This is a genomic window from Wenjunlia tyrosinilytica (genome assembly GCF_014646055.1).
Classification (GTDB): Bacteria; Actinomycetota; Actinomycetes; order Streptomycetales; family Streptomycetaceae; genus Wenjunlia; species Wenjunlia tyrosinilytica.
In genome coordinates, this window is the sequence record NZ_BMMS01000003.1 from 1 (window position 1) to 57671 (window position 57671).

Genomic DNA, 57671 nt, shown 5'->3' on the forward strand with positions numbered 1-57671 from the left:
GCTCGGACCCGCGGGCGATCCCGTGGAGCTGCCCTCGGTGGTCGCCGGGAAGCGTTTTGCCCTGGTGGGCGACGGCGAAGGAGTCGCCGGGGCGGTCAGGGACCGGCTCGCGGCGCTCGGGGCCACCTCGGTGGCCCTGGGCGCGGGCCATCCGCTCGTCGAGGAGGACACGCCGGTCGACGGTGTGCTGTACCTCGAGCCCCTGGCCCCGTCGGAGTTCGCGCTCCTGCCCGATGCCTTCCCGGTGCTGCGGGGCGCTCTGCTGCACCGCCCCCGGTGGCTGATCGCCGCCCGCCCGGTGGAAGGTGAGGCATCTGCCGGGAATGCAGCGCCGGGCGCTGCCGGCGGCCAGGTCCTCGGTGACGCCGCGGCGACCCGCGCGGCCGGACTCAACGGCCTCTTCCGCACCGTGGCCAGGGAGTACCCGGACACCGTTGCCCGGGTCGTGGAGATCGAGGGCGGCGGCCGCCTGCCGCCGGGGGAAGTCGCCGATCTGCTCCTGAGCGAACTGCTCGCGGACGGCTCCCACCCCGTCGTACGGCTCGGCGCCCGCGGGCGGTACGGCCTGGAGCTGACCGAGAGCGTCCTTGGTCCGCTCGGCGCCAAGGACGGCGATTCCTTGGGCGCGGCGGGGGCCGAGGCCCCCGCCGGGCTCGACCGGGAGTCCGTCGTCCTGCTCGTCGGCGGCGGCCGGGGCATCACCGCGAGCTTCGCCCGCGTCCTCGCGCGGACCACCGGCTGCCGGATCGAACTGGCCGGCAGGACCCCCGCGCCCTGCGGCCCGCAGGACCCGGCCACATGGGCCGCCGGGGATCGGGCGGACTTGCGTGCGGTACTCGCCAGGGACGCACGGGGCCGGTCGCCCGCCGAGATCGACCAGGCCGCCGGGAGGATCCTGGCGCAGCGCGAGATCAGGGCCACGCTCGAGGAGTTGGAGGGCTTCGGCAGCGCCGTGCGGTACCGCTGCGCCGACTTCCGCGACGCCGGCACGGTGTTCCGGACCGTGAAGGAGATCTACGCCGAGCACGGCCGACTGGACGGAGTCGTCTTCGCCGCGGGAGTGCTCGAGGACCGGCTGATCGCGGACAAGAGCCCCGAGTCGTTCCGGCGGGTCTTCGGCACCAAGGCGGGCGGCGCGAGAGAGCTTCTGGACGCACTGACCGAACTGCCCGAACCCCCCGGCTGGGTCGTCCTCTTCGGCAGCATCTCGGGTGTCCTCGGCAATCGCGGCCAGGCGGACTACGCCGCGGCCAATGACGCTTTGGAGTGCCTGGGCGGCCAGTGGGCGGCTCGCACCGGTCGCCGGGCGCTGACGGTCCACTGGGGACCCTGGGCTCCGGACGGGGCCCACTCCGGCATGGTCACCCCGGAGCTGGCGCGCGAGTACGCCAGGCGGGGCATCGGGCTCATCGATCCCCAGGAGGGTTCACTGGCCCTGCTGCGCGAGCTCGCCCAGGGCGACGCGTCGGTCGATTCCGTCGTCTACACCGCGTCGGGCCGGTGACATGACGCCCCGTCATTCTGCGCCGGCGCATTCTGCGCCGGTGGCCATCGTCGGGATGGCCGTCCTGCTGCCCGGCGCCCCCGGCTTGGCGGCCTACTGGCGCAACCTGCTCGACGGTACGGACGCCATCACCGAGGCGCCCGAAGGGCGGTGGGACACGGACTTCTACCGACCGGGGGCCACGGCGGGAACGGCCGCGCCCGACCGGGTGTACTGCAGACGCGGCGGCTTCGTGGACGAGTTCGCGGAGGTCGACGTCACCCGGTTCGGGATCACGCCCAACTCCGTTGCGGGGACCGAGCCCGACCAGCTCATCGCCCTGCATGTCGCCGCCGAGGCGGTCGCCGACGCGGGTGGCCGGGACCGGCTGCCGCAACGGCACCGGATCGGTGTGGTGCTGGGCCGCGGCGGCTATCTCACCCCCGGCCTCGTCCGCCTCGACCAGCGGTTGCGCACCGCCCACCAGCTCACCCGCACCCTCGGGGAGTTGCTGCCCGACCTCCGGGCCGACCAACTCGACCGCGTCCGTGCGGCGTTCACCGAGCGGCTGGGCCCCGACCAGCCCGAGGCCGCCATCGGGCTGGTGCCGAACCTCGCCGCCTCCCGCATCGCCAACCGGCTCGACCTTCGCGGCCCCGCCTACACGGTGGACGCGGCCTGTGCCTCGTCTCTCGTCGCCGTCGACCAGGCAGTGGGCGAACTGGCCTCCGGCCGCTGCGACATGATGCTCGCAGGCGGTGTCCACCACTGCCACGACATCACGTTGTGGAGTGTGTTCTCCCAGCTCGGGGCGTTGTCGCCGAGCCAGCGGATCCGGCCGCTCGACCGGCAGGCCGACGGCATCCTCATCGGTGAGGGCACCGGCGTCGTCGTGCTCAAGCGGCTCGACGACGCCCAGCGGGACGGCGACCGCGTCTACGCCGTCATCCGCGGTACCGGGGTGGCGAGCGACGGACGCGCCGCGGGCCTGGCCGCCCCGGACCCCGGGGGCCAGGCACTCGCCGTCCGGCAGGCATGGCACAGAGCGGGGCTCGACCCGGCGCAGGCAGGCTCGATCGGGCTGCTGGAGGCCCACGGGACGGCCACCCCGGCCGGGGACGCGGCCGAACTGGCCACGCTGGCCGAGGTGTTCGGCGCCGGGGGCGGTGACGACCGGCCGGTGATCGGCTCGGTGAAGTCGATGATCGGTCACACCATGCCCGCGGCCGGTGTGGCGGGGCTGGTCAAGGCGGCGCTGGCGGTTCACCACGGTGTGCTGCTGCCGACCCTGCACTGCGACGATCCCCACCCGGCGCTGGCGGCCACCCGGTTTCGCCCGCTGGGGAGCGCGGAGCCGTGGGAGACCACTCCCGGGCAGCCGGTCCGGCGGGCCGCGGTCAATGCCTTCGGCTTCGGTGGCATCAACGCCCATGTCGTGCTGGAGCAGGCTCCGCGGTCCCGCGACCGGCGCCGTGCGGCACCGGTGCCCGGCCGGGCAGCCGCCGTGGCCGAGCCGGAGCGGGTGCTCACTTTGGCCGCCGACACCCCGGACCGGCTCGCCGCGCTCTTGGAGCGGGAGGACTCGGCCGTGACGGCCGCCGGCCTCGACGGTGGTGGGCCGCCGCTCGTGGGCCGCGCCCGGCTCGGCATCGTCGCCCCGAACGCCAAGCGGCTGGCGCTGGCACGGCGGGCGGTGGCGGGCGGGCGCGCATGGCGGGGGCGTGGCGATGTGTGGTTCTCACCGAGCCCTCTGCTGGAGGAAACCGAGGGGGCGCCGGTCCCGGCGGGTCGGCTGGCCTTTGTCTTCCCCGGTCTCGAGGGTGACTTCGCGCCGCGAGTGGACGACGTCGCGGGGCATTTCGGGCTTCCCCTTCCCGGACCCGCCCTTCCCGGACCCGCCCTCCACGGCCACGGCGTACCGGCCGGTGCGCGCGACGTCGGGCGGCACGGGGCAGGAGTGATCGGCGTGGGCCGCCTGTTGGACGCGGCGCTGCGCCGCATCGGCATCGTTCCCGACGCCGTGGCCGGTCACAGCGTGGGTGAGTGGACCGCCATGGCGGCGGGCGGAATGTACTCGGGTGAGGCCGTCGACGCCTTCCTGGAGTCGTTCGACCCGGACTCGTTGACCGTCCCCGGACTCGCCTTCGCGGCACTCGGGACCTCGGCCGAGCGGGCCGTCGCCGAGATCAAGGAGTGGGGCGACGACCGGATCGTCCTGTCCCACGACAACGCGCCCCATCAGTCGATGGTGTGCGGACCCACCGAACCGGTCGGGGAGTTCGTGCGCTCCGTCCGTGCCCGCGGAGTGCTCTGCCGGGTCCTTCCGTTCCAGTCCGGATTCCACACCCCGATGCTGGCTCCCTACCTCGCGCCGATCAGACGGGCGGCGGAGTCCTTCTCCCTGCATCCGCCGGACGTTCCGGTCTGGTCGGCGACCACGGCGTCCCCGTTCCCGTCCGCAGAGGCCGAGACCAGGGCGCTGTTCGTCCGCCACCTGCTGGAGCCCGTCCGCTTCCGGGCACTGATCGAGGCCATGTACGCCTGCGGGTTCCGCGCGTTCGTCCAGGTCGGCGGTGGCCGGCTCGGCTCGCTCATCGGTGACACCCTGGGCGGGCGCGAGCATCTGGTCGTCGCCGCCAACTCGCCGCGCCGGGACGGGCTCGCCCAGTTGCGGCGGGTGGCGACCGCGCTGTGGGTCGAGGGCGTCCGGGTCCGCGCCGACTCACTCGCTCCGGTCGGCGTCACCGAGTCCTCGGGGCCACGTACGGCTCCCCCGTCCCGGACCGCGGTCCGGCCCCCCTCCCGGACCGCGGTCCGGCTCCGACTCGGCAGTGGACTCGTGTCGTTGGACGAGCGGAGCCTCGCCGGACTGCGCGGCTCGCTGAGGGGAGCCGGCAACGCCTTGCCCTACGGTGCCCCGGCGGCGCTCCGCTCGGTCGGCGGGCACCTCCCGGCGGCCGCCGAACTGGACGCCCTGCTGCGGGAGACGGCGGACGCCGCCGCCGCGGTGGTGGCGGCGGCCGGACCGGCGGGGGGCCTTGCGGCGGCCGCGCCCGCCGCACCGACGAGGACATCCGCATCGGCGACGGCACACCGACCCGTCCCGCCCCCCGGTCCGCCCCCGCCGGGCGGCGACGTCGCGAGCCCGCCCCCGGCCACCTCCTGGCGCACCACCGTGCGGGTCTGCGCCGAGGAGATGCCCTACCTGCTCGACCACTGTTTCTTCCCCCAGCGGCCGGGCTGGCCGGATCCGGCGGACCGCTGGCCGGTCGTCCCCGCCACCACGATCGTCCAGCACCTCATGGACGCGGCCGAGCGCGCCGCTCCCGGTGAGCGTGCGATCGCCGTGCACACGGCCAGATTCGACCAGTGGGTGACCGCCGCACCGCCGCTCACGGTGCCCGTGACGGCTGAACGGCAGGGCGCGGGACGAACAGCGGTCTCGTTCGGCGGCAAGGCCAGGGCCGTGGTCGAGCTGGCGCCCCGCTGTCCCGGTGACCGGCCGCTGCCCTGGCGGCCCGACCCGTCGGGTGAGCGGGTACCGCAGATCACCGCCGCCGAACTGTACAGCGAGCGCTGGATGTTCCATGGACCGGCGTTCCAGGGCCTCACCGAACTCACCGCCCTCTCCGACACCCATGTGCGCGGCACGATCACCACCCCGGCCGCACCGGGAGCACTGCTGGACAACGTGGGCCAGCTCCTCGGCTACTGGCTCATGGCCACCCACACCCGGCGGACCGTCGTCTTCCCCGTCCAGATGGGGCGGATCCGGTTCTTCGGACCTCACCCCGCCCCCGGTACCGAAGTGGTGTGCCTGATCAGGATCGTCTCGCTCACGGATGCCGCCGTCGAGGCGGAGGCTCAGCTGGTCATCGGCGGCCAGGTGTGGGCCGACATCACCGGCTGGCAGGACCGCCGCTTCGACAACGACCCGCAGACCAGGCCGGTGGAGCGGTTCCCGGAGCGCAACACCCTCTCGCGGCTGCGTCCCGGCGGCTGGTGCCTGGTGCACGAGCGGTGGCCCGACCTGGCCTCCAGGGACCTGATCATGCGCAACTACCTCGGCGGCGCCGAGCGGGCCGAGTACGAACGGCGTCCCCCACGTGGTCGCAGGCAGTGGCTGCTCGGCCGGATCGCGGTCAAGGACGCGGTGCGCCGCCATCTGTGGGAGCGCGGGGAGGGACCGGTCTTCCCGGCGGAGATCCAGGTACGCAATGACGCCCGGGGGAAGCCCTACGCGGTCGGGCTCCACGGGCGCGAGCTGCCCGAGCTGGACATCTCACTCGCCCATCGCGCAGAGACCGGTGTGGCCATGGTGCGCACCGGACGAGGAGCCACCGGGGCGCCGGGCGCCGCTGCGGGGATCGACATCGAAGAGGTCACCGAGCGCACCGAGCAGACCCTGGCCACCTGTCTGGGCGCTGAGGAGCGTTCATTCCTGGACGCCTTGTGCACCGCCACCGGTGAGCCGCTCGCGGTGTGGTTCACGCGGTTCTGGGCGGCCAAGGAGGCGGTCGCCAAGGCGGGGGGCTCCGGCTTCCGGGGGCGGCCCCGTGACTTCGCGGTGGTCGACGCGGGTCCGGGTCGGCTCGTCCTCGAGGCCCCTGCCGGTGAAGGGGCGGCCGGTGAAGGGGCGGCCGGTGAAGGGGCGCGCCGCCGTCACCGCGTGCGCTGGGAGCACGTCGTCAATCCCCCGGCGCTGCCGAGCAGGCAGTACGTCGTCGCCTGGACAACGGGTCCGGCCGACAAGGCCCCGGCCGACGAGCTCCCGGCCCACGAGACCCCTGCCCACGAGCTCCCGGCCCACAAGGACTAAGGAGAAGGCCAAGTGAGCACCAGCGAGCAGACCGGGACGATCCATGCCGACGACGGAGCGGTACTCGCCGATGTCGCAGGCATGCTCAGGGTGATCCTCGACGAATACGGCCCGGACGACACCGAGATCGGCATGGACACCACGTTCACCGGCGACCTGGAGCTCGAGAGCATCGACCTGGTCACCCTGGCGGGCGAGTTGCAGGCCCGGTACGGGGACCGGGTCAACTTCGCCGAGTTCGTCGCCGACATGGACCTCGAGGAGATCATCGCACTCACCGTGGGCCGACTCGTCACCCATGTGGTCATGTGCCTCAACTCCCCCGAGAACTCCCCCGAGGCGGGCTGACCATGGCGATGGTCCACACCGGCGACGTCGGGCTGCATGTGCAGCGGCTGCCGCCCACGGGCGGGCGGCCGGCCATCGCGACCGCGGTGCTCCTGCACGGCCTCCTCACCGACAGCCTGGCGAGCTACTACTTCACCCTCGCTCCGGCGTTCGCGGCGGCGGGAGTCGACGTGGTCATGTACGACCATCGAGGCCATGGCCGCAGCGAGCGGCCCGCCACCGGCTACGGCCTCGACACCTTCGTCACCGACCTCGAAGCGCTGCTGGACCGGCTGGAGTTGGCGGGACCGGTGCATCTGGTCGGCAACTCCTTCGGTGGCACGGTGGCCTTCGGCTACGCCGTCCGCAGACCGCAGCGGGTGGCCGGCCTCGCGGTCATCGAGTCGGAGCCCGCCACCGTCGGCTGGGCGCACAAGCTGAGGGGCCTGCTGGGGCGGGTCGAGGCCGAGTTGTCCGAGAACGAGACCGAGGTCCTCGCCTGGATCGCCGCCAACCGGGGCCCGCACACCGCCCGGCTGTCCAGATCGGCGGCGCGGCTGGTGCGCGCGACCACCATCACCCGGGAGATCCCCGCCAGCCGGGTGCTGAGCGAGGACCGCATCCGTTCGGTGCGCTGCCCGGTGCTGGCCGTCTACGGGGCCGAGTCCGATCTCGCGGTCCAAGGGATGTGGCTGTCCTCGCTGCTGCCCGACTGCCGGGTCCGGCTGGTGCCCCGGTGCGAGCACTCGGTGCTGGTCGAGGCGCCGGGGGTCTGCCGAGAGCTCATCCTCCCCTGGATCGAGGAGCACCGCGCGGTGACCGGAGCGGGGGCCGAACTCCGGTGAGCCGATTCCTGTTTGTCGTGCCGCCGCTGGTCGGCCATGTCAACCCGGCCGTGGGCGTGGCCGCCGAACTCGCCCTTCGTGGGCACCGGGTGGCCTGGGCGGGAGAGCCCGAACTCATCGGGCGGCTCGCCGGGGCCGGGGCCCGGGTGTTCCCCTGCGCCGGCCGCCGGGCCGAGGCCGCCCCCGTGGTGCGGCCCGCCCACATCCGGGGCCCGGAGGCGTTGCGGTTCCTGTGGGAGCGGTTCCTGGTGCCCTTGGCCGAGGCCATGGCGCCGGGGGTCACGGCGGCCGTGGAGCGGTTCCGCCCCGATGTGGTGGTGTGCGACCAGCAGGCCCTGGCCGGTGGGCTGGTCGCGGAGCGGCTCGGGGCGGTCTGGGCCACGTCCGCCACAACATCGGCGGAGTTCACCGGGGCACTGTCCGGGATGCCGAAGGTCCAGGCGTGGCTCACCGCACTCCTGGACGGTCTGCGCCACCGCGTCGGCGACCCGGCGTCCACCGCCGACCCCCGCTTTTCGCCGCATCTGGTGATCGCGTTCACCACGCGGGAGTTGTGCGGCCCGGTCTCGGGCTCGCACGGGCGCTTTCTCGGTGTCGGCCCCTCGATCTCGGCGCGTCCCGACGGGCCGGACTTCCCCTGGGAATGGCTCGACCCGGCGCGAGCCACCGTCCTTGTCACCCTGGGTACCGCCAACACCGACACCGGGACCCGCTTCCTCGCCGAGTGCCGTGAGGCCGCGCGCAAGCGCTCGGACCGCCTGCAAGCGGTGATCGTCGACCCCGAGGGCTCCGCGGCCCACCACAACGGCAACGGCAACGGCAAGGAGAGCGAGAACGAGAACGCCGCAAGCGTGGAGCCGACACCGGACAAGGACATCCTGATCCGACCGGCTGTGCCACAACTCGCCCTGCTGCAACGGGCCGCCGCCGTGGTCTGCCACGCGGGCCACAACACCGTGTGCGAGGCGCTGTGGCATGGCGTCCCGCTCGTCGTGGCCCCGATCCGGGACGACCAGCCCGTCATCGCCGGGCAGGTCGTGGACGCGGGCGCGGGCATCCGGGTGCGCTTCGGCCGGGTCACCGCGGATCGGCTCGGTGCCGCGCTGGACTCCGTACTGGACGATCCGGGACCGCGCGCCGCGGCCGGCCGGATCGGCGGGTCCTTCCGGGCCGCGGGGGGCTCCCCCGCGGCGGCGGCCCATCTCGAGGAACTGGCCCTGGAGGCGCACCGATGAACAGGAGCGAGCGGCGGGGCAGGCCCACCGAGGACACCCGCCGGGCCATCGCCGCCCGACGCGCCTCGTACCAGGAGGACTTGGCGCGGGGGGTGAGCCGGTTCTTCGAGCCGAGGCGCGAGAGCTGCCCGTGGTGCGGGTCGGGACGGTTGCGTCAACGCCTGCGGACCACCGACCTCCTCCAGCACAAGCCGGGCGACTTCGTACTCGACGAGTGCCGGGACTGCCGGCATGTCTTCCAGAACCCCCGGCTGAACGGCGAGGGCCTGGAGTTCTACTACCGGGACTTCTACGACGGGCTGGGCGAGCAGCACCTCGGCTCGCTGTTCGCCGGGAGGGACAGGACCTACCGGGGACGTGCCGAGGCCCTGCTGCCGTTCACCCGGCACCCGAAGCGCTGGCTGGACGTGGGGACCGGTCATGGCCATTTCTGCGAGGCCGCGGCGCGGCTCTTGCCCGGCACGTCGTTCGACGGCCTCGACTCCAGCGCCGGAGTGGAACTGGCGAGGCAGGCGGGGCGGGTGGAACACGGATTCCGGGGCGGCTTCGTGGAGTTCGCGCGCGAGCCGGCCGAGCCGTACGACGTGGTGAGCATGTTCCACTACCTCGAGCACAGCACCGACCCCCGGGCCGAACTGGCCTCGGCGCACCGGCTGATCCGGCCCGGAGGGCACCTCGTCATCGAGGTCCCCGACCCGGGCAGCCGCTGCGCCCGCCTTCTCGGCCGGTGGTGGCTGCCCTGGCTCCAGCCCCAGCATCTGCACCTGATCCGGGTGGAGAACCTGCGCGACCACCTCACCGCCCTGGGATTCACGGTCCTGGCCGAACAGCACTGCGAACCCCATGAACCGCTCGACCTGCTGGCCGCCGTATGGCTGTTCCTGGACGGCCTCGCCCCCCGTGAGGACGCTCCCTGGCTGCCGGCCCGCCCCACCGTCGTCCGCCGCGCCCTGCGCACAGCGGTCCTGCTCGCCGGCGTCCCCGCCCTGCTCCTGGCCACCCTCCTCGACCACCTGGCCAAACCCCTCGCCCCCCACCTGCGCCTGACCAACGCCTACCGCCTCGTCGCCCGGCGCACCTGACCCGGTCCGGACGACGCGACCGAACCCGGCTGCGACGACGTGGGGCCGCCGACCGGCGGCACGGCCGGCCGCTCGCATGCCCGTCCCACGGGCATGCGAGCGAGCGACTACCGGCTGTGTCCGCTCCACCCGGTTGCCGACATCCGCGAGTGGATGGAGTGTGATTGTCGAGGGGCGGAAACGACGATCTCGCCGGGAACCGATGACTTTTCGGCGCGGGACCGGTCGGTACAGGCAGACACCCCACAACGCAGGGAGGTACCGATGACCACCGACGGCTTCACCACGTGCCTGTGGTTCGACGGGCAGGCCGAGGAAGCGGCGAACCACTACCTCTCGATCTTCAAGGACTCCGAGCTCGGAAGGATCGGCCGCTACACCGAGGCCGGGCCGGGTCCGGCGGGATCGGTCCTGGTCGTCGAGTTCAAGGCCAACGGGCAGAAGTTCGTCGCGCTCAACGGCGGCCCGGAGTTCACGTTCAACGAGGCCATCTCGTTCCAGATCCACTGCGCCGACCAGGACGAGCTCGACTACTACTGGAGCAGGCTGTCCGAGGGCGGGGAGGAGGTCGCCTGCGGCTGGCTGAAGGACAAGTACGGCGTGTCCTGGCAGGTCGTCCCGGCCGAGCTCATCGACATGATCGGTGACCCGGACCCGGAGAAGGCCAAGCGGGCCACCGAGGCGATGCTCAGCATGACCAAGTTCGACATCGGGGCGCTCCGCAGGGCGTACGCGGGCGAGTAGCGGCCAGGGACGGCGGTCGGCCGGACCACGCGGTCCGCGGGTCCGGCCGAGTGGCCGTCATTCCTTCTGCGGCGGCCGGTCCTTCTGCGGCGGACGGCCTTCCCGGGCGGTCGGCCGGATGGGCTAGAGTCGCGCTCTCGCCCCCGTCACGCGTCACGTCCACCGCCGGGGAGCGTCCCTGGGGGGAAGACGACGATGCGGACCGAACACCTGGACCTGCCCGGATACGAGGTCCTCGACGTCCTCGGCCAGGGCGGTTTCGCCACCGTGTACCGAGCGCGCCAGCTGGCCGTGGGGCGGGAGGTGGCGCTGAAGATCGACAGCCGGGTGCTGTCCTGCGCCCGCGACCGGCAGCGGTTCATGCGCGAGGTCACCGCGGCCGGGCAGTTGTCCGGCCATCCGCATGTCGTCGCCGTGTACGACGCCGGTGTCCTCGCCGACGGCCGCCCGTACATGGTGCTGGAACTGTGCGCGGGGGGCTCCCTCGGTGACCGGCTCAAACGGCTCGGCCCCTTCCCGGTGCGGGAGGCGCGCGACGTCGGGGTGCGCATCGCCGACGCGCTGGCCGCGGCGCACAGCGCCGGGGTGCTGCACCGGGACATCAAGCCGGGCAACATCATGGTCAACCGGTACGGAGGGGTCGCCCTCGCCGACTTCGGCCTGGCGGCGATGCCCCGGCCGGGGCACGAACTGTCGGTCACCCGCGAGGCGTTGACCCCGGCGTACGCGCCGCCGGAGGCATTCCATCTGGCCGAGCCGACCCCGGCCGGGGATGTGTACTCGCTCGCCGCGACCGTCTACGCGCTCGTACTCGGCCGCCCGCCGCACTTCCCCGAGGAGGGAAGCCTCAGCATCGCGGAGATCATCACCCGGCACGGCGAGCCCGTACCCGACCTGCCCGGCGCACCCCGTGCGCTGACGCAGGTGCTCAGGCAGGCCATGGCGCCGGAACCCACCTACCGGCTGCCCAGTGCCGAGGCCCTGCGGGACGCCCTGGACGGCCTCGACCTCCACAGCGTGCCCTCGGCCGCGCGCGTGGCGCCGGAGAGGCCGATGGACGCGCCCGCGCCCGCGGCGCCTCCGTCCGTGACGCCCATCGCCTCCCCGCCCGCGGGGCCGGTGGATGCCCTTTACATCTCGTCCGCCCCGTCGAGCGGGACGGGCTCATCGCACGGAATGGGCTCGTCGCACGGGACGGGCGCGTCGCACGGGACGGGCGCGTCGCACGGGACGGGCTCATCGAGCGCAGGCACCTCGCGGACGCGGGCACCGGCGGTACGCGGCCGGAAGCGGAACCGCCTCCGGCCGCGGGTGCTCGTCCCGGTCCTGGCACTGGTCACGGCCGTCGGTGGCACGGGCGCAGTGCTGGCGTACCACAACGGGCCGTGGGCCGACGCATTCGCCTCGCCCTCCCACCGGTCGCCGGCCTCCTCCACGGCGGGTGGGGGCTCCCAGGGTGGGAGGACGGCGGCGAAGACCGACTTCAAGGTGCCGACGACCACCAAGAACTGCCCGGCGGCGGCCGTCGCCGGTGTCCATGCCCGATGCACGACGACCGCCGAGTGCTGGGGCGGCATGGTGGTGATCAGCGGGGTCGTCGACGTCAGCCGTTCGGACTGCACGGTCGAGCACCCGTGGGAGACCTTCGCCATCGCCCCACTGCCCTCGGACGGGATGACCACCGACCAGCGGGAACTGGCGAAGCACCCCGATGTCCGCGCCGTGTGCTCACGCGGCATCATGGTGAAGTCCCGCCGGGGCAAGGCGCTGAGGATCGCCCCGGCCCGGTGGACCGTCGATGTGGTCCCACCCTCCGCGACCGAATTCGGCGAAGGGCGGCGAGTCTTCCGCTGCGTCGCCACCGTCACCGGCAAGCAGTCGACCACCCCCTGGTTCCGGCCGCGCGCCACGGCGCTGGACTAGCCCGCCCGGCGCCACCGCACCCGCCGCCGGGGCACCCGGCTCCACGCCACCGCCACCGGGGGCCGTCGTGGGGCTCACTCGCCGGACAGGGTGTCGCGCGGTCCGCGGCTCTGCCTGGCCACCAGGGAGGAACCGCCGCGGTTGGCGACGGCTCCGAGTTCCGCAAGGGCGCCGCGGGCGCCGGACCGCTGCGCGCAGTCGGCGGCCACGGCCACGACGGCGGTCCGGGCCCCAGCCATGGAATCCGCCGGTCGACCGCCGCGCAGGCGTACCGGCCTACGGCGGCGCCGACGCCTCGTCCGGCGGCACCGCGCATGGCCCGACCCAGATGCTGGTGATCGCGCTGACGTAGCGTGCCCCGCACCGGTCGGAGGGGACGACCAGCTGACTGCCGTCCGCGTCCAGGGCCCGTCCGTCCATACGCGTGGCCAGCAGGATCCTTGCGTTGCCGAAGTCCGCGTCGATCTCCGCCCACGACAGCACGGCGTGGTGTCCGTCGCCGCCCGCGACCGACACCAGGAAGCGGGACCGGTCCTTTCGGCGGTGCGCGTCGAACGCTGGACCGGCGAAGGTGAGGACCTCCCGCAGCAACGGGCCCTCGAATGTGTGGTGCTGGGGCCCGCTGGTGGCGCAGTCGAAGACGACGTGGACCCGTTGCGGGCTCCACTGACGCAGATCGGCGACCGTGAGCGTTCCCGGATGATGCAACTCGCCGCACAGGCTCAGGGACCTGGCACGGATGGGGACGGCGGGGACTGACGCGTCCGGTCGGCTCATCGGCTTGCCCCTCCAGCATGAACTCCCGGTCTCCGGCGCGGTCCGCGCCACGGCTCATCATGGTGATGCCCAGGGTCGGGCGACGGGAATCGAATATGCAAGCCTGATGGAGGTTTTTCCTTGCTGATGCGACCTGAATGAGCCTTTCAATCCCGCAAAGGCGGATCGCGTTCCAGCGTCGCCGGGAGGCCCGGACGTCAGGCGAGCCCGCCCAGCAGCTCGGTGATCTCCTCCACGTACTGCGGCAGTTCGGACTCCTCGTAGGCCGCCCGCGCCCGCTCCCAGTGGTCCCGTGCCTCATCCGGCCGGCCCATGGCCACCGCCAGATGACCGAGATGGTGCAGGGCACGCGCCCGGCCGACCGGATGCCCCCGTCGGCGGAAGACCTCGAGCGCCTGCTCGTACCGGTCCTGGGCCACCTGGTGGTTCCCCAGCCTCCGCGCGGTGTCCCCGAGGTTGTGCAGAGTGTTCCCGCAGGCCTGCTCGTCCCCCAGCTCACGGAACAGCGCAAGCGCCGCGTCGTAGGTCCTCTGCGCCTTCTCGTACTGGCCGTCACGCCGCGCGGCGGTGCCCATGCTGTGCAGCGTCATCGCCTCACCCGCACGGTCCCCGAGCCGGTGGTAGAGCTCCAGCGCCTCGGCGAACGCGTCCAGCGCCGACTCGTAGCGCTGCATGTTCTTCAGGAAGTCGCCCTTGCTGTACAGGGCCTGGGCCTCCTGAGCGCTGTCGGCCGTCAACGAGGCGAACTGCAGCGCCATTTCGCAGACCTCCAGGCCGGCGTCCCAGTCCTGCCGGCGGCGCAGGAACCAGCTCACGTTGTGGGCCAGCGGCAGCGCGACTGCCCACCGCCCGCGCACATGGGCCAGATGCAGGGCAAGCCTGAGGTTCATGCGCTCGGTGTCCAGCCAGCCCTCCGCCCCGTCGTCACGCCCGCCGGCCCGAGCCGCCTCGACGATCCTTTCCGTCGCGTCCCGGGCGGCATCGTGGTAGTGGACCAGCAGGCGGTCGGTGGCGGCCTCGACGGTCGCCTCGTCGTCCTCCTCCTGGCACCGGCGCTCCGCGAACAGCCGCAGCAGGTCGTGGAAGCGGACCCAGCCACGCGGCTTGCCGGGCTCGAGCATGTGGGCGGCGCGTAGCCCCCGCAGCACCTTCCGCACCGTCGGCACGGGCAATCCGGCGAGGGCTCCGGCGGCTTCGACGCTCACCTGCTGCCCGAGGTTGACGGACAGCAGCCGGAAGGTCCGGGCCTCCTCGGGGGTCAGCCTGGCGTACGACAGCTCGAAGGCGGCCGTGACCAGGCCGCTTCCGCCGTACGACAACTCCTCCAGGCGTGTCGCCCGGTCGCGCAGCGCCGCCGCGAGTTCGCCGATCGTCTGGTCCGGGTCACCGGCGAGGATCGACGCCACGACAGCCAGCGCGAGCGGAAGGTGACCGCACAGCCCGGCGAGGTGGCGTACGGCGCCGGGTTCGTCCAGGGCCCGGGTGTCGTCGGGCCGGCGTATGCGCAGCGTGCGGGTGATGAGGGCGGCGGCCTCGTCCGGCTCCAGCACGCCGAGGTCCACGATTCTGGAGCCGGGAAGATCGGCGAGGACATGACGGCTCGTCACCAGGGTGCGATGGATCGCGGCGCCGGGCAGCAGGCAGCTGATCTGCGCGGTGGACGAGGCGTTGTCGAGCACCACCAGCACCGCCTTGTGGTCGGCGGCGAGTTCGGCGAGCTTGGAGCGGTACAGCGACAGCCGCCCGTCGAAGGTCGGCGGGAAGAGTTCGTCGGGGACACCGAGGGCGCTGAGGAAGACGGACAGCGCGACATCGGGCCGGACGTGGCGATCGCTGTCGTAGCCCTGGAGGTTGACGAAGAGAGCGCCACCGGGGAACCAGCCCGCCGCCAGAGCGTCATGGGCCGCGTGCAGCGCCAGGGCGGTCTTCCCGACGCCCGCGGTGCCTGCCAGCGTGGACACCACGACCGGGCAGCCGTCCGAATCGGGGCGAAGCGCGGCGGCCACGGTCTCCAGGGCCGGGTCCCTGCCCGTGAACTCCGCCACCGCCGGGGGCAGTCCGGCCAGCGCGGTGGGCACCGGGAGCGTGAGATTGAGCTGTCCCACGTGGCCTGCCTGGACGACAGAGCCGCCGACGGTTCCGCTGAGGTCGTTGGACGACTGGTTCACGAGCTCTTTCTAGCCCAAAGGCGCCGGGAGGCGTGAGGAACCGGCCGTATCAGCGGCCCCGCCGGCCCTCCCCCGCATGCCGGGTGACGTCGGCCATACTGGACCCATGAGCGGCCTTGCATCCGGCGGATTCCACCTCACGGAGACCCAGTTGGCCGTCACCGCCATCGTCGTGTCGGTCCTCGCGGGTGGCATCAGCATCTGGCAGTCCCTGCTCGCCAGGCGTCAGGCGCGCACCGCCGAACACGATGTGCGGGTGGCCGTCGCCACCTACCGCCGCGACCAGTTGCTGCGCATCGTCGACCTGGTCGCCGACCTCGTCGTCCTCGACCAGGACGGCAAGCAGGGCACCCAGGACTGGAAGCGCGTCCAGTCCAGGCTCACCGCCGACATGGCCGGCTGGCAAGGGGAGTTGCCCCGCTGCCGCGCGGTGGCCTCCGCCTCCGCCGTCCTGGCCCAGGCGGACATCGAAAGAGCGCACCGTGAGGCGGTTCTGAGCGCCGAGAGCTACCGGGTCGGCGAGTGAACGCTGTCTCCGGGGCGCCGGGCGGCGCGACCGCGGCCGACAGCCGCCCGTTCGCCCATCAGGACCGCTGGAGGCGCCGGCTGGAGCCGGGCGTCTTCCCGGCGATCCGGCGCGACATCCTGGACAAGCGCTTCCTGCCGGCCGTGCTGAACCAGCGCGACGGGGCAGCGGCCCGCGTCGTGTTCGTCAACGGCGAGGCGGGCTCCGGCAAGAGCGTCCTGCTGGGGCAGCTCCACGACGACCTCCTGCCGACGCACGGCGCGGGGCTGGCCCTGCTCCCGAGCAGCGAACTGCGCCTGGACGACACCGCCCCCGGCGCGGGCGGCATGGCGAGAGCGTTCGCGGAAGCGCTGGGCAGGCCGGGCGACCTCGTCGCCGACTTCCGCAGGCCCGAGCGCGGTCCGCGCAAGGCGCTTCTGCTGGACACCGCGGACCTCATTCTGACTCCGCAGCGCGCGCCCGACTTCGTCGCGCTCCTGCACGACCTGCGCGACAGCGGTGTCACCAGCGTCGTGACCTGTAGAAAGCGTGACTTCGAGACGCTCGTGCGCGGGGAGCTGAACAGCGACGGGCGGCCGGCCATCGTCGCGGAGCTGCCCGGCCTGACGAAGGACGAGGTCCGGCGCTTCGCGTTGGAGTACCTCGCCCGATACGGCATCCAGCCACCCATCGGCGCGGAGCGGTTCGCCGAATCCTTGCTCCTGCTGTCCGACGGCGAGGCGGGCCGCACCTTCCTGGAGATCGTCAGCAGTCCGCTACTGCTGTCCATGCTCTGCCAGATCTTCGGTGACCGCCACAGCGGCGACATTCCCCCCACTCTGACCGCGAGCGACCTGCTCGCCGGCTACTGGCAGCGCACGGTGAACGACAGCCGTCACCCGGACGACCGCCAGGCGCGCCGCCTGCGCAAGGGGGCACTGTGCTTCTCCCTGGCAGGCGAACTGTGGCGCGAGTCCGACGACACCCTGTGCGAATGGATGTCCAGGGACGCCCTGGAACGCGACGAGGCGAGTGCCCTGGCGCTCGACGAACTCCTCAGCGAGGGCTTCCTCGTGGAGGACAGCGACGCCCCGGTCCCCCGCATCGCCTTCCGGCACCAGGTCCTCACCGAGTACGCGATCGGGCGCTGGATGTTCTCCGGCAAGGAGGGCGAGCGGGCCAGGACGGAGCTGCTGGACGGACTGCGGGCGGGCAGCGACGAACGGGCCACCTCGTGGCCGGTGGCGCGCCAGGTGCTCACGATCTCGCACATCCAGGACAAGCTGCCCCGATTCGTTCGGGGGTTCGACCTGTCCGACCACTCCGCGTTCCGCAATATCGCCTTCGCGGCCGCGGCCGGCAACGCCCCCGCGGTGACCCGGGCACTGCGCGAGCAGGCGGAGAAGACATCACGGGAGCATCTGCGGGTCTTCCTCGCCTCCCTGCGCGGCAGCTGCCCGGCGGCGCTCGACACCGCGTGGAACGAGGCGACGCACTTGCTCACCAGCGGTACGGAACCGGCGCTGTCGTTCGAGCTGGCCACGGTCCTCGGTGTCCTGGCCGTGCGCCGGCCGGGCCCGTGCGCCATCGCCGAACCCCTGCGCGTCCTGGGGTCCATGAAGGTGAAGGCGTCCTCGGGGGTGCGGGACGAGGCGGGTACCCAGCAGAGATCGGAAAGCCCGGTCTTCCATCTGCTCCAGCCTCTCCTGCAGGCACGCCGCCCCGTCGACCTCGCGAGCACGCGGGTCATGGTCGGACAACTCGGCACCACCACCTTGCGGGAGCAGTACCTGGCGCTCCATCTCCTGCCGGACACCCCTGCCGAGCAGGCGGAGCTCGTCCAGCGGTGGCTCCTCGAGGTTCGCGTCGGGGTGATGCTGCCCATGGAGAGCAGCGCCGAACTGGTCGCCCGCTATCTGCGGTGGCCCACCGAGGAGGGAGAGCCCTCCCCGGGCTCCGCGGCGCAAGCCCGCCTGGCCAACCTTCTCCTCGACGGTCCCTTCGACAGGCACCCCGAGCTCCGCGCCAAGGTCGCCGCCCGCAGGTGCGCCTCGTCGAAGGCACTGCGCCGGACGCTGATCGGGCTCTTGGACCAGCCTCTGGAGACCGGCGCCGGCGAACGGGTGATCAAGGCCTGCGCCCTCCTCGCGAGCAGCGGCCATGCCTCGGATCTGGCCGAGCACCTGTTGCGGGAGCGCACGGACGACTCGTTGCCGTCCACTCGGGTCACCGCAGCCAAACAGCAGGCCGCCGTCGCCGCGCGGCTGCTGCACTCCAGCACACGGATCGCGGAGGAGCTGCGCCCGGCGCTCCTGCGCATCCTGCGTCCGTCGCCCGACGCTCCGCCGGACCGCCCCCGCCGCTTCGTGGAGGCGGCGGCGGGCCACATCCTCACCTGCGACGAGGCTCTGGAGCTGATCGGCGGCCTCGCCGCGGACAAGCGGCTCGAGATGATCGATGTGTTCCTCAGGGCGGCCACTCCCGAGACCGTCAGGGCTTTGCGGGAGCCGCTGCTGTCGCTGATCGACTCGGCCGGCGGGGAGAACGACGAGTCCAGGCGCGACAAGGCACGCATCCCCGTCTACGACGCCGACCCGGCCGGCGCGGACAGGATCGCCGATCTGGTCTCGCTCGGCGCCAGGACCCACGACCTGGCCACCGCCAAGCTCGTCTGCACCTATCTGGAACGCCATCGCGCGACCGGTCTCATCACCGACCCCCGTTCCCTCATCCCCCTCTTCGGCCGGCCGTGGCAGGGGATCCGTATCAGGGCCATGCGCATGGCGGCCGAGGCACTCAAGGAGCATCCGGACCGGGGCACGGCCCGCGCCGACGCCATGGCCGAGCGGTTGGCCCGCACGGTCGTCGACGACGGCAGCACCGGGTGGACGGCCTCCGAGCTCCAGGCCCGGCTGAGCCTGCTCGACCACAGCGTGCGGACGGCGCACACCGTCCCCGACCGCACGGCCGAGGGAGTGTGCGCCACGGTGGCCGAGGCGCTGGACAACCAATTGCTGGGCGGTGAGCCCGCGGCGGCGGCGATCGTCCTGCTGCGTACCTGCTTCGAGCAGGGCCATCCAGGGCTGGCGCGGGACGCTCCGCGGCTTCTGCTGCGCATGCTGTCCGAGCAGCCGATCGGAGACACGAGAACCATCCGCCAGGCCCTGTCGGCCTTCGCGGTCCGCGCCGTCAACCGCGGGGCACTCGGGCTGGACGACCTCACCCGGCGGATCCCGCACTGGCCCGCGCTCACCCAGGCACCCGTGGTCACCGCCGTGTTGACGACTTCTCCCGGAGGAGCCCGGGGAGACCACGCGACGGCTCTGCTGCGTCACCCGGAACTGTCCGACGAGGCTCGGGCACTGATCGTGCGAGGCCGGTCGTAAGGACGGGACGTGAGCGCCGAGGAGCCTCGGGGTTCGCGGTGATCACGACCCGGTGCCCGCCGGGGGTTCTGGGGCGGTGTGGCGCCGTGACACCTTCGCGCCACCCGCGTGCCACCGGCGCTGCACCGGGGCGATGGATGCTCTTCACAGCAAAGACCGCAAGGGACCGAGCGGAGGTGAATGAGATGAAGGTTTACGTGAAGCCGGAGGCCAAGAAGGTCGACCAGGGCACCATCGTCGCTGCCGTTCGCTAGCGGTGATCAACATGCCACGCCTCCCTCAGCGGCAGGCGTGGCATGTTCCGCCCCATGCCACGGATCACACGGGAATCGGAAGCTTCATGTGCGGAATTGCGGGATTCGCCCACACCGATGGAAGTGCCCTCGCGGCTCCGGCCGACCGGATTCTGCGCGACATGGCCCGTGCACTGCGGCCACGAGGCCCGGACGACATGCAGTTCCACCACACGGACCAGGCCTGCATGTCCTTCACCCGGCTCGCCCTGATCGACCCGGAGGGCGGGCGGCAGCCGTTCATCAGCGAGGACGGAAATGTGATCCTCGCCTGCAACGGCGAGATCTACAACTACAAGGAGCTGCGCAAGGCCTTCGAGGGCCGCGCGAAGTTCCGCAGCGAGTCCGACTGCGAGGTGCTCCTCCATCTCTACATGGACAAGGGCCTCGACTTCCTCGACGACGTCCGGGGGATGTTCGGCATCGCCGTGATCGACCTGCGCGAGCAGCGGCTGCTGCTCGCCCGGGACCGGCTCGGCATCAAGCCGCTCTTCATCCACCGGCGCGGTGCCACGGTGCTGTTCGGTTCGGAGATCAAGGCGCTCTTCGCTCATCCGGAGTGCCCGCGAGAGGTGGACTGGGCGCGCTCGCTGGCCGACCAGGGCCTCAGCGCCGCCCCGGTCATGGTGGACGACGAGCCCGTCACCTGGTTCAAGGGCGTCGACCATGTCCCGTCCGGCGCGATCATGAGCATCGGCCTGCGTGACGGCGCCACCCGTGTGCACCGCTACTGGGACCTGCCCACGCCTGCCGAGGCGGGCGACCTCCCCGAGAGCTACTTCGTGCAGAGCATGGGCGACCTGCTCGCGTCGTCGGTGCGCGAGTGCCTGACGGCCGACGCCGAGATCGGCGTCTTCCTCAGCGGCGGCCTCGACTCGGCGGCGATCACCGCCCTGGCCGCCCACACCGAGCTGCACACCTTCTCCGCGCTGACCGGCAGCACCGTGGTCAACAAGGACGCGCAGTACGCCCAGGAGACCGCCTCCCTGCTGGGCCTGCCGCACCACCAGGTGGCCTTCGGCGCCGACCGCGTCCCCTCTCCAGACGAGTGGCGGCGCCTGCTGTGGCTGATGGAGACACCGCAGTGCGGCCCGGAGCAGTTCTACAAGAGCGAGATGTACCGTTTCGCCCGTGCCGAGCGGTCCGAGCTCAAGGCGATCCTGCTCGGCTCCGGCGCCGACGAGTTCAGCGGCGGCTACAGCGTCAGCCTCTCCGGCAACGGCGACTGGGAGGACTTCGAGGCCAACTTGCGCACCCTGGCCCGCCGCAAGGCCCTGGGCACGCAGTCCCCGGTCGCCATCTGGTGGGAGGGCACCGACCTGCCGCTGCTCAGCGACGACGCCGTGAACGCGTACGTGCCCGACGCGGTGGACGACCCCTACGGCGCCTATCTGGCGTGGAAGTTCCGCGACATGCAGCAGTACAACTTCTGGGTCGAGGACCGCACCGCGTCGGGAAACGGCGTGGAGGCGCGCGTCCCCTTCCTGGACCACCGCATCATCGAGCTGCTGGCCAGCGTGCCCCGCTCGTACCGCAAGCGGCTCTTCTGGGACAAGCAGGTCATCCGCGAGGCGGTCCAGGACGTACTGCCCGCCGAGGTGATCAGCCGGCCGAAGCTGGCGTTCTACGAGGGCGAGGGGGTCCGCCACACCCACCGCACCTTCACCAGGATGCTGGCGCTGGGCGGCGACGAGTTGGTCGAGGAGGCGCTCTCCTCGCCGAGGGCCGCCCAGTACCTCGACGGAGGCAATATCCGCGGCGCGCTGCGCCGCCTGGAGCACAACCAGGGCTCCGGCCATGTCGAACTGCTACTGCGCGTGATCAACCTGGGCCTGCTGGACGTGATGACGGTGAACGTCCCCGGCAGCCGCCCGGCGCCCGGTCCCGCTCCGTACGAGTTGCGGGTGAGCGACTTCGAGGGACCGCAGATCCAGGAGCTGTTCCCGCGGACGCGGATCGAGGAGACCACCGTGCTCCGTCTCGCGGACGGGGTGCTCGTCCTGGACGACTCCCAGGAGGCGAAGACCTCGTACGTCGTGATCGACGGTACTGTGCGCTTCGTCATCGACCAGCTCACCCACGCGGACTGGCTGCGGCTGCTGCGCGCCTTCGACGGCCGCCTGCCGCTCGCCGAGGCCGCCACGGAGGCCGACTGCGATCTGTCGGCCCTGCGGCCGCTGCTGGACGAGTCGCTCGAAGCGGGCCTGCTCGAAGCGGTCCCCCGGGCGGCCCCGGCCGCGGGCTGACCCGCGAAGCGGCCCAGCCCTCTTGGAATCGGCATCCGGATGCGGATGTACGGACGCAATTGACGAGTGAGGTCAACCCGATGACAGCTCATCTCTACTGGGACGAGGTCTGGCGCACCGACAGCGGGCGGACGGACTGGTCGCGGCCGCACCCATGGGTCGTGGACGAGGCCGCCCGGCTGCGCGCACTCGGTGCCAAGGATGTACTGGATCTCGGCTGTGGAGTGGGCAGGCACGCGCTCTTCTTCGCGGAGCAGGGGTTCATCGGCTCCGCCACCGACCGCAGCCCCGAGGCCGTCCGGGTCGGCCGGGCCGAGAGCGCCAGGCGCGGCCTGGACCTCGCCTTCGAGGTCGCCGACTTCACCGAGCTGCCCTACGCGGACGACAGCTTCGACTACATCCTCGCCTTCAACGTGGTCTACCACAACGACGAGCCGGGCCTGGCCCGGGTGCTCGCCGAGATCCGGCGGGTGCTGAGGCCGGGCGGTGTCTACCAGTGCACCATGCTCTCCAAGCGGAACGGGGAGTACGGACGCGGCAACGAGGTCAGCCCCAACACCTTCTGCCAACCCGACGCGCCGGACGACAAGGTCCACCCCCACCTGTACGCCGACGCGGCCGACCTGCTCCGCCTGCACGACGGATTCCGGCTGGTCGGCGCGACGGACGCCGAGCACGCCAGGCCGGGATCCTTCCACTGGCACTGCGTCTTCGAACTGCCCGGGGAGCGCACACCGGGCACCAACCACGGCCCCTTCGCCCCGAGGGCGTGGAAATAGTGTCCAAGGCGGCGCGTCTGCGCGCATTGCTGGAGCGGAAGGAGACAGCGCGCATCGTGGGGTCCCGCGACGCGCTGACCGCCCTCCTGGTCGAGGAAGCCGGCTTCGACGGCCTGTGGGCGTCGAGCTTCGAGATCTCCGCCTCCCGGGCCCTGCCCGATCTCGGCCTGCTCACCATGGCCGAACTGCTCGAGGCGTCCTCCCATGTGAACGAGGCCACTTCGCTGCCGCTGCTCGCGGACTGCGACACCGGTTTCGGAGGCAGGATCAACGTCGTCCGCACCGTCCAGCAGTTCGAGGCGGCGGGCGTCGCGGGGGTCTGCTTCGAGGACAAGGTCTTCCCCAAGCGCAACAGCTTCCTCCTCGGCGGCCAGAACCTCGAGGAGGCCGAGGAGTTCGCCGGGCGCATCGAGGCCGGAGCGCGGGCCAGGCGCAGTTCGGACTTCACCCTCGTCGCCAGGACCGAGGCGCTCATCGCCGGCCGCGGTCTGGACGAGGCGCTGCGCCGGGCCCACCTGTACGCGGACGCGGGCGCCGACGCGATCCTCATCCACTCCAAGAAGCGGACGCCGGTCGAGGTCCTGGAGTTCCTCCAGGCCTGGCAGGCCCGCACGCCCGTGGTGATCGTCCCGACGACGTACCCGCACTGGGACCTGGCGGACGCCCAGGCCGCGGGTGTGTCCATGGTCATCTACGCCAACCACGCGCTGCGCGCCTCGGTCTCGGCCATGCGTGACGTGCTCACCGAGATCCGGGTCCGGGGCGGTACGGGTGCGATCGAGGACCGGGTGGCCCCGATGAAGGAGCTGTTCGGCCTGACGGACGTCTCGAAGTGGGAGGAGTGGAGCGCGTGATCAGCGCCGAGTTCTTCTGCGCGGAGCTGGACCGCCGCGGTTTCGGCTTCTTCAGCGGGGTGCCGTGCTCCTTCCTCAAGGGGCCCTTCGCGCTGCTCGAACAGCGTGAGAGCTATGTGCCCGCTCCCAACGAGGGCATCGCCCTGTCCATGGCGGCGGGCGCGGAACTGGGCGGCACCAAAGCCGCCGTGCTGGCCCAGAACTCGGGTCTGGGCAACCTGCTCGATCCGCTGACCTCGCTCGGCATGGCGTACGAGATCCCGGTGCTGCTGTTCGTGAGCCTGCGCGGCTGGCCGAACGCCGAAGACGACGAGCCCCACCACGCCGCCATGGGCGCGGCGACCATCGGTGTCCTGGAGTCCCTCGGCGTCGCCCACGGCATCCTCGAGCCCGCACAGGAGAGCCTGGGCGCCCTCCTGGACCGGGCGGAGCGCGAACGTGCCCGGCGCCGCTCGTTCGTCGTCCTGGTGCCGGCCGACACCGTGGGCACCTGCGCGGTCCCCGCCCCCGCCACGGAGGCCTCCATGACCCGGGGCGAGGCCGTGGAGGCCCTGGCCGGGCATCTGTCGGGGGCGTTGGTCTACAGCACGACCGGCATGATCAGCCGTGAGCTGTTCGGCGTGCGGGACGACCCGCGCAACTTCTACATGCAGGGCTCCATGGGCCACGCCGTCGGCCTGGGCCTGGGCACGGCGCTGACCCACCCTCGGGAGCGCGTCGTGGTGGTGGACGGCGACGGCGCGGTGGTGATGCACATGGGCGGGCTGGCCCTGGTCGGCGAGCGGCGCCCGGCGAACCTGACGCATTTGGTGATCGACAACGGCTCGTACGACTCCACCGGCGGCCAGCGCACGCGCGAGAGGGCGATGCGGTGGGACGAGCTCGCCCTGGCCGCCGGGTACCGCACGGGCCGGATCTGCCGTACCCCGAAGGAGACCGACGCGCATCTGGCCGAGATCGCGGACCAGCCCGGTCCGCACCTGGTGGCCCTGATCGTCGGTCGAGGTGGCGCGACGCCGCCTCGGGTGACCTCCGCGCACACCAATGCCGAGGTCAGGGCACGCTTCCAGGCCGCGGCGGCCGAGCCCGCGAAGGGCCGGCGGTGATCGCGGCCCCCGGAGATTGAGAGAGGCCATGAGAAGAGTTCTGATCGCCAACCGCGGTGCGATCGCGGCGCGTGCGATCGCGACCTTCCGCTCGCTGGGGTGGTCCCCGGTCGCCGTCGCCGCCATGTCCGACCCTCAACAGCTGCACACCGCGGGCGCGGACGGCTGCGAGTACCTCGAAGGCACCGGGCTCACCGAGACGTACGACAACGTCGGCCGGATCGTCGAGGCGGCCGTGCGGTGCGGGGCCCACGCGGTCTACCCCGGTTACGGCGCCCTCGCCGAGGACCCGGAGCTGCCCGAGCGGCTGGCCGACGCGGGCATCGCGTTCATCGGCCCGTCGGCGCGGGTGCTCGCGGACGCCCGCGACAAGGAGCACGCCGTCACCGCGGCCGGGCGGCTGGGCCTGCCGGTCCTTCCGCACGCCACCGGGTGCGAGGAGATCACCGCACTGGTCGAGCAGATCGGACTGCCCGTCATCCTCAAGCCGGTCAACGGCTGCGGCGGCCTGGGGGTGCGCATCCTCCGCACCGAGTCGGAGGCGAAGCGGGCCCTCGCCCTGGTGGCCGAGGACAGCGGCGCCGACTGGTACGCCGAACGGTACGTCGACAATGGCCAGGTGGTCGGCGTGACCGTCGCCGTGGACGCGGCGGGAACGGTGACCGCGCTCGGCGAGCGGGAGAGCCTGCTGGTCGACGGCAGCCTGAAACTGCTGGAGGCCACGCCCGTGCGACGGGTGGGATCCGCGCTGCTGGACCGGATGCGGGCGGACGCCGCTCGGCTGGTCACCGGCATGGGACTGACCAACGTCGCCACGGTGGAGTTCATCGTGGGCGCCCACGGGCACTACTTCCTGGAGGTCAACGGCCGCCTGCCGCTGGCCTACCGGATGTGCGAGGCGCAGACCGGGCTGGACCTCGTGGCGCTCCAGGTCGAGCTGGCCCAGGGGAGGCTGTCCGACCCCGGCGCGATCACCGTGGACCGCAGTGTGCACTGCCTGGAGGCCCGGCTGTTCCTCGACGGACCGGGCCGGCTCGAGCGCCTGGACCTGGCGTCCGAGCCGGGGGTCGGGTACAACTGCGCACTCGACGCGTCCCGCCCGGTCGAACTGGACAACATCGTCACCCAGGTCCTCGCTTCCGGCGCCGACCCGGACGCGTTGGCGCGCTCGGTCCTGCGGGCCGTCGAACGCAGCGAGGTGGCCGGGATCGCCCACTGCGCCGAAGAGATATCCGGGTGGCTGCGGGAGTCGGGACTCGCCTGCGACAGCCGGGTACTGGGAGTCTGAGATGAAGAGCAACGACATGTTCGGCGACGTCCGCTTCCCCGTGGACCGGGAATTGGCGGCGGCGGTTGCCGCGAGCCCCGATCCGGGCACCGGGCAGGAGTGGCACCGGGAGTTCGCGGACATGGTCCAGGGCTGTGTGCGGCGGCACCTCGACGGCCTGCCCGGCTACTTCGTGCTGACCGGGCTGGACCACCTCTCCGAGGAGCAGGCACGCAACTTCACCCTGGCCGTCTCCCGTCTGGCCGGGGACCTGCTGCCGCAGGACGGCCACGGGGCCGTGCTGCGCGACGTGCGGGACCGGGGCCTGCGTCTGGGCGAGGGAGCGACCGGCCGCTACTCCGACAGCCGCCAGGGCGGCAGCCTGCACACCGACGCCGCCCACCGGCCGGGACGGCTTCCGGACATTTTCACGCTGTTCTGCTTCCGCCAGGCGCGCAGCGGCGGCGCTCTGGTCATGATGCACGTCGTCGACCTTCTGAAGGTCCTCGAGGATCACCCGGACCAGCTCGCTGCGCTGCGCCTGCCTGTCCATTTCGACACGCGGGACGACACCCCGGGCGCGCCCCTGACGACCCGGCGCCCGGTCCTCGAGTCCAAGGACGGCCGGGAGCGGATGCACTACCTGCGGGACTACATCGAGATAGGCCACCGGCACCCGCACGTGCCCGCGCTGACGCCCGAGCAGACCAAGGCGCTCGACCTGCTGGACTCGCTGCTCTCGCGTGAAGACCTGCAAACCCGTGGGCGCCTCGAACCCGGCGAGATGATCTTCATCGACAACCGCTCGATCGTGCACGGCAGGACCGCCTTCCAGGACGAGCCGGGGCCGGACGGAGGGCGACTGCTGATGCGCACCTGGATCGGGCTGCCGCAGCCGGTCCGCGCCCGCGGCGAGAGCCCGTCGGGCGTGCTGTCGTGACGGGACCGGTGGAGGAGCTGGCCGAGGCCCTGGAGCGGCTGGGGCTGGCCGAGTTCCTGGCCGACTTCCCCGGAGAGAGCGCGGACCGCCGGCAGTGGGCGCTCGGCGCGGGGGCCCTGGAAGGCACCCTGCGCACCACCGCCGGCTTCCTCCTGCTCGGTGAGCCGGCGGCGCTCGATGCCCTGCCCGAGGCCCTGGCCGCCGCGGTGCCGGCGTTCGTCGCCTGCGGCATCGCGCACGAACAGGGCGGCGAGGCCCAGTTGGCGGACGTCAGCCTGTTCCGCTCCCAGGGGCTGTGGCTGGTGGCAGAACCGCCCAGCCCGTTCCCGGTGCGCCACTACTTCGGCCCCGACTCGGTGGCGATGGCCAGGCGCGGCACGTACCGTGCCGGCTGCCGGGTCCTGGACCTGTGCTCCGGGCCCGGCCTCCAGGGACTGCTGGCCGCCTCTCGGGGCGCCGCGGCAACCCTGGTGGAGCTGCTTCCGGAGGCGGCCGCGGTGGCTCGGCTGAACGCTCGGCTCAACGGCCTGACCGAACAGGCCGAGGTACTGGTCGGCGACCTGTACGGGCCGCTCGGCGCCGACGCGGGGCCGTACGACCGCGTGCTCGCCAACATCCCCTTCCTCCCCACCGTCCCGGTCTGCGGACATCCGGCACCGCACGAGGGCGGGGCCGACGGATTCGCCGTGGGCCGCCGCGTCCTGGACGGTCTGCCCGGCCATCTCGGCAAGGCAGGGACGGCGTTCCTCACCGCCCTGCTCCTCGAGGCGGACGGTGAGCCGCTGTTGGCCGGGGAACTGCGCGGCTGGGCGGCGGCCGAGGGCTACGGACTCACCGTCACCGTCACCGACCGCATGGACGTCGACGCCGACTCGGACCTCGTCCAGACCGTCGTGTCGGACCATCTGGACAACGACCCGCGGGCCGACCCGGCGGCCGTGGCCGCCGATGTCGCGCAGGAGTTCGCCCGGTGCGGCGCCACCGCCGCCCGGCTCGCCTACCTGCGGGCCGACGAGGGGATGGCCGACTTTCGCGTCATCGACCGGGGCCGCGCCTGAGCGTTGCCTACCGTGGGGACCGGCCATCGGGCACGACCGGAAGGACTCTTTGTGACGGCGAGCGCGGAGCGCGGGTCCATCGACCTCACTGAGCTGGGCTCGATTCGCGAGGTGGGAGCGCGGCAGTGGGACGCTCTGGCCGGGGACGCCGCGCTCTATTCCAGCCATCTGTGGCTGGAGTACGGCGAGGAGCTGCGCGACAGCACCGCCCGGCATCTGCTCGCCTCCGACGGCGGCCGGCCCGTCGCCGCCATCCCGGTCCACCGCTTCACCGGCGGCGTCCCCCACTTCTACGACCCCGCGGTCCTCTTCCCGGACGCCTGCCCGGCCACCACAGCCGAGCATCCGCTGCTCCTCGGAGGCACCCGGCTCGGCTACACCTCCGAGGTCCTCGTGGCCCCGGGAACCCCGTCGCCCCTCGCGGACGAGGCCGTCTCCACGCTGCTGGCCCGGTTCCGTGCGCTGGGCGCCGAATCGGGGGGGCTGGCGGCGCTGCTGTACCTCACCGACTCCGCCGTGGAGCGGCTGCTCCCGTCGCTGGAGCCGCGGGACCGGTTGGTGATGATGGACGCGAACGCGGTGCTCGACATCGACCCCGACGGACTCGAGGGCTACCGCAAGCGCTTCACGGCACGTCAGTTCAAGTCCCGGCGGCTGGAGATGCGGCGCTACGACGAGGCCGGCTGCCGCACGCTGGTGCTCAGGCTGTCCGAGTGCCACGAGGACATGGGGCCGCTGTCCGCCCAGGTGCTGCGCCGCTACGGGCACCTGGTGACGGACGAGGGCGAGTCCGAGCGGTTCGCCACCCAGGCCCGCCTGTTCGACGAGAACTGCCGGATCCTGGCCGCCTACCAGGGCGACCGCATGGTGGGCTTCACCCAGTTCTTCTTCTGGGGACGGACCATGTACGCCCGCTCGCACGGGCTGGACGACTCGATCGGCCGCGAGGCCAAGCTCTACTTCAACCTGACCTACTACAAGGCGGTGGAGTACGCGGCGGCGAACGGCTACGGCACCCTGGACCTCAGCTGCGACGCGTTCCGGGCCAAGGTGACCCGCGGGGCGCGGCTCCAGCCGCTGTGGGGCCTTGTCCTGGACGCCCCGTGGCAGGGGAGCGCGCTGGACCGGGTGCGAGCCGAAGAGGCGGCCCGCCGAGCCGAGTTCGCCGGCTTCGACCCGGGCGTCGAGACACCGGTCGCCCGGCTGGTCGCGGCTCGGGACTGAACCGCCCGGCGCCGGGGCGCGCCGTCCCGGCCCCGGGCCCTGATCCGCTTGGCGCCCGTCCGGGGCCGGGGACGTCCCCCGGCCCCGGACCGCCGTCTCATGTCCCGGTTTTCGCGGCGCGAAGGTCCCGGCCGCGCTCGGCGACCCTGGCGACCGGTGGCACCGCGACACCGGCCCCCACCATGAGGCCCGCCAGGGCTATCCAGCCCGGCGGGCCCGCCATCAGGCACAGCGCGTTGAGAACCGTCGGGGCCACCGCCCCGCCTATGCCGACGCCCACGGCGAACACCCCCTGGTACTCGCCCTGAGCGTGTTCCGGCGCCAGCCCGAAGGACAGGGCGTACTCCCCCGCGGTGAACAGCATCTCCCCGAACGTCAGCGCGGCCGTGCCCACGAGGATGAGCGCCACCGCCGGCTGTCCGGGCACATGGGCCGCCGCGAAGACGGTCAGCATGGCCGCCGCGATCACGGGCCCGCTGCGGCGCATCGTCACCGCTCCGTCCCGCGGTGTCTCTATGCCCTTGGCCACCCGGGTCTGCAGCAGCACCACCATCGTGCAGCTGAGCGCGAAGACCAGCGAGACCGTCCACCGCGGTGCGTCGGTGTGCTCGGCGATCCACACCGGCATCAGGACGGTCATGAAGACGTCGAACATGACGAGGACGCCCGCGAGCAGGCTGACGGCGAGGAACGGCCGGTCGCCGAGGGCGTACCGCTGCCTGCCGGTGTGCTCCCGGGGGACCGGCGGCAGATGCGGCAGCCGCACCAGCAGCACGGCCGCCGCGAGGTACGACACGACATCGGCCAGGACCGCGATCACGTACGCGGTCCTGGTGTCGGCCTGCAGCACCAGCCCGCCCAGCAGGGAACCGGTGACCATCGCGAGGTTCTGCAACGAGTAGATGCGGGCCCGGTAGGCGACCCGGTCCTCGCCGCCCACGTACGCGACCAGTGCCCCGCTGATCGCCGGGAAGGCACCCCGTCCCAGGGCGATCAGGGTGATCACCACCAGGAAGCCGGCCATCCCGTCCACGGTGAGGAGCGCGGCCGCCGCGCCCGCCTGCGCGACGAGCCCGGCGATGCCCACCTCGCGCGGCCCCAACCGGTCGCCGATCCGTCCCACCACCGGGCCGGCCATCAGCCCGACCAGTCCCGCGGCGGTCAGTCCGACGACCACGTTCCCCGTCGAGAGGCCGACGGAGCGTACGAAGAAGAGCACCTGGAGCGGCGCCCAGCTGCCCGCGCCCAGGTACCGGACGAACAGGGCCGCCGCCAGCCCCCGCCGGAGCCCGTGCTCACTGGGCGGCATCAGTGCCCGGCCGGTGTGTCGGCGGCGACGGGCCGCCGCGGATTGACCTCCACCCCCAGTTTCGGCGCCAGCAGTTTGCGCATTTGCTGCGCGGCCGCCTCGGCCGTGTTCCCCCGCACGACGTCCCAGCCGCGCCGGTCCGCCCAGTCGAGCATGACGTCCCGCACCGCCGTCTGGTGGGACAGGAAGCTCTCCGGCCGGCACCGCGGGTCGCGTCCGCACTCGTACGGTGTGATGTCGCCCTTCTTCCGGCGCAGCGCCTCCTGCGGCGTGACATCGAAGAAGACCACCGTGTCGACGGGGGCCATGGCCTCGACGATGGCGTCCACCAGCTTCTCGGGGCAGCCCGCGAGCAGTTCGGTGGCGGCGTGCTTGATCCAGTAGCCGTCGAGGACGACCAGGTCCTCCTCGGCGGCACGCGCGCGCTCGGCGGCCAGCGTGTTGAGCCAGCCCAGGAAGAGCATCCGGGCCGGATTGGGCATCTCGGCGATGCAGACGCGCAGTTCGTCCAGAGTGGATCCCCGCAGGAAGCGGGCCTGCGGCACCTGGGCCTCCTCGAACACCTGCCACTTGCCCACCACCCGGAAGGAGAGCCCCTGGCTCCGCGACCAGCTCGCCAGCCGCTTCACCTGGGTGCTCTTGCCCGCCCCGTCAGGTCCGTCCATCGCAACGATCATCAGGTTTGTTTTCCTTTCTCAGGTACGTCACAGGCCGTCATCGCAGGTCGGTCTTCCGCCCGGCGGTCGAGGTGGTGCGGTGGTGTGCGAGCGCCCGGTCGATCAGCGTCCCGGCCGCACCCGTGTATCCGGACGGTGCGAGCAACTCCTCCAACTGCCCCGCCGTGAAGGCCTCGGACAGCTCGGGAGCCGCGGCCAGGACCTTGTCCGCGAGGGAGTCCGAGGCCGCGGCGCCGACGGCGACCCGGCTGACCAGCTGCTTGGCCTCGGCTTTTCCGAGCACGGGCGCCAAGGCCGCCGCCAACCGCTCGGTGACGACGGCGCCGCCGGTGAGGGCGAGGTTCGCGCGCATCCGTTCGGGGTGCACCTCCAGGCCCTCGGCCAGCTCCGACGCGGTCGCGGCGGCGCCGCCCACCAGCCGCAGGGCCTCGCGCAGCGGCTGCCACTCCCCGTGCCAGGCCCCGGCGGGCCGCTCGTCCTCGGCGACCGCGCAGTGGGTCAGTGTCAGGACCAGGGACGGGACTTGCAGGGACGCCGACCGGATCATGGCGGCGAGCACCGGGTTGCGTTTGTGCGGCATGGCGGAGGAGACACCCCGGCCGGCCTGTGCGGCCTCGCTCACCTCGGCGAGTTCGGTACGGGCGAGGTTGCTCACGTCGGCGGCGAACTTGCCGAGGGTGACGGCCGCCAGTGCGACGACCGCTCCCACGTCGAGGACGGGTGTGCGCCGCGTGTGCCAGGGGAGCACGGGCTCGGCAAGTCCCGTCTCCGCCGCGAAGAGCCGGATCAGCTCGCCGGTGTACGTGCCCACGTCCCAGGGGCCCCCGTCGGCGCGGTCCCCGGCCTGTGAGCCGGCGTCCCCCGACGCGGCCGCGCAGTGCGCCAGGCGAGCGTATTCGGCGTACCCCGCCAAGGTGCCCGCGGCGCCGCCGAGTTGGACCGGCAGGCCGCCGTCCAGCAGGGCCGCCGTCCGGCTGCGGACGTCGAGCACCGCGACCAGCCAGCCGGCGGCGCGCAGCCCGAAGGTGGTGGGCACCGCGTGCTGACCGAGCGTGCGCGCGGCGGCGAGGGTGTCGCGGTGATCGTCGGCGTGCCGGGCCAGCGCGGCCGCCGTGCGGTCCAGTTCGCCCAGGACGAGCCGCAGGGTGCGTGCCGTCACCAGCATCGCGCCGGTGTCGAGGATGTCCTGGCTGGTCGAGCCGCGATGGACGTAGTCGGCCGCCTCGGGCCGCTGCGCCGCGACGACCTTGGTGAACTCCTCCACCAGGGCCACCACCGGGTTGGCCGCGCCACGGGTGCGCAGGGCCAGCGCGGGCAGGTCGAGCGCCTCGGCGCGGGCGCACGACGTGATGGCCTCGGCGGCTTCCCGAGGCACGGTTCCCAGCCGGGCCTGGGCACGGACCAGCGCGGCCTCCGCGTCCAGCATCGCCTGGACCCAGGCCTCGTCGGTCAGCTCGCCCTCCGTCGCGGCGCCCACCCGCACCGGTGAGAGCAGACCGGTGTCCGGGCCGGGGCCGGCCGGCTTCGGCGTCGGACCGTCCATCAAAGGCTCCTTGTCAGGGACGTCGGGGCGGCGGCCCGCTCGGGCGGCCGCTCGGCCAGTGCCAGGACGCTGCGGGCTATCGCGTCGGAATCGCCGAGGATCACGGAGTCCACACCCGGACGGGCACCGGCCGCCGTCACCCAGTGGACCCCCTCGGTCGGCACGCCGTAGGCGAAGCGCCGCGGATGCGCCGTGCCCGAGGCGTCGAGCAGGTGGTAGGGCCGCTCGGTCACCGCGATCGCGCCTGTGCGGAAAGGGGTGTGCTCATCGTCGATCACATACTCCGTGCACTGTCCGGTGTCCCGCAGATACCTCAGCAGGGGGTCGCGCGTGCGCACCAGATCGGGTTCGGGCAATCTGGCCTCGATGAGCACCCGGGCGGTGACCGGCTCCTCCCCCACGCGGGGCGAGCCGGCGGTGAAGCGGCCGGACGCCTCGTCCGCCGCGAAGCGCGCCTGAGGCCCCAGCACCGTCAGAACACCGGCCTCGATCAGCGCGATCGCCTCCTGGATCCGCTGGACCGGTGGGCCGATGGAGACGTACGCGTTGAGCGGTGTGTAGCGGCCCAGGAGCTCGTCCCGGTACTCCGCGCCGCGCAGGCCTCCGTGGTCGACCAGCAGCCGCACCTCATTGCGAAGGTCCCGCAGGACGTCGAGGGCCGCCTTGTACGGGCCGCTCACGTTCCCCTGCCGCGCGAGGTCGACGTCCTGGCGCAGGTGCTCCAGGAGCCAGGTGTTGAAATCCGTGAGGCCGGTGAAGACCCGGTCGCCGCACGGGCGGGCGACCCGTTCCCAGTCCCAGCGCTCGCCGCGCGCGATGCCCAGGGAGTCGAGCAGCCGGTCGCGGGCGGCCGCGGACCAGGGACCCGCCGCGCTCGTCCGCAGCAGGTGCGCCGCTGCCTGGGCCTCGCCGCGCCGCTCCAGCAGGGCGGTGTAGTAGACCGTCTCCACCTCCTGTGCGACGAGCGGCCAGATGTCGTGGCGGAAGGAGGGCCGCGCCGAGCCGGGCCGGCCGCGCAGCCGGGCGATCGTCACAGGGGTCAGCAGGAGCGGGGTGTGCCGACCGAGGGCTCCTTTCTCGTTCTCGCCGCGCGCCTGGTACGGCACCCCGCGCCGCGATCCGGCGTACAGGAGCGGCTCGCGGCCCGAGCGGTGGTAGACCAGGCCCTTGCCCTTGGGCTCGAACGTCCCGCCGCGACCGAGCGTCAGCAGGGCCGCGTAGTCGAAGAAGTTCAGGCCGAGGCCGCGCAGGAGGACCGGCTCGCCGGGCTCGATCCCGTCCAGGGCTGCCTCGGCCGGGTTGGCCGGCGGCAGGTGGAGCAGATCGCGGCGGCGGGCGAACCCCGTGAGGGCCGCCTCGGCCGGGGTCGGTCGGGCCGGAAGGTGGCCCTGGGCCAGGACGACCGCGTCCAGCCCGGCCAGGACCGTGCCGCCTTCCAGGCGCACCCGCTGGCGGCCGTCGGCCTCGTCGTCGAGCCGGACGGCCGGGGCGCGGTGGGTCAGCACCTGCGCCGAGCCGCGTCCGCCCACGGTGCGCAGCACCCACTCCAGGTAGCGGCCGTACAGGGCCCGGGTGGGGTACGCGTTCGCTCCCAGCCCCTCGGCCTCGGCCGCGAGCGGCCCGGTCCGCGGGCGCTGCCCCGGGTCGGCGGCCCATTCGTGGAGGCTGGGTCCGGGCACCACGGGCCCGGCCATCCGCACGCTCTCGTCGGTGAAGAGGGTGACCTGGGACGCGATCGTGTTCATCATCAGCAGCTCCGACTGGTCCGAGCGCCACACCTGGCCGCTGCCCGGCCGCGGGTCGACCAGGTGGATCCTCAGCCGTGTGCCGGGGTCCAGCAGCCGCGGCGCGGACGCCGTGAGCCGCTCGAGCACGGACAGCCCGCGCGGCCCCGATCCGATGACGCAGACCTCGAACCAGCGCTCCCCGCCGGTCCGTCGTTCGTCAGTAGGCACCGAAGTACTCACGGTGCTCCCATGCGGTGACGTCCCCCGGGACGACGGGCCCGGCCTGTGCGAGCCAGTCCTGAAACCGGTTCAGCTCACTGCGCTTGAGCTGTACCAGGCAGTCGTGGAGGTGCTTGCCGAGCAGGGCGTGGGACAGGGGGCTCGCCTCCATCGCCGTGACCGCGGCGGCCAGGTCCTTCGGCAGGGCCGCGGCGGAGTCGGCGTGCGGGTCGACGGCCGCGCCGCCCGGCCGCAGACCGCGCTCCATGCCGTCGAGCCCGGCGGTCAGCTGCGAGGCCAGGTAGAGGTAGGGGTTGGCGCAGGGCTCGCCGATCCGGTTCTCCACGTGTGTGGACTCCTCGCCCGGCCCACCCATCACACGCACGAGGGCGCCGCGGTTCTCGGCACTCCACACGACGCGGTCCGGGGAGAGGGAGAACCTGTCCTGAAGCCGCCTGTAGCCGTTGACGGTGGGTACGCAGAACAGCGCGGTCGCCGGGGCGTGCTCGAGCAGTCCGGCGACGTAGGACAGCCCGAGGTCCGACAGCGGGTCGCCGCCCTCCCGCGGAGCGTCCCGCGGCACGAAGGCATTGCGCCCGTCGGCGCTGTCGAACAGCGACTGGTGCAGGTGCCACCCGCTGGGGTCGAAGCGGTCGAGCCCCGGCAGGGCCATGAAGGAGGCATGGTGGCCGAGGCGGGCGCAGAGCTGCTTGGCGACGGTGCGGAACAGCAGCATCGCGTCGGCGGCTTCGAGGCCGTCCATGGGGCTGAAGGTGAACTCCACCTGCCCCGGACCGGATTCGTGCTCGACGGTACGCAGCGGCAGCCCCATCCGGCGCAGCGCGCGGGCGATCGGGGTGAGCACCGGCATCAGTCCGTCGGTGAGGGTGTCCAGATTGAACTGGTAGCCCCCGTTGACCGGTTCGACCGCGGGTGGCTCGCCCTGGACCCCGAATCCGCCGACCGAGGCCGCGGTCACCGCCCCGGTCAGCCGGGTCACGTACCACTCGACCTCCAGGCCGACCACGTACTCCAGCCCGCGTTCGGCGGCGCGGGCGCGGGCTCTGCGCAGCACGTCCCTGCTGGAGAGGGGGTGCGCGCTGCCGTCGCGCAGGTACTCGTCCCCGATGACCCATCCGGTGGGAGCCTCGGTGTAGGGCAGCACCGTGAAGGTGAGCGGGTCGGGTACGACCAGGAAGTCACCGGCGCCGGTGAGTTCGGATATGCCGATTCCGCCGGCCGGCTCGAAGAAGTCGACGCCCACGGCGTGGCCGGTGTCGAACACGAAGGGGCCGGGGCTCATGTCGATGCCGTTGCGCAGCACGGTACGGAAGGAGTCCACCGTCAGCGTCTTGGACCGCATCAGTCCGTGCGGGTCGCCGAAGCCGACCCTCACGAACTCCAGGGAGTCCAGGGTCTGCTCCAGCTCCCGCGCGGCCTCGCGCTGTGCCTCGTCCCACAGACCGTGCCGTTCGACGAAGCCGACGCTTCCGGTGGAGAAGCGTCCGTACCGCCGCGCTCCCTTGTGCTGCTCGCCTCGGGCCCTCGTCATGTTGCTGCCTCTTCCAGCCGTCGTGCGGCGAGTCGGGGGTACCAGTGGTGCCAGGGGTTGATGCGTTCCAGCTGGTGGGCGACGGCCAGGACGCGTACGTCCCGGTGGAGACCGCCGACGAGTTGGAGACCGACCGGGAGGCCGTCCGGGGTCAGGCCGGCCGGGACCGAGATGGCGGGCTGGCCCGTCAGGTTGAAGGCGTACGCCTCGGACGCCCAGGCCAGCCACGACAGACGTCCCTTGGGTACCCGGCCGGAAGGAGCGGGCGGCGGCTCGTGCAGTTCCGCCGCGAACGGCGCGATACCCACGGTCGGCATGGCCAGGAGGTCGTACTCCGCCATCAGCGCCAGGCTGCGCGCCCTCAGGCGGGCGCGGCCCTCGTACGCGCGGGCCAGTGCGGCGGCGCTCAGCTCGCGGCCGTACCGGACGACTTCGAGGCGGTCCTGGTCGAGCAGGCCGGTGACCCCCGGCTCGTCCCGCGGGTGGGCGGCCGCCTCCCAGGCCGCGAGGATCGTCTCCAGGATCGGGTACGGGTCCTCGAACGGCGGGGCGATCTCCTCGATCCGGTGTCCGTGTGCGGCGAGCGAGTCCGCGGCCCGCCGGGCGACCCGGGCGATCGCCGGGTCGGGCTCGGGGGCTCCCAGCGAGGCGACCCAGCCGATCCGCAGCCCCGGCAGCCTCTCGGCCACCGGGTCCAGGTCCGCGGTGATCCGCCCGGGGACCCCGAACGACGCGGGATCGCCCACGTCGAACCCGGCCATCACGGACACCAGCAGGGCCGCGTCCTCGACGGTCCGGGTCAGCGGACCGAGGTGGGAGAGCTCCTCCGGGCTCCGGGGCACATACGGGACACGCCCCAGCGTGGGCTTGAAGCCGACCACGCCGCAGAACGCGGCGGGCAGCCGGATCGACCCCGCGCCGTCCGTGCCGGTGGCCCCGACGCCGATCCCCACGGCCATGGAGGCGGCCGCCCCGGCGCTGGAGCCGCCGGGGGTGAGGGCGAGGTTCCAGGGGTTGCGCGTCGGGCCCTGCAACCGGTTCGTCCCCGCCGCGCTCCACCCGCCCTCGCTGGTGTTCGTCTTGCCCACGACGACGGCGCCGGCCGCCCGGAGCCGGGCGACGGCGGGCGCGTCCCGGGCGGGGACCGTGTCGGCGTGCAGGAGAGAGCCGCGGGTGGTGCGGATGCCGGCCGTCGCCGTGAGGTCCTTGACCGTCACCGGCATGCCGAGCAGGGGCCGGCCGAGCCAGGCGTCGCGGCCCCGCGTACGAAGGAGGCGGTCCGCCGCTTCCGCCTCGGCCGTGGCCCGCTCGCGGGCGACCGTGAGGAACGCGCCGATACGGGGCTCCCAGTCGTCCATCTGCTCGAAGGTCGCGGCCAGGAACCGCGAGGGGAGCAGGCTGCCGTCGAGGTAGCGCTCCCGGACCGCGCGGATGCCCGCGAACCGGACGTCGGCGTCACGAGACATGGAAGTCCCGGTACCACGTGTTGTCGAAGTCGTCGATGTCCAGGTCCCGCTCCGCGGCCGCCTGGTGCACCGCCGACTGCACCCGCCCGACCGCGAGCGCCGCCCGCAGGTGGTCCAGCTCGAAGGGGTCGCCCGCGGCGCGCATCAGCCGCAGGTCGTACAGGCCGGGCCGAAAACGCCCCTCGAGCACGATGCCCAGGGGTAAGCGCAGCGCGTGCCGTACACCGAAGTGGACATGGCCTGTGTGGTGCTGGTCGGACCAGTTGGTGATGTCGGGCATCATCGGCGCGAAGAACCAGTCGTCGCGGCCCGGCGTCTCCTTCGTCCAGGACATGCTGTCCGGCAGGTAGTGCCAGGTGTTGTAGCGCATACGGGCGCTGTACGCGGACAGCGCCTTCGCCATCCCGGACCGGTCCTCGCCGAACTTCTCGCGGAAGGGCGCACCGGGCGCCACGCAGCAGTAGAAGTCGCGGGTGGCCAGGGCGGCCCGCTGCTGCGCGGGCACACTGCTGTGCAGTGCCCGCACACTCCTGGGCCCGCGCCCCATCACCACGTCGCAGTCCAAGGCGTCGGCCACCGTCTCGAAGAACCGGTGCAAAAAGCCCTCGTACGGGGTGCGGAACCCGGTCGGTGCCTGCCGCCGCGACACCCGCTCCACGAGGGCGTCCGCGTAGGCCCGCAGTTCGTCGGGCCCGGCATCGCCGGGGAAGGGCTCGCCGGCCGTGTCGGACAGCAGCGCGGTGAGCGTCGTCGGCAGTTCGTCCCAGCCCACCGGCTCGGCCATGAGCCGCTCTCGCTTGTGCAGGGACACCCCGTTGATCTCCCGGTAGAAGACCGCGCCCTCGGCGAGCCGTCGTGCCCGGGCGCCGGCACAGGCGCGGGCGAGCAGGTCGAGCTCACTGCCCGTCGGTTCGCGGCGCAGGTCCGGTATCTGCTCGCCGTACTCGGTCAGGCGCTCGTGCAGGAACTGCCTGAGCAGGTCCGGGGCGAGCTGGACCCCGTTGAACTCCTCGGCCCGGACGGGGGAGCCCGAACTGATGAGCGAGTGCAGGCAGACGACGAAGGCGGCGTCCTCGGCGGTCCAGTGCCCGACCGGGGTGCGCCGCAGCCGCGTCAGCACCGAACCCTCCGCCCCGGCGGCCATCGACCGTCCGGGCAGATTGCTGAACCGGCCCAGGTTGCTGTAGTAGCGCGTGCCCACGTACAGCAGTACCGGCGCCATGTGCACGAGCGCGTGGCCGATGGCGTCGAGCCGGGCGTGCACCCGCTCGGTGTCCTGGGCGGCAAGCCATCGGCGGATCTCCTCGAACTGGAGCCGCTGGACGTCGTCGGCCAGCGCACACAGTCGGCCGAGGGAATCCGGGCGCGCCTGCCACTTGAGCGTGCCGATCGGCTCGCTCTCCCCCTCCCTCCCGGCCTCGGGCCGGCTTCCCGCGGCCACGACGCGCAGCCGCCCGGTCGGCGTGAGCTCGAGCCTGTCCCCGTCACCGGCGAGGTCGCAGGAGTCCAGGCCGGCCGCGTGCGACTCGGCGAGCTCCAGGTACACACGCTCGCCGAGTCCCAGGGCCGCCATGCCGATCTCCTCGGGGATCATGCCGTCGAGGGTCGCCGCTATCCGTACGGCGTCGGCGGCCAGCCCGCAGCTGCGGGCCCGCTCGGCGGCCGCCTTGACCTGTGCGTGGAATCCAGGCGTCTTCAGATCCAATGCAGTCACCTCTTCCGAAAGCCGGGGTCACCCGAGCGCATCGAGGGTCCAGGCCGACTCGTGACGGGTGAAGCCGATGTGCGGGTAGTAGTCGACCGCCGCGGGGGCCGAGAGCAGGACGAGCTTGGCCCGCGGCGCCGCCTCCCGGGTGGCGCGGATCAGGTCGCGCCCCACGCCGCGGCGCTGGAACTCCACGTCCACGGCGATGTCGCTGAGATAGGTCACGTACGCGCCGTCGGTGACCGAGCGCGCGATGCCGATCAGCCGCCCGTCGACGCGGGCCGTGATCACGAGGTTGGCCCCCGCGAGCATCCGCGTGAAGCGCTCGACGTCGGCCACCGGCCGACGCTCGGCCAGGGTGGAGGCGCGGTACAGGGCGGTGGCTTCGGCGACGTCCAGACTGGCACCGACGACGGGCTCACACTTCCACATTGCTCTGCAACTCCTTGCTCAATCGGTTCAGCCGGGACTTCAGATGGGCGCGGTTGCCGAGGAACCGGAGAGGTTCCATCTGCCCGTCGGCGACCTCGACGCCGCGAGCGGCGAGGCCCTCGGCGAGGCTCGATCCGGTCGACCACGCCTCGGTGGCGGCGGCCTGCACCAGCCGGTAGGCCTCCTCGCGCTCCCGGCCCTCGGCGACCAGGTCCAGGAAGACCTCGGAGCTGTAGACGAGTCCGCGGGTGGCCTCGATATTGCGGGCCATCCGCTCGGGGAAGACCCGGAGTCCGGCGAGCAGGCCGGTGGCCGACACCAGTTGGTAGTGGGCGACGGTGAGGCTGTCGGGCAGGATGACGCGTTCCACGGACGAGTGCGCGAGATCCCGCTCGTGCCACAGCGCGACATTCTCGAGCGCCGCCCCGGCGTTGGACCGCAGGATCCTCGCCAGGCCGCACAGGCGCTCGCTCGTCGTCGGGTTCCGCTTGTGCGGCATCGCGCTGGAGCCCTGGTAGGCGCTCGTGCGCGGCTCGTCGACCTCGCCGACCTCGGTGCGCTGGAGCATCCGCATCTCCAGGGCGAACTGCTCCACGCCGGCTCCGGCCACCGCCAGCGCCGAGAGGAGCTGGGCGTGCCGGTCCCGCGCCACGACCTGGGTGGGCATGTCCTCGACGCCCAGGCCCAATTCGCGGCAGACGTACTCCTCCACATACGGGGAGATGTGCGCGTAGGTGCCGACGGGGCCCGAGACGGTGCCCACCGCCACGGCGCGGCGGGCGGCGGCGAGGCGCTCCACGCTCCGGTGCATCGTGAAGGCGTGCACCGCCAGCTTCTGGCCGAATGCGGTGGGCTCCGCGTGGATGCCGTGGGTACGCGCGATGCACGGGGTGTCCCAGTGTTCGAGGGCGCGCGCCACGAGGAGTTCGGCAAAGCCGCGCGCGGCGTTCAGCACGAGGTCGCACGAGCGCGCCAGGATGAATCCGAGAGCGGTGTCCACCAGGTCGTAGCTCGTCATGCCGTGGTGCACCCAGCGGGCGGACTCGGGGGGCATGGTCTCGGTGTAGGCGGCGAGGAACGCGAGGATCTCATGGTCACGAGTGAGTTCGAGTTCGCGGACACGTGCCACGGAGGGCACCGGGGCGCGTCGGATGTCCTCCAGTGCGCGCCGGTCCACCAGGCCCAGTTCCGCCTGGGCGGTGGTCGCCAGCACCTCGACCCCGGCCCACGTCGCGTACTTGTTCTCCTCCGTCCACAGTTCGGCCATCTCGGGGCGTGCGTAGCGTTCGATCAACGTCGGTTCTCCTGGTTCTCGGTCGGTCGCCGGACGCGCCGCGTGGGGTGGCGCAACGGGCCGGGACGCGCTGCGCGCGGACAGCGCACGGCGAGGGGAGGGGAGAAGGCCGTCAGGCGGTGAAGCCGAGCGCCGTCGGCGCGGTCGCACCACGGGCGGCCCACCCGGCGGCAGTGGGATCGGCGGCGGTCAGCCGGGCGGGGACACGCGGCCGCGACGGTCTGGAGTACCACGCGGCGAGCGCGCTCTGCACCGCCCGGTGCCGGGCCTGCACCGGGTCCTGGTCGAAGGTGAGCTCACGGGCGTAGAGCCGGACCAGCGGATGGTAGGCGAACCGCACACCGCTGGCCTCGACGAAGTCGGCGTCCAGCAGGTGCAGCGCGGTCAGCCGCTCCAGCGTCTCCTCGGTGCGGTCGTCGGGGAGCCCGAGCGCGGCCGCCGCGACATGCGCGGGGAACGACGGCATCTCCAGCAGGCTCAGCAGCCGGAACGCCCGGCGCTCTGCCGGGTCGAGGCAGCCGTGCCCGACCGCGAGGCTGTCCCGCACGCTGAGGTCCCCGACCCGCAGCTCGTCGAGTCTGCGCCGGGTGGAGGACATCCGCTGCGCCAGGTGCCCGATGCGCCAGTGGGGGCGCTCCAGGAGCCGGGCGCCGATGATCCGGACGGCGAGCGGCAGCCGGCCGCAGTACTCCACGAGGTCGTCCGCCGCCTGCTGTTCCGCGGCCAGCCGGTCGCGGCCGATCATCCGGCCGAGGATGTCCCCGGCCTCCTCGGAGGACAGCAGCCCCAGGCGTATGTGGCAGGTGCCGCCGAGTGTGGACAGCATCTCCAGGCTGGTGACGATCGCCGCGCAGGTCGGCGAGGCCGGCAGCAGTGGCCGTACCTGGGCCTCGTCCCGGACGCCGTCGAGCACGACCAGGATCCGGCGCCGGGACAGCAGCCCCCGGTAGAGGGCGGCGAGTTCGCCGAGCCCGGCAGGTACGGACTCCGGGGCGACGCCAAGGGCGCGCACCAGCTCGCCGAGGACGTCCTCGGGCGTCCGGGGTCCTCGCTCTCCCTGGAGTTCCACGAACAACTGGCCGTCCGGGAAGGTGGAGCTGACCGCGTGTGCCACGCGGACGGCCAAGGTGGTCTTGCCCATGCCGGCGGCCCCGTGGAGCGCGAGCGTGCGCTGCGGCAGAGCCTCCTGGCCGTTCTGGCCGTCCTGGCCGTCCGACGGCGGGTCGAGCAGCCGTCGGATCATCCCCGACTCGATCGCGGGGCGCGCGAATTCAGCGAGCCGGGGAGGGAGGGTGAACGGAGTGGCGGGGGACGGGGCCGCGGAAAGCGTCCTCGGCGCCGGCTCGCGCCGCTCCAGCGGGGCTCGATCGGACCCGGCGAGGATCTGTTCGTGGGCGGCGCGCAGTTCCTGCCCCGGTTCGATGCCGAGTTCCTCGGCCAGCAGGCGGCGTGCCTCCTGATAAGTGCTCAGTGCCTCGGCCTGCCGCCCGGCTCGGTGGAGGGCCTTCATGAGCCGGCTCCAGGCGCTTTCCCTGAAAGGGTGTTCGGAGACCAGCGCTTTGAGCCGCGGCAGCACATCGGAGTGCCGCCCCACCGCCATTTCCGCGTCGGCCCAGTTTTCCACGGTGTTCAGCCAGCGTTCCGTCAGAGCCGCGCCGTCACCGTGCTGGAGGTATTCGGACGGGATGTCGACGAGAGGGGTCCCGCCCGCCTCGTCCATCGCCACGCGGAACAGACGGGCGCGCTCGGCGGGGTCCTGGGCGGACTCCGCCTCCCGCACCGCGCGGTTGAAGCGTTCGAGGTCGAGCCGGTCCCCGTCGGTGACGATGGCGTAGCCGGAGGAGCGGCTGACGACGGCCTCGGCGCCGAGCACTTTGCGCAGTCGGGCGATGTAGCCCTGGAGCGTCTTGCGGGCGGTCAAGGGGGGCTCGCTTCCCCATAATTGCTGAATGAGCTCTTCCGACGTCATCACTCGATTGGCACGCAGTAGCAGAGCCGCCACGAGGACGCGGTGCTTTGCCTGCGGGATTTCGATGGCGGTTCCGTTCCGCCGAACGGTCAGCGGACCGAATACACCGAACTGGAGATCATCCAGCATCCATTTCCCCCGAAATCAAACCGGGCCGTACAGGAAGAAGACATACCGGTTCCTGTACGCCACTACGGCTGGGAATCACTCTCGGCGATCTTCACGACTTCATGGGCCGCGAGTTCGGCGAAGAGGTCCACAATGTCCTGCGTCGCGGATTCCTGATCGATGTCGTACTCCTTGGCGATGAGCGCGGCGATGTCGCTCACCGTCCGGGTTCCGTCGATCTGGCGCCAGATGTAGGCGGCCGAATCCGTCAGTTCGAAGAAGTGCTCGTATCCGCCGACGACCGTCTTGCCGCGGTGGTTGCGGATCTTGACGTTCAGCGGGAGGGAGGCCACCGAGCCGGGACCGACGGTGACGTGGCCGGCATTGTCCTCGTGCGTCATCAGACCGACACCTCCGTGGAGATCGTCTGGCAGACCGCGATGGTCTGCTCTATCCACTTCTGCGGGTTCTCGGGATCGAAGGAGCGCATCGTCTCGATGGCCCAGTACTCCTCGAATGGGAGCAACTCGGGGTCGAGGATCTGCATGCGGCGGGCCCGCCACTTCGGCCACAGGCTGCCGAACTGGCCGAGACTCGCCGTAAGCGCGTCCACGGCGTGGTTGAAGGCGGTGCGGGAGGCGATGACGGCGCTGTGCACGTCTCCGCGGGCGATCTGACCCGCTGCGTCCTCGGTGTAACTGTCAGCCTGCTTCAAGGAGTTGACGATCAGGATGGACCTGTGGGCGGAGTCGGCGAGTCGGCCGCGGACGGCCTCCAGCCAGGCGCCCGAGTCCGCGGCGGCCGCGTAGGGCAGGCGCTCCAGGAGGGCGATCTCGTGGTAGCTGAGGGTGCGCCAGGCGCCCTGGTCGTCGTCGAACTGCTCCGTGGAGGCCTTGGCCAGAACCTGCTCGACCTGGCTCGCGGTCCAGTACTCGATGTCCCACCGGCGGCCGGCGACGAAGATCTGCTCGTACTGCAGGGTGTTCGGTTCGAGCGCCACATGGTTGGTCTCGTCGATGCCGCTGGTCCAGGCGTCCCGTGTCACCACGTGGACATCGAGGTCGCTGGTCGGATTGCCCCAGCCTCTGATCAGGGATCCGCTCGCGAACACCGTGTCGTAATGCTCCGGTAGAAGCTTCCGCCTCTCGAGCTCGGCCACCACACCGGACATGTCGTAAGTCATGCGGTACTGCCTTTCCCATTGCTCCCATTGCGTATGCGCGGTCCGCCGAGATCGTCGGCGCCGCGAACACTTGGTTCCTGGGCCACTCTCGCGTGCAGGTCATCCCCGCACCAGGTGTTCATTAATTGACTCTAGCAACGATCTTAAGAGACACATCGGCAAGCTCAATGCGATGTCGGTCACAGGATTCAGTACTTGAAATTAGTACAGAACAAGCGTAGTGACGCAGTGCCAGATTTCGCCAGCTTGAGAGTGGCCAATAATCGTCTTCCCTTTCGCCCCTCGGGAATTCCCGGCACTCGGCGGCGCACAGCGGCCGGCGGTCGGCGAAGGGGCGCCGTCGCCCGGGGGCCCCTTCCCAGGACGGACCGCGATCACGGAAGGCAGGGTCGCCGGGTACGCCGCCAAGTACGCCGCCAAGGGCGCCGAGAGGGCGGCCGGCACCCTCCACCGCCGCCTGAGACGGATCGCCGAAATCGGCCAAGGGGCCATTCCGGCCCCGCGGCCGGCTTGGTCCGCACCGCCGGGGCCGACCCTCGGCGCCCGACCAACCGCCGACTCCTTCGGTTGCCCACCTGGGCCCGCAGCTCGGCTTCCAGCGGCCGCTTCTCCACCAAGCCCCGCGCCTGCGTCACCACCCTCGGCGCACTCCACGATCGGGGACGAGGCCCGCGCCGCCAGGCCCAGCCGCCACACCCCCGGGGTTGTCGCCTGCCCGAGGCGCTGCTGCGATTTTGCTCATGGTTCAGCGGCAGAAGTCTGTGTCCACAGTTTGGATTACGGATCCGGCGACTCAAAAACCATCGACGCTCGGCCACCGGTAAGCCGAATCGCCCCGAGAAATCACTCTCCTTGACTGTCGGCCGGCTTCGTTCCGACCACTTCGGACGCAACGACGATCTCGGAATCACCACCGAGAGTCACCGTTCACACGATGCACGCTTCACATGCGTTTCACGCAACTTGAAGCACCGACTCCCGCTGGGCGCCGGGCCGGGTGCCGGGCGCGCTCGTAGTGTTCCAGCGCCTCCGCGGACCGTCCGCACCGGTGCAGGGTCAGCATGAGCTGCCCGGCCGGCCGCTCGTCCCACGGATGCTGCCGGGCGCGGGTACGCAGCCCGCCCAGTAGCTCGGTGTGGTGGCCCGGACGCAGCCGGACATCGGTGACGTCCGACTCGGCGGCGAGGCGTTCATGGTGCAGGGCTTCGCGCACGGCTTCGGCCCACGGGGTGTCCGCGCCGGTGAGGGCCTGGCCGCGCCACAGGGCCAGCGCCTGCTCCAGCAGGGCCGCGGTCCGGGTGTCCTCCTCCGGCGCCCGCGCCTGGGTGACGAGATGGCGGAACCGGTGCAGGTCCACTGCCTGGCGGTCGGCGCAGAGCGTGTAGCCGCCGTGCCGCCGGGCGATCCGCACCTAGTTGCCCGCGGCCACGGCCAATGCCTGCCTCAGCCGGGACAGATAGCTGTAGAGCGCCACGCGAGCGTGCGGCGCGGGCCGTTCCCCCCCACACCCGGGCGACAAGCCGATCGGCCGTCACCTGGCGGTTGACGTCCACCGCCAGCGCCGCGAGCACCAGTCGCTGCTGGGACGGGCCGAGCTCGACCGGCCGGCCCTCGGCTGAGGCCTCGATCGTGCCGAGTAAGCCGAACCGTACCGACATGCCATCGACTCCCGTCCTCGAACATGCCCCTCTCCCATACCGAACGCGCGGAGCCGTCACAGAGTTCAGCCAACAGTCGGCCATGGCCTGCCGCCAACAGGGCCCGGAGCGCTTGGACCTGCCGGATCCGGTCACATTCCGCCTGGACATCCCGCTGATCATCGGCGGGCCGGCCGGCTTCCAGGTCTTCTCCACCCAGATCTTCGACTTCTCCAACAACGACATCCCGCCCAACTACGCCGCCGCCGGCGCGCTCGCCATGGGTGTCCGGGAGCTCATCGCCTACGTCAGCGCCGCCATGACCCTCCATCCCGGCGGCATCATCGCCACCGGCACGCCCGCCGGGGTGGGGCCCCTCGCTCACGGGGACGCCGTCTGCCTCACCATTGACCGCATCGGAACACTCGAGGTGGCCGTGAGCGCGGACGGGGCGATCCCTTACCTCGACCGGCCGGGACACAAGGCGGAGCGATGAACAAGCACACCCTGACCGTGTCGCTCTGGAGACAGCCCTGCGCATCGACATGTACCAGCAGCCGGGCCACCTCATCCGGCACGCCCAGCAGGTCCACACCCATCTGTGGGCCACCGGGGTCTCCTCGGAGGTGACCTCCACTCAGTTCGCCGTGCTCAGCGCGGTGGCCGAGGAACCCCTGACCGACCAGAACTCCATCTCCCGCCGGGTCCCCTGGACACCTCCACCGTCGCAGAGGTCGTCAAGCGGCTCACCGCCCGCGGCCACATCGTGCGCAGCAAGGACCCCGCGGACCGCAGGCGCAACCTGCTCGCGCTCTCCCCCGCAGGGGAACAGGTGTTCGCGGAAGTCTCCCGGGCGGCCGCCGAGATGACCGACCGCCTGGTCGAAGTCCTCCCCGGGTCCGACCGCGAGGAACTCGTCCGGATCCTGCAGAGCCTCGTGGAGGCCGGTGAGGCCATGCGCGACGCGGCGCCGCCGGGAGGTGACCGCGAATGAGAACCCGTGTCCCCGTGGCCCTGGCCTGCGGGGAGTACGACCGTACGGAGGCCCTGCGCACCGGGGCGGTCGTCCCCGAGGGCACCGAGCTCACGTACATCGCGCTCGCGCCGGAGGAGGTCTTCTACCGGATGCTGCGGTGCAAGGAGTTCGACGCCGCCGAACTGTCGCTGTCCTCGTACGTGATGAACCTGTCCCGCGACGGCGACTTCAACGCCGTCCCCGTCCTCCCCTCCAGGACCTTCCGCTGGTGGCACTGCGGCGGGACGTCCACGAAGCCCGCCCCTGGCTGGCGCGCTCCCCCTGCAAGGCGTTCGAGCAGTCCCGGTCGCCGGCCCTGCGCCGGATCGGCGAGACCAACGCCCTTCGCTACTCGCTGCCTTGGCTGTACGAGGAGGTCGAGCGCACCCGCTCGCTCTTGGGCACCGATTACTGGCCGTACGAAGTGGCCGCCAACGACATCACGCTGCGGACCCTCCTTGGGTACTCGTACGAACAGGGGCTGACCGGAGGGCTGTTCACACCCGGGCAGATCTTCTCCCACGAGACCCTGGACGCCTACCGGGTGCGACGTGGGCAGCCGTGCACGAGGCCGTTCGACGGGTCAGCGGATCCCGACACTGAGCAGGGCGCGGCGCTGACTCGGTGCTGGGTCACGGGGCCAGTAGATGTACGCGATGCCTCCCGTACCGCTTCTGACCTGGCCCTGGGCGTTGTAGCGCTTGGTGCGCAGCCAGATGTTCTCGAACTGGCGGCGTTTGTAGATGCGGCGGACCGCCCCGTCGTCCTTCGAGGCAGGGTCGTTGGCGATCACGTCGCCGTCCTTCGTGAAGCCGACCACGCACATCAGGTGGCCCGAGGTGCCGTAGCCCGCGCCGTCGAGTTCCGAGGCGAGGAAGGACTGGGAGGTGATGACCGGGATACCTGCCGCGACGAGGCGTTCGGCGTCGTTGAGGGAGCTCAGGCGGGTGATGACCGCTTCCATGTCGCGGTAGGTGGCCGCGTAGGCCGCGTTGAACGGCCAGTTCCCGCAGCCCGAGTACTGCCAGTCGAATGTGTGGCGGGCGGCGTGGCAGACCTGGGGGTCGGCGAAGGCCGGGTCCACCCAGGAGAGGTCCTCAGGTGTGGGCTTGCGGCCGTAGAACTCCAGGACCATCTGGGAGGAGGTGGGGCTGCACCAGGCCTCGCCGCCGTTGTCGTACTCCGGGTACTGGCCCTTGTGGATCTCCTGCGAGTAGCGCGGGACGGTGAGTTCGGCCCCCGCCTTCAAGCCCGGGGTCGAGGCCGGGACGGTGAAGCGGTCCGGGATGTCGGAGGCCATGGCCCCGGCGCGCCACACCTTCGGGCTCACCTTGGCTCCGGGAGCGCGGTACAGGGTGACGCGCAGCCGGTAGGAGGCCAGCCTCAGGCCGGTGGTGGCGTCGTCGATCGAGAACGTGTCCGTCCAGACCGTGCTCTTGGCGTCGGTCTGGTCGTCGACGGAGGTGCGCTTGATGTCCGCGTCGCCGGCGGCCCAGCGGCCCATCACGTACCAGGGGGTCTCGGTGCCGTCCGTGTACGTGCCGTGCATCTCCACCTGGATCCAGGTCCCGGCGGGAGTACGGGCGTTCCAGGAGGCGACGAGTTCGGTCGCGCCGAAGGTGACCGCGTGGTCCCGGGAGGTCCATGTGCTGGTCTCCCAGGTGCTCTTCCTGCCGGTGTGCGGGTCCGTGTACTCGGTGGTCCCCGCGGGGTGCCCGATGACGATGCCGGGGCGTGAGCCGCCTTCGACGCGGACCCCCTGCCCGGAGCCCGAGCGCCAGTCGAAGTACGACCGCCAGGAGTGGTGGTCCACGGGTACGCCCTCCTTGCCGTGACGGCCGGGGGCGGTCGGGCTCGCGAGGGCCGCGGGTGCGGCGGTCGCCTTCGGAGCGGCGGCCGTGGCCGCCACGGCGATGGCGGCGGCGAGGACTGCGCGGCGCGGGGCGGGTCGGGTCATCTGGGGATCCCCCTGTGACGTCGGCTGCGGTCGGTCGGTTGACTGCCGTTCAGTTGCCGGCTGCAGTCACTATTCCCGCGGGGACCGGTCGCGTACCAGGGTCCGGAAGGGGTTCGTCCGATGGGACGGCCGGAAGATGTTTTGCCTGCGGCGTGATCACGTGTGCGGCGCACCGACTCGACCGTGCCGCCCCGCCGTACTTTCCGGAGTGGATCTCGCGCCCATCGAGAGCCCGGGGCGGCTTCCGCGCACCGTCACGGTCGTACCGCGGGCCGCCGGGGAGGCGCTTGGCGCGTACGGAACGTGCAGGCCCAATCCCCCGAAGCGCTGAGAGCCTGCCTTCCGGTCACGGGCGGAAGGCAGGCTCCAGCTCGGCGACGGGGGACGCGCCGACTCGCGCTCCGCGGTGCGGGACGGGGACCCGCACCGCGGAGCAGTAGAGGGCAGCCCTCAGCGGAGGGCTTCATTCACCACTCGGTGAATTCCGCGCTTCAAAGGTTACGCCGAAAACGTTGCGCGCAACACTTCTACGACCCAATTGACAGCAGGTTGACCCCCGCTGAAGTCTCCGGCCGCTGAATTGAGGGCTCCGTTCCGCTACGCGCCCCTGCCTACCCCTCCCCCAGCCGCCCGCCCCCTTGCGCGGGCAGCACCGCGAGGTCCCGCGCCGTCAGATTGAGCCGCTCGCCCCCGTCCTCCGTGCACACGGCGATGTCCTCGATCCGCGCGCCGAACCGGTCCGGCAGGTAGATGCCCGGTTCGATCGAGAACGCCATTCCGGGAGCCAGCGCAAGCTCGCTGCCCTCCACGATGTACGGCTCCTCGTGCGTCTCCAGGCCGATCCCGTGCCCGGTGCGGTGGATGAAGTGGTCGCCGTACCCGGCGTCGGCGATGATGCGCCGCCCCACCGCGTCCAACTCCTGCGCGGTGATGCCCGGGCGCACCGCCCGGGTCTGGGCGGCCTGCGCGCGCTGGAGCACATTGTAGAGCTCCCGGAACTCCGCCGGGGGCTCGCCCACCGCGTACGTGCGGGTGGAGTCCGAGCAGTACCCCTCCTCCGTCGTGCCGCCGATGTCGACCACCACCGGGTCGCCGGGGCGGATCACCCGGTCGGCCACCTCGTGGTGGGGGCTGGCGCTGTTGGGGCCCGAGGCGACGATGACGAAGTCGACGGTGGCGTGCCCGGCTTGGATGATGGCGTCGGCGATGTCGCGGGCCACCTCGCGCTCGGTGCGCCCGGCGCTCAGCCACTCCCCCATGCGCCGGTGCACACGGTCGATCGCGGCCCCCGCCCGGCGCAGCGCGTCGATCTCCGCCGCGCTCTTGCGCATGCGCATCTCGCGCAGCACGTCCCCGGCCAGGCTCACCCGGGCTCCCGGCAGGGCGGCTTGGAAGGCGAGGAGCTTCTCCGCCCACATGTGGTTGTCGACGGCGACCCCCGCGGGGGCGGAAGCGGCGGGGGCGGGACCCGCGGTGGCGAACCCCGCCGCCCCGGCGGGCAGTCGGCCCGCGATGAGGGTGTAGGGGTCCTCCGTCTCGTTGAAGCCGGTGATGTCGATACCGAGGCCGCCCACGGGCGAGGCCTCGGCGGCGGGCTTCTCCAGCGCGGGTACGACGAGGAACGGGTCCCCCTGCACCGGGACCACCAGGCAGGTCAGCCGCTCCAGCGGCAGAGCGTGATACCCGGTCAGGTAGCGCAGGTCGGAACCGGGTGAGATGAGAAGGGCGTCGAGACCGTGGTCGGCGGCCGCCTTGCGGGCCTGTTCGAGGCGCTGGGCGGGGAAGAGCCGGTGCATTTGATCGCTCACGTTCACACGGTAGGACAAACCACCCGCCCCGGCGACGGCCGTACCGGTATGGCGACCGTCGTACGGCACCGGCCGAAGGCCACACGGCCCCGACCGCCCCTTGGCGCGCTCACCCGCCCACGGCCGCGCCCCCGCGCCCCAGTACCGCCGCGCCCCCGTGCCGGCCACCGCGATCACGCACCCGTCCACCCGCTCCCTAGGCTGGCCCCATGGGAGATGAACCGCGGCCGAGCGCTCCGCACCTGGTGGGAGGTCTTGAGGAGACCGCCGCGCGGCTGCGCGGGCTGCCGCCGTCCTGCGGGCCGGTACGGCTGGTGGCGGTGGACGGGCACGCCGGGTCCGGCAAGACGACGTTCGCCGGGCGGCTGGCCCGCGAGCTCGGCGGCGCTCCGGTGGTGCACCTGGACGACCTCGCCACGCACGACGAGCTCTTCGACTGGGTGGACCGCCTTGTCACGCAGGTCGTCGAGCCCCTGTCACGGGGCGAGCGGGCCGTGCACGGGGTCTACGACTGGGTGGCCCGCCGGTTCGCCGGGCAGCTGTCCGTGCCGGTCGCCGACGTGGTGCTCGTGGAGGGTGTGGGCGCGGGCCGGCGGGCCCTGCGGCCCCATCTGTCCCAGGTGCTGTGGCTGGATGTGCCCGCCGAGGTCTCCCATGCCCGCGGTGAGCTGCGCGACGGGCCGGACCTGCACGCGTTCTGGCGGGGCTGGGAGCGGGCGGAGGCCGGGCACTTCGCAGCCGATCCGACACGGGACCACGCGGACCTTCTGGTGCGTGCGGTGCCGGACGGTTACGAGGTGCTCGAGAGGCGCTTGTCCCCCCGTTGATCTGCCCATTTTTTCACTCTGGGTGACCAGTCAAGATCGGTGTGCGCTGGATGCGGTGCGTCCTCTTTCGTCTCCGGAGGGCAAGCTTGACCGGGGGCACGGACAGGACTTACGTTCTCAATGCGCGGACGAAGTGCCGCCCATGTACGCGAAGCCCCCGGTTGTTCCCCCGTGACCGGGGGCTTCGCCTTTTCCCGGCGCTGCACGCACAGGCCTGCGGCGGCCGCGCCCGGGGCCGCTCCCGCACGGTGCGGAGCCCTCTGCCGCCTCACCCTGTGTAACCGCTTTCCACCCCTCCTCCAGCACTGGCCGGATCCCCGCCCCCGGCCGCGTCGCGAGGAGGCGCGGTCTTCCCGAGCCACCCGCCGCCGGTACCATGCGAAGGAGCGCGCGGGCGGCCACCACTTGCCCGCGCCTGGTCAACTCCCGTCCGTGGAAAGGTGGTTCCCACACTCGGCGGGAGACGCGGGGGACTTTTGTGGGGGACCTGATGGACTTCAGCGCAGAGAGGTCGGGCACCCCCGCCGACCTTGCCTGGCTGCGTGCTGTCGACGCCTACACGGTGGGTGCCTACGCACACGCCGAGGAGGAGTTCCGGGTCGCGGTGCGCCTCGATCCGGGGATGGCCGACGCCTGGCTGGGCCTGCACGCCCTGCGCGTGGACACCACGACCGCGCTCATGCAGATGCACCGGCACCGCGACCGCTTCGGCGAACAGCGCGAGGCACACGGCCGTTCACTCAACTCCTGGTACTGGCTCGGCTGGTGGGTGCAGCCGGTGCTGGAGACCCGCCGCGACCTGCTGCTGGCGTACGCCTCCCACTGGCTGGACGGGCGCCATGTGGCCGAACTCGAGCAGGCGCTGGGGGACTGCCCTCCCGTCGAGGAGGACCCCGGCGCGCGGTTCCTGCACGCCTGCCGGGCCTATCTGGTCAAGGACTGGGACCAGTTGATCAAGCACACCGAGCCGCTCCTCGACGATCCGGTGCTCGGAATCGAGGCGGGCCTGTTCGGCGGGATGGCGCGGGTGCGCCTGGAGCTGTGCGCGCAGGCCGAGTCTCTGCTGGCGACGGCGCTGATGCGCTGCCGGTCCGAACAGCCCCAGCGCAAGGAACTGCGCTACTGGCTGGCGCGGGCGCGTGAGGGGACGGGCCGCAGCGCGGCCGCGCTGCCGCTGTACCGGTCGGTGCACCGGGTCGATCCCTCGTTCATGGACACCGCGGCGAGGCTGGCGGCGATCATGGCCGGGGAGGGTCTGGACGACGACGCCGGCGACCTGGCCCCGGTGCCGCTGGCCGGTCTGGGGCAGATGAGCGGGAGCGAGACCCAGGACGGTGGCGAGTCACTGTCCGGCGGCGAGCTGCTGGACGGGCGGGCGCCGTGGGCCGGGCAGCCGGCGGGGCCCGGCGGTGACGGGCCCCGGGAGAAGGCGGTGCTGCCGGTCGCTCCGGTGCCGCCGCGCTCAGCGGTGCTGGGCGCCCCCGACCCCGTTCTGCTGGCGCAGGCGCTGGCCGAGCTGGAGAAGATGGTGGGGCTCGATCCGGTCAAGCGGCAGGTGCGGGCGCTGTCGGCCCAGCTGCGGATGGCGCGGCTGCGCGCCGGACAGGGGCTGCCGGTGCAGCCGCCCAAGCGGCACTTCGTCTTCTCGGGCCCCTCGGGGACGGGCAAGACGACGGTGGCCCGCATACTCGGGCGGGTCTTCTACGCCCTGGGGCTGCTGGACGGCGAGCACCTCGTGGAGGCCCAGCGGGCGGACCTGGTGGGTGAGTTCCTGGGCCAGACCGCGGTGAAGGCGAACGAGCTGATCGACTCGGCACTCGGCGGGGTGCTCTTCGTCGACGAGGCGTACAGCCTGGCGAACTCCGGCTACACCAAGGGCGACGCCTACGGAGACGAGGCTCTGCAGGTCCTGCTCAAGCGGGCCGAGGACAACCGGGACCGGCTCGTGGTGATCCTCGCCGGGTACCCGGAGGGCATGGACCGGCTTCTGGCGGCGAACCCCGGGCTGAACTCCCGTTTCACCACCCGGGTCGACTTCCCCAGCTACCGCCCGCTGGAGCTGATGCGCATAGGCGAGGTGCTGGCGGCGGAGAACGGCGACACCTGGGACGAGGACGCCCTCGACGAGCTGCGCAGCATAAGCGGGCACGTCGTCGAGCAGTGGTGGATCGACGAACTCGGCAACGGCCGCTTCGTGCGCACCCTGTACGAGAAGAGCTGCGCCTACCGCGATCTGCGGCTCTCCGGCCTTGAAACCGTTCCTACGCGCGAAGACCTCTCGACGCTGCGGCTGCCGGATCTGATGCAGGCGTACGGGGAGGTGCTGTCCGGGCGCGACCTGCGCGGCCGCGACCCGGACCAGCCCGACTGACGCCACCCGGCCGGAGCACCACGACCGGAGCGCCACCACCGGAGCACCACCGAAGGGGAGCACCACCCGACCGGTGCCCGGCACCCACCGATCCGGGGCTCACGCCCGGGCCGCGCGGTGGGAGGGGTCGCGCACCTCGCCCACCAGGGTCTCCAGCACGTCCTCCAGGGTCACCAGCCCCAGCACCCTGCCCTCGCCGTCGGCCACGGCCGCCAGATGCGAGGCCGCCCTGCGCATCGAGGTCAGCGCGTCGTCCAGGGGCATCTCGTCCCTGATCGTGGTCATCGGCCGCCACAGCCGCTGCGGGACCGCCTGGTCGGGGTCCTCCAGGTCGAGCACGTCCTTGACGTGCAGATAGCCGCGGAAGGAGCCACCGGGCCCGGTTACCGGGAAGCGCGAGAAGCCCGTGCGGACGGTCAGCTCCTCGACCTGGCGCGGGGTGACGGCCGGGACGACGGTGATGAGCGTCTCCGTCTTCAGCAGGACGTCGGTGACCGGGCGGGTGCCCAGCTCCAGCGCGTCCTCCAGGCGCTGCTGCTCTCCCTTGTCCAGGAGCCCGGCCTGACGGGAGTCCTGCACGATGTGGGTGAGCTCCTCGCTGGTGAAGACCGACTCGACCTCGTCCTTGGGCTCGACCCGGCACAGCCACAGCACCAGGCGGGCGCACGCGCCGAGGACGGCGGTGACCGGCCGGAAGAGGCGGGCGAGGGTGACCAGGCCGGGGCTGAGCCAGACCGCCGTCTTCTCCGGGGCGGCCATGGCGAGGTTCTTGGGGACCATCTCGCCGACGACCAGGTGGAGGAAGACCACGACCGCCAGCGCGATCACGTAGCCGATGGGGTGGACCAGGCCCTCGGGCAGGTGCACCGCGTGGAACAGGGGTTCGAGCAGGTGGGCGACGGTCGGCTCGGCGACGGCACCGAGGGTCAGCGAGCAGACGGTGATGCCGAACTGCGCGGCCGCCATCATCTGCGGAAGGCTCTCCAGGCCCTGGAGCACGGTGCGGGCACGCGCCGACTTCACGGCGAGCGGCTCGATCTGGCTTCGGCGCACGGAGACCAGGGCGAACTCCGCGCCGACGAAGAAGCCGTTGCCGAGGACCAGCAGGACGGCGAACAGCAGTTGCAGGAAGCTCATCGCCGCACCTGCCCCGAGGAGTCGGCGGAACCGGAATCGGCGGACCGTGTGCCGGTGCCCCGTGTGCCGGTGCCCCGTGTGCCGTCGGTCCGGGAGTCGGCGGACCGCGGGTTGGCGGTCCGCGGCGGCGCCGGGACCTCGCCCTTGCCGCCGATCCGCACCAGGCGCACCCGCTCGGCCCGGTGGTGGGCCACCTCGCGCACCCGCAGCCGCCATCCGGGCAGGACGACGGTGTCGCCCTCCTCGGGGATCCTTCCGAGCACGTCGGCGACGAGGCCGGCGACCGTCTCGTAGGGGCCTTCGGGGGCGTGCAGGCCGATGCGCTCCAGCAGGTCGACGCGGCAGCTGCCGTCGGCGTCCCACACGGGATGGCCGTTCTCGGGGGGCGCGGGAGCGAGCTCCGGCAGGTCGACCGCGTCGTGCTCGTCACGGACCTCGCCGACGAGCTCCTCGACGATGTCCTCCAGGGTGACCACGCCGGCGGTGCCTCCGTACTCGTCCACGACGACGGCCATGGGCTGCTCGTGGCGCAGCCGCTCCAGCAGCTCCTGGACCGGGAGGGTCTCGGGAACGAGCAGCGGGGGGACGGCGATACGGCCGACCGGGCGGCGGTCGCGCAGCGCCGGTGGAACGGCCAGCGCGTCCTTGAGGTGGACGACGCCGACAACCTCGTCGAGGCGCTCGCGGTAGACCGGGAAGCGGGACAGGCCGGTGGCGCGGGTGAGGTTGAGGACGTCGGCCGCGGTCGCGGTGTCCTCGAGCGCCGAGACCCGCACGCGCGGGGTCATCACCGAGATGGCGGTGAGCTCGGCGAGGTTGAGGGTGCGCACGAACAGGTCGGCGGTGTCCTCCTCGATGGCCCCCGCCCGCGCGGAGTGCCGGGCGAGGGAGACCAGCTCGGCGGGGGTGCGCGCGGAGGCCAGTTCCTCGGTGGGCTCGACGCCCAGCGCCCTGACCATGCGGTTCGCGGAGGTGTTGAGCAGGGTGATCATCGGCTTGAAGACCGCGGAGAACAGCAGCTGCGGGCGGGCGACGAAGCGGGTGACCTGCAGGGGCCGGGAGATCGCCCAGTTCTTGGGGACGAGCTCACCGATGACCATCTGCACGGCGCTGGCCAGCAGCATGCCGACGATCACGGCGCAGGTGTGCACCGCGGGCTCCGGAATGCCGACGGAGGCGAACGGTCCGCTCAGGAGCGCGGCCATGGCGGGCTCGGCGAGCATACCGACGACCAGCGAGGTGATCGTGATCCCGAGCTGGGTCCCGGACAGCTGGAACGACAGCTCGCGCAGGGCTTCGAGCACACGGCGCGCGCGGTGGTCGCCCTCGGCCGCGGCGCGCTCCACCGCGGGCTTGTCGACGGCCACGAGGCCGAACTCGGCCGCCACGAAGAAGCCGTTGGCGAGGATCAGGGCCAGGGCGGCGGCGAGGAGCAGGAGGGGGACTGTCATGGCGCCACCTCCCCGCTCCGGGCTTGGGCGGACGAGGCGGCGCAGGTACTGCAGGACGATGGGTCCATCGCCGGAGAGTGTCACTCCTCGGGTAGGTACGGTCCGCGGATACGGGTCGTAGACACGGGGCTCGGGGCGCGCTGCGGCGCCGCTGAGACAAGAGTAGACAAGACAGCGGGCGGCGTCAGTCCGTGCCCGCCCCGCCGTCTCCTCCGGGGGCACCGGGGGTGCCCGGGCCGCCGGGGGCCCGGCCGGTCCCGTAGGCCTCGGCCAGGGCCCGCAGGCGGCCCGCGGCCCGTACCGCCCGGTCCCGGCCCGCGCCCGGCTGGATGCCCATGGCGGCCATGGTGGTGCCGTCGGCGAGGTCCAGGTAGACCCAGGGGTCGCCGGGCCGCAGGTTCACCCGGACCAGCTCCGCCCATTCCAGGCGCCGCTTGACGGTGAGGTTGACCACGGTGACCCCGTCCCGGTCGGCCACGATCTTGGGCCGGGAGAGCACGGCGAGGACGGCGAAGATCACCAGGCCGGTGCCGACGAAGGTGGCCCGGTCCCCCGTGCCCCACGCGGTGGGACCGTCGTGGGGCAGGGCGACGGCGATCACGGTGAAGACCGCGAGCAGGGCCGCTCCGGTGCTCAGGAGTACGACGCGGGTGCGCCGCGGCCGGAAGGTGGCCGGGAGATCTGGCAGATCGGCGGGGGCAGGCACGTCTGGCGCTTTCATCGTTCGTGGACCGGCTTCGTGGACCGGCTTCTGGACCGGGCGGGGCGGCTTCGGGGCGCCGGTCAGAGGCGGCAGGCGTGGATGTCCGTGACGAGGATGGCGCGGGCGCCGACCTCCCACAGGTCGTCCATGATCCGCTGTGCCTCCTTGCGCGGCACCATGGAGCGGACCGCGACCCAGCCCTCGTTGTGCAGCGGGGAGACCGTCGGCGACTCCAGGCCGGGGGTCAGGGCCACGGCCTCCTCCACGTGCTCCGCGCGGATGTCGTAGTCCATCATCACGTAGCGGCGGGCGACCAGGACGCCCTGGAGGCGGCGCACGAACTGCTTGACCCGGGCGTCGTCCGGGTCGGCTCCGACGCGCCGGATGAGGACGGCCTCGGAATCCAGGATGGGGTCGCTGATGATCTCCAGGCCCTGGTTGCGCAAGGTGGTGCCGGTCTCGACGACGTCCGCGATGACCTCGGCGACGCCGAGCTTGATCGCGGTCTCCACCGCCCCGT

The 57671-nt window shown here is 72.3% G+C and carries 44 protein-coding genes (1 of these 44 running past the window's edge); 22 read left to right on the forward strand and 22 right to left on the reverse strand.

Going from position 1 to position 57671, the window contains the following annotated elements; genetic code table 11:
• From IEY86_RS03890 to IEY86_RS03925, 8 genes are all read left to right on the forward strand, one after another.
• On the forward strand, window positions 1-1504 hold a 1504-nt coding region (locus IEY86_RS03890; protein ID WP_189130077.1), incomplete at its 5' end, for an SDR family NAD(P)-dependent oxidoreductase.
• Window position 1505: 1 nt separating this feature from the next.
• Window positions 1506-6302, forward strand: coding sequence for a type I polyketide synthase (locus IEY86_RS03895; RefSeq protein WP_189130078.1), 4797 nt, complete (start codon window positions 1506-1508; stop codon window positions 6300-6302).
• Window positions 6303-6314: 12 nt separating this feature from the next.
• On the forward strand, window positions 6315-6650 hold the full coding sequence (locus IEY86_RS03900; protein WP_373286948.1) for an acyl carrier protein: 336 nt from the start codon (window positions 6315-6317) through the stop codon (window positions 6648-6650).
• Between the two features lie 2 nt (window positions 6651-6652).
• Window positions 6653-7474 carry an alpha/beta fold hydrolase gene (locus tag IEY86_RS03905; protein WP_189130079.1) on the forward strand — a complete coding sequence of 274 codons (822 nt, stop codon included), beginning with the start codon at window positions 6653-6655 and terminating at the stop codon, window positions 7472-7474.
• Complete coding sequence (locus IEY86_RS03910) at window positions 7471-8709, forward strand: glycosyltransferase (protein WP_189130080.1); 1239 nt, start codon at window positions 7471-7473, stop codon at window positions 8707-8709. The genes IEY86_RS03905 and IEY86_RS03910 overlap by 4 nt, the downstream gene beginning before the upstream one ends.
• The gene (locus IEY86_RS03915; RefSeq protein ID WP_189130081.1) at window positions 8706-9791 is read left to right on the forward strand and encodes a class I SAM-dependent methyltransferase; all 1086 of its coding nucleotides are present in this window, start codon (window positions 8706-8708) and stop codon (window positions 9789-9791) included. The genes IEY86_RS03910 and IEY86_RS03915 overlap by 4 nt, the downstream gene beginning before the upstream one ends.
• 264 nt (window positions 9792-10055) lie before the next feature.
• On the forward strand, window positions 10056-10535 hold the full coding sequence (locus tag IEY86_RS03920) for a VOC family protein (protein ID WP_189130082.1): 480 nt from the start codon (window positions 10056-10058) through the stop codon (window positions 10533-10535).
• A 195-nt stretch (window positions 10536-10730) separates the two neighbouring features.
• On the forward strand, window positions 10731-12458 hold the full coding sequence (locus IEY86_RS03925; RefSeq protein ID WP_189130083.1) for a serine/threonine-protein kinase: 1728 nt from the start codon (window positions 10731-10733) through the stop codon (window positions 12456-12458).
• Window positions 12459-12532: 74 nt separating this feature from the next.
• Here IEY86_RS03925 and IEY86_RS03930 read toward each other — a convergent pair whose 3' ends face one another.
• The 3 genes from IEY86_RS03930 to IEY86_RS03940 all read right to left on the reverse strand — a co-directional run bounded on the left by IEY86_RS03930 (window position 12533) and on the right by IEY86_RS03940 (window position 15403).
• Complete coding sequence (locus tag IEY86_RS03930; protein WP_189130084.1) at window positions 12533-12697, reverse strand: hypothetical protein; 165 nt, start codon at window positions 12695-12697, stop codon at window positions 12533-12535.
• 37 nt (window positions 12698-12734) lie between these two features.
• A complete protein-coding gene (locus IEY86_RS03935) occupies window positions 12735-13235 on the reverse strand; it encodes a molybdopterin-dependent oxidoreductase (RefSeq protein WP_189130085.1) in 501 nt (166 codons plus the stop codon).
• A gap of 197 nt (window positions 13236-13432) precedes the next feature.
• A complete protein-coding gene (locus IEY86_RS03940) occupies window positions 13433-15403 on the reverse strand; it encodes a tetratricopeptide repeat protein (RefSeq protein WP_189130086.1) in 1971 nt (656 codons plus the stop codon).
• Window positions 15404-15509: 106 nt separating this feature from the next.
• On the opposite strand from IEY86_RS03940, the gene IEY86_RS03945 reads away from it, so the two are divergent.
• The 10 genes from IEY86_RS03945 to IEY86_RS03990 all read left to right on the forward strand — a co-directional run bounded on the left by IEY86_RS03945 (window position 15510) and on the right by IEY86_RS03990 (window position 29061).
• On the forward strand, window positions 15510-15929 hold the full coding sequence (locus IEY86_RS03945) for a hypothetical protein (protein WP_189130087.1): 420 nt from the start codon (window positions 15510-15512) through the stop codon (window positions 15927-15929).
• Entirely contained in the window at window positions 15926-19294 is a 3369-nt protein-coding gene (locus IEY86_RS03950; RefSeq protein WP_189130088.1) for an NACHT domain-containing protein, read from the forward strand. Before IEY86_RS03945 ends, IEY86_RS03950 begins: the two co-directional genes overlap by 4 nt.
• 340 nt (window positions 19295-19634) lie before the next feature.
• Window positions 19635-21833, forward strand: coding sequence for an asparagine synthase (glutamine-hydrolyzing) (asnB, locus tag IEY86_RS03955; RefSeq protein WP_189130089.1), 2199 nt, complete (start codon window positions 19635-19637; stop codon window positions 21831-21833).
• An 80-nt stretch (window positions 21834-21913) separates the two neighbouring features.
• Window positions 21914-22612, forward strand: coding sequence for a class I SAM-dependent methyltransferase (locus tag IEY86_RS03960; protein ID WP_189130090.1), 699 nt, complete (start codon window positions 21914-21916; stop codon window positions 22610-22612).
• Window positions 22612-23466, forward strand: a complete 855-nt coding sequence (locus IEY86_RS03965; RefSeq protein ID WP_265803755.1) for an isocitrate lyase/phosphoenolpyruvate mutase family protein — start codon at window positions 22612-22614, stop codon at window positions 23464-23466. The genes IEY86_RS03960 and IEY86_RS03965 overlap by 1 nt, the downstream gene beginning before the upstream one ends.
• The gene (gene aepY, locus IEY86_RS03970) at window positions 23463-24572 is read left to right on the forward strand and encodes a phosphonopyruvate decarboxylase (RefSeq protein ID WP_189130092.1); all 1110 of its coding nucleotides are present in this window, start codon (window positions 23463-23465) and stop codon (window positions 24570-24572) included. Before IEY86_RS03965 ends, aepY begins: the two co-directional genes overlap by 4 nt.
• Before the next feature lie 28 nt (window positions 24573-24600).
• Window positions 24601-25860: a biotin carboxylase N-terminal domain-containing protein gene (locus IEY86_RS03975; protein ID WP_189130093.1), complete on the forward strand. Its 1260-nt coding sequence runs from the start codon at window positions 24601-24603 to the stop codon at window positions 25858-25860.
• Between the two features lies 1 nt (window position 25861).
• The gene (locus IEY86_RS03980) at window positions 25862-26779 is read left to right on the forward strand and encodes a TauD/TfdA family dioxygenase (protein WP_189130094.1); all 918 of its coding nucleotides are present in this window, start codon (window positions 25862-25864) and stop codon (window positions 26777-26779) included.
• Window positions 26776-27837: a class I SAM-dependent methyltransferase gene (locus IEY86_RS03985; protein WP_189130095.1), complete on the forward strand. Its 1062-nt coding sequence runs from the start codon at window positions 26776-26778 to the stop codon at window positions 27835-27837. The genes IEY86_RS03980 and IEY86_RS03985 overlap by 4 nt, the downstream gene beginning before the upstream one ends.
• A gap of 51 nt (window positions 27838-27888) precedes the next feature.
• On the forward strand, window positions 27889-29061 hold the full coding sequence (locus IEY86_RS03990) for a GNAT family N-acetyltransferase (protein ID WP_189130096.1): 1173 nt from the start codon (window positions 27889-27891) through the stop codon (window positions 29059-29061).
• A 97-nt stretch (window positions 29062-29158) separates the two neighbouring features.
• Here IEY86_RS03990 and IEY86_RS03995 read toward each other — a convergent pair whose 3' ends face one another.
• From IEY86_RS03995 to IEY86_RS04055, 13 genes are all read right to left on the reverse strand, one after another.
• Window positions 29159-30370 (reverse strand): MFS transporter, encoded by a 1212-nt coding sequence (locus tag IEY86_RS03995; RefSeq protein WP_189130097.1) that lies wholly within the window; start codon window positions 30368-30370, stop codon window positions 29159-29161.
• On the reverse strand, window positions 30370-31047 hold the full coding sequence (locus tag IEY86_RS04000; protein WP_189130098.1) for a thymidylate kinase: 678 nt from the start codon (window positions 31045-31047) through the stop codon (window positions 30370-30372). Before IEY86_RS04000 ends, IEY86_RS03995 begins: the two co-directional genes overlap by 1 nt.
• Window positions 31048-31084: 37 nt before the next feature.
• Entirely contained in the window at window positions 31085-32590 is a 1506-nt protein-coding gene (locus tag IEY86_RS04005; RefSeq protein ID WP_189130099.1) for a class-II fumarase/aspartase family protein, read from the reverse strand.
• A complete protein-coding gene (locus IEY86_RS04010; protein ID WP_229698144.1) occupies window positions 32590-34545 on the reverse strand; it encodes an FAD/NAD(P)-binding protein in 1956 nt (651 codons plus the stop codon). The genes IEY86_RS04005 and IEY86_RS04010 overlap by 1 nt, the downstream gene beginning before the upstream one ends.
• Window positions 34535-36088, reverse strand: a complete 1554-nt coding sequence (locus IEY86_RS04015) for a glutamine synthetase family protein (RefSeq protein ID WP_189130100.1) — start codon at window positions 36086-36088, stop codon at window positions 34535-34537. Before IEY86_RS04015 ends, IEY86_RS04010 begins: the two co-directional genes overlap by 11 nt.
• Window positions 36085-37554 carry an amidase gene (locus IEY86_RS04020; protein WP_189130101.1) on the reverse strand — a complete coding sequence of 490 codons (1470 nt, stop codon included), beginning with the start codon at window positions 37552-37554 and terminating at the stop codon, window positions 36085-36087. The genes IEY86_RS04015 and IEY86_RS04020 overlap by 4 nt, the downstream gene beginning before the upstream one ends.
• The gene (locus IEY86_RS04025; protein ID WP_189130102.1) at window positions 37544-39259 is read right to left on the reverse strand and encodes a hypothetical protein; all 1716 of its coding nucleotides are present in this window, start codon (window positions 39257-39259) and stop codon (window positions 37544-37546) included. Before IEY86_RS04025 ends, IEY86_RS04020 begins: the two co-directional genes overlap by 11 nt.
• Window positions 39260-39286: 27 nt before the next feature.
• Window positions 39287-39691 (reverse strand): GNAT family N-acetyltransferase, encoded by a 405-nt coding sequence (locus tag IEY86_RS04030; RefSeq protein ID WP_189130103.1) that lies wholly within the window; start codon window positions 39689-39691, stop codon window positions 39287-39289.
• Complete coding sequence (purB, locus tag IEY86_RS04035) at window positions 39678-40985, reverse strand: adenylosuccinate lyase (protein WP_189130104.1); 1308 nt, start codon at window positions 40983-40985, stop codon at window positions 39678-39680. Before purB ends, IEY86_RS04030 begins: the two co-directional genes overlap by 14 nt.
• A 112-nt stretch (window positions 40986-41097) precedes the next feature.
• Entirely contained in the window at window positions 41098-43083 is a 1986-nt protein-coding gene (locus tag IEY86_RS04040) for an AfsR/SARP family transcriptional regulator (RefSeq protein ID WP_189130105.1), read from the reverse strand.
• 62 nt (window positions 43084-43145) lie between these two features.
• On the reverse strand, window positions 43146-43463 hold the full coding sequence (locus IEY86_RS04045) for a PqqD family protein (protein WP_189130106.1): 318 nt from the start codon (window positions 43461-43463) through the stop codon (window positions 43146-43148).
• Window positions 43463-44245, reverse strand: coding sequence for a hypothetical protein (locus IEY86_RS04050; RefSeq protein WP_189130107.1), 783 nt, complete (start codon window positions 44243-44245; stop codon window positions 43463-43465). Before IEY86_RS04050 ends, IEY86_RS04045 begins: the two co-directional genes overlap by 1 nt.
• Window positions 44246-45188: 943 nt before the next feature.
• The gene (locus IEY86_RS04055) at window positions 45189-45656 is read right to left on the reverse strand and encodes an AfsR/SARP family transcriptional regulator (RefSeq protein ID WP_189130108.1); all 468 of its coding nucleotides are present in this window, start codon (window positions 45654-45656) and stop codon (window positions 45189-45191) included.
• A gap of 329 nt (window positions 45657-45985) precedes the next feature.
• Between IEY86_RS04055 and IEY86_RS37470 the strand changes: the two genes are divergently transcribed.
• Both IEY86_RS37470 and IEY86_RS38610 read left to right on the forward strand, forming a co-directional pair.
• Window positions 45986-46378, forward strand: coding sequence for a fumarylacetoacetate hydrolase family protein (locus IEY86_RS37470; RefSeq protein ID WP_265803669.1), 393 nt, complete (start codon window positions 45986-45988; stop codon window positions 46376-46378).
• A gap of 270 nt (window positions 46379-46648) precedes the next feature.
• Window positions 46649-46876 (forward strand): winged helix DNA-binding protein, encoded by a 228-nt coding sequence (locus IEY86_RS38610; protein ID WP_229698146.1) that lies wholly within the window; start codon window positions 46649-46651, stop codon window positions 46874-46876.
• Between the two features lie 604 nt (window positions 46877-47480).
• On the opposite strand, the gene IEY86_RS04070 is transcribed toward IEY86_RS38610, so the two are convergent.
• Together IEY86_RS04070 and IEY86_RS04075 are read right to left on the reverse strand one after the other, a co-directional pair.
• The gene (locus IEY86_RS04070) at window positions 47481-48854 is read right to left on the reverse strand and encodes a C39 family peptidase (protein ID WP_189130111.1); all 1374 of its coding nucleotides are present in this window, start codon (window positions 48852-48854) and stop codon (window positions 47481-47483) included.
• Between the two features lie 611 nt (window positions 48855-49465).
• The gene (locus tag IEY86_RS04075) at window positions 49466-50650 is read right to left on the reverse strand and encodes a M24 family metallopeptidase (RefSeq protein ID WP_189130339.1); all 1185 of its coding nucleotides are present in this window, start codon (window positions 50648-50650) and stop codon (window positions 49466-49468) included.
• 221 nt (window positions 50651-50871) lie between these two features.
• Here IEY86_RS04075 and IEY86_RS04080 point away from each other — a divergent pair, with 221 nt between their 5' ends.
• Together IEY86_RS04080 and IEY86_RS04085 are read left to right on the forward strand one after the other, a co-directional pair.
• Entirely contained in the window at window positions 50872-51489 is a 618-nt protein-coding gene (locus IEY86_RS04080; RefSeq protein WP_189130112.1) for a uridine kinase family protein, read from the forward strand.
• A gap of 490 nt (window positions 51490-51979) precedes the next feature.
• Window positions 51980-53860 (forward strand): AAA family ATPase, encoded by a 1881-nt coding sequence (locus IEY86_RS04085; RefSeq protein ID WP_189130113.1) that lies wholly within the window; start codon window positions 51980-51982, stop codon window positions 53858-53860.
• Between the two features lie 99 nt (window positions 53861-53959).
• Here IEY86_RS04085 and IEY86_RS04090 read toward each other — a convergent pair whose 3' ends face one another.
• The 4 genes from IEY86_RS04090 to hisG form a co-directional block, all read right to left on the reverse strand.
• Window positions 53960-54997: a hemolysin family protein gene (locus IEY86_RS04090; protein ID WP_189130114.1), complete on the reverse strand. Its 1038-nt coding sequence runs from the start codon at window positions 54995-54997 to the stop codon at window positions 53960-53962.
• Window positions 54994-56448 (reverse strand): hemolysin family protein, encoded by a 1455-nt coding sequence (locus IEY86_RS04095; protein WP_189130115.1) that lies wholly within the window; start codon window positions 56446-56448, stop codon window positions 54994-54996. Before IEY86_RS04095 ends, IEY86_RS04090 begins: the two co-directional genes overlap by 4 nt.
• A gap of 184 nt (window positions 56449-56632) precedes the next feature.
• Complete coding sequence (locus IEY86_RS04100) at window positions 56633-57169, reverse strand: PH domain-containing protein (RefSeq protein WP_189130116.1); 537 nt, start codon at window positions 57167-57169, stop codon at window positions 56633-56635.
• A gap of 62 nt (window positions 57170-57231) precedes the next feature.
• Window positions 57232-57671, reverse strand: partial view of an ATP phosphoribosyltransferase gene (hisG, locus tag IEY86_RS04105; RefSeq protein ID WP_189130117.1) — the 3' portion only. 409 nt of this gene lie beyond the right edge of the window; 440 of the gene's 849 nt are visible here — the last part of the coding sequence; its start codon lies beyond the right edge, outside the window; its stop codon occupies window positions 57232-57234.

Bases quoted from the DNA above. Each gene is read 5' to 3' on its own strand.
- IEY86_RS04070 (WP_189130111.1), bottom strand. From the start codon at position 48,854: ATGACCCGACCCGCCCCGCGCCGCGCAGTCCTCGCCGCCGCCATCGCC.
- IEY86_RS04085 (WP_189130113.1), top strand. From the start codon at position 51,980: ATGGACTTCAGCGCAGAGAGGTCGGGCACCCCCGCCGACCTTGCCTGG.
- IEY86_RS03980 (WP_189130094.1), top strand. From the start codon at position 25,862: ATGAAGAGCAACGACATGTTCGGCGACGTCCGCTTCCCCGTGGACCGG.
- IEY86_RS03960 (WP_189130090.1), top strand. From the start codon at position 21,914: ATGACAGCTCATCTCTACTGGGACGAGGTCTGGCGCACCGACAGCGGG.
- IEY86_RS03905 (WP_189130079.1), top strand. From the start codon at position 6,653: ATGGCGATGGTCCACACCGGCGACGTCGGGCTGCATGTGCAGCGGCTG.
- asnB (WP_189130089.1), top strand. From the start codon at position 19,635: ATGTGCGGAATTGCGGGATTCGCCCACACCGATGGAAGTGCCCTCGCG.
- IEY86_RS04080 (WP_189130112.1), top strand. From the start codon at position 50,872: ATGGGAGATGAACCGCGGCCGAGCGCTCCGCACCTGGTGGGAGGTCTT.
- IEY86_RS37470 (WP_265803669.1), top strand. From the start codon at position 45,986: ATGGCCTGCCGCCAACAGGGCCCGGAGCGCTTGGACCTGCCGGATCCG.
- IEY86_RS04075 (WP_189130339.1), bottom strand. From the start codon at position 50,650: ATGCACCGGCTCTTCCCCGCCCAGCGCCTCGAACAGGCCCGCAAGGCG.
- IEY86_RS03920 (WP_189130082.1), top strand. From the start codon at position 10,056: ATGACCACCGACGGCTTCACCACGTGCCTGTGGTTCGACGGGCAGGCC.
- IEY86_RS03945 (WP_189130087.1), top strand. From the start codon at position 15,510: ATGAGCGGCCTTGCATCCGGCGGATTCCACCTCACGGAGACCCAGTTG.
- IEY86_RS04100 (WP_189130116.1), bottom strand. From the start codon at position 57,169: ATGAAAGCGCCAGACGTGCCTGCCCCCGCCGATCTGCCAGATCTCCCG.
- IEY86_RS04020 (WP_189130101.1), bottom strand. From the start codon at position 37,554: ATGTCTCGTGACGCCGACGTCCGGTTCGCGGGCATCCGCGCGGTCCGG.
- IEY86_RS04090 (WP_189130114.1), bottom strand. From the start codon at position 54,997: ATGAGCTTCCTGCAACTGCTGTTCGCCGTCCTGCTGGTCCTCGGCAAC.
- IEY86_RS03915 (WP_189130081.1), top strand. From the start codon at position 8,706: ATGAACAGGAGCGAGCGGCGGGGCAGGCCCACCGAGGACACCCGCCGG.
- IEY86_RS03895 (WP_189130078.1), top strand. From the start codon at position 1,506: ATGACGCCCCGTCATTCTGCGCCGGCGCATTCTGCGCCGGTGGCCATC.
- IEY86_RS04095 (WP_189130115.1), bottom strand. From the start codon at position 56,448: ATGACAGTCCCCCTCCTGCTCCTCGCCGCCGCCCTGGCCCTGATCCTC.
- IEY86_RS03925 (WP_189130083.1), top strand. From the start codon at position 10,731: ATGCGGACCGAACACCTGGACCTGCCCGGATACGAGGTCCTCGACGTC.
- IEY86_RS04040 (WP_189130105.1), bottom strand. From the start codon at position 43,083: ATGCTGGATGATCTCCAGTTCGGTGTATTCGGTCCGCTGACCGTTCGG.
- IEY86_RS03935 (WP_189130085.1), bottom strand. From the start codon at position 13,235: ATGAGCCGACCGGACGCGTCAGTCCCCGCCGTCCCCATCCGTGCCAGG.
- IEY86_RS04000 (WP_189130098.1), bottom strand. From the start codon at position 31,047: ATGATCGTTGCGATGGACGGACCTGACGGGGCGGGCAAGAGCACCCAG.
- IEY86_RS04050 (WP_189130107.1), bottom strand. From the start codon at position 44,245: ATGACTTACGACATGTCCGGTGTGGTGGCCGAGCTCGAGAGGCGGAAG.
- IEY86_RS04005 (WP_189130099.1), bottom strand. From the start codon at position 32,590: ATGGACGGTCCGACGCCGAAGCCGGCCGGCCCCGGCCCGGACACCGGT.
- IEY86_RS03975 (WP_189130093.1), top strand. From the start codon at position 24,601: ATGAGAAGAGTTCTGATCGCCAACCGCGGTGCGATCGCGGCGCGTGCG.
- IEY86_RS04045 (WP_189130106.1), bottom strand. From the start codon at position 43,463: ATGACGCACGAGGACAATGCCGGCCACGTCACCGTCGGTCCCGGCTCG.
- IEY86_RS04030 (WP_189130103.1), bottom strand. From the start codon at position 39,691: ATGTGGAAGTGTGAGCCCGTCGTCGGTGCCAGTCTGGACGTCGCCGAA.
- IEY86_RS03930 (WP_189130084.1), bottom strand. From the start codon at position 12,697: ATGGCTGGGGCCCGGACCGCCGTCGTGGCCGTGGCCGCCGACTGCGCG.
- IEY86_RS03995 (WP_189130097.1), bottom strand. From the start codon at position 30,370: ATGCCGCCCAGTGAGCACGGGCTCCGGCGGGGGCTGGCGGCGGCCCTG.
- IEY86_RS04015 (WP_189130100.1), bottom strand. From the start codon at position 36,088: ATGACGAGGGCCCGAGGCGAGCAGCACAAGGGAGCGCGGCGGTACGGA.